This window comes from Halorubellus litoreus (assembly GCF_037081675.1).
Taxonomy (GTDB): domain Archaea; phylum Halobacteriota; class Halobacteria; order Halobacteriales; family Natrialbaceae; genus Halorubellus; species Halorubellus litoreus.
Map to the genome: position 1 here is coordinate 954,112 of NZ_JAZAQL010000002.1, position 56,480 is coordinate 1,010,591.

The window sequence follows — 56,480 nt, forward strand, 5'->3', positions numbered from 1 at the left end:
GATGGACTGGATGGCGCGGTCGACGGTCCCGCCGTTGTTGACCGCCGCGAACACGCCGAGGGCGATGCCGCCGGTGACGCCGACGACGACCGCCGGAATCGCGTACGTGAGCGTGTACGGAAGGTGCTTCGCGAGCAGCGCGGTGACCGCCGGGCCCTGCTCGAAGCCGGCGGTCGACCGGCCCCAGTTCAGGGTGGTGACGTCCCAGAGGAATCCCGCGTATCGCGAGAGGAACGACTGCCCGCCATCGCTCGCCGCGAGGAGCGTCTGGAGGTCGCCGCTCGCGACCCGGAGCGTCCCGGTCGGGTCCGGGCCGAGCGCGAGCACGAGGAAGACGAGCGTGACGACGCCGTAGAACGATAGGACGGCGAACAGCGCGCGACGCGCGACGAACCGCGAGTTCACGGCGTGCACCTCCGGGCGAGCGCTCGTGGCGCGTGGGCGTCGGTCCCGCGAACCTGCATCGACCGGGCATGCGTGCCCCGCCAACAAATACCGTGCGAAGCGTCAAACGGTCGTTTGACCCTCTGAATGGTTTTTGTCACCTCGCGTCGATGGTTCGTCTGACGACCCCAATGTCCGACCGCGAGACCGACGGAACGGCGTCGAGCCCGGCCCATACCGACGGGATGGCGACGCCCCCAACCGAAACCGACGAGGTGGCGACACCCCCGGCCGAGACCGACGGAGGCGGTCAGCCAGTCGCCGCGTTCCAGACCGTCGACTGGGACGCCGTCGAGCCGTCCCGTCGCGGGCTCCGTAGACGGACCATCGCGTTCCTCCTCGGACTCTCGACCCTCGCCGCGGGCGTCCTCTACGACTACTTCGAGGTTCCGACCCAGCAGCCGACGTTCGAAGGTATCGGGCCGTCCGTGTCGCTGTTCGGCCAGCAACTCCTCCCCCTGTACTGGGACGTCACCGGCATCGAGTGGCTGTTCGTGACCGCGGTCCTCACCGCGACGTGCTTCGTCGCCGTCCCGCTCGTCGAACGACCGAAACTCACGCGGTTGTACTGGCGGCGACTGCGACGCGACCGCTTCGCGACCGCCTCGCTCCTCTTCCTCGCGCTCGTGTTCCTCGCTGGCGTCGTCGGTCCCGTCCTCTACCCGCCGAGCATCGACACGGCCGCACAGAGTCAACCACCGGCGTTCACGAGCACGCCAGTGAACTACTACGTCTCCGATTGCGTCGGGCCGGTCGTGAACGAGCGCTGCCACGGCACCCTCGAGTACCCGCTCGGGACGAACGCGCTCGGGAAACCCCTGACGGCGCTCGTCGTCTCCGGGATGCGCGTCGTCGTCGAACTCGCGTTCGTCATCTCGCTGTTCGTCGTCCCGCTCGCGACCGCAGTCGGCGTCCTCGCCGGCTACTACGGCGGCCGCACCGACACCACCCTCATGGGGTACGTCGACGCTCAGCAAGCCGTCCCCGCGTTCGTCGTCTACCTCGTCCTCGCGTTCTGGGGGCGCACGCTGTTCCTGTTCGTCCTCGTCTTCGGCCTGTTCTCGTGGGGTGGCATCGCTCGCCTCGTCCGCAGCGAGACCGCACAACGCAGCGAGCACCAGTACGTCCTCGCCGCGAAGAACGCCGGTGCGAGCGACCGGCACGTCATCCGCGAACACATCCTCCCGAACGTCTCCAACACCGTCGTCACTGCACTCACGCGGATGATTCCGCTCCTCGTCCTCCTCCACACGGCGGTCGCCTACATGGGTATGAACAACATCATGAACGAATCCTGGGGCGAGACCATCGCGAACGGCTTCAACGGCCTCCAGGCCGCGTTCCCGCAGGTCTGGTGGACGCCCGTCTTCCCCACCATCGCGCTGGCGCTCACCGTGATGGCGTTCGGCGCGCTCGGCGACGGCCTCCGCGACGCGCTCGACCCACGGGACGTGTGACGAGGACGGTGGCGCGGGCGGGTCTCAGTGGCGCGTGTGGGTCTCGGCGGCGAGTCGTCGCGTTCAGTCGTCGGCGGGCGTCGCGTCCGCCGACGGCCCGTCGACGTTCGCGCCGGTGACGAACCCGCGGTCGAGGAGCGTGCTGGCGAACAGCACGAGCGGGGAGAGGAACGCGAAGAAGTAGTAGGGCGCGAACCCGGCGAGTCCGAACGCGCCGGCCCAGGGTGCGACGCCGAGGACGCCCGCCATGTAGACGCTCCCGGCGTGCCACGGGATGAGCGCGCCAGTCGGGGTGCCCGCGGATTCGATGGCGCGGGAGAGGTCCGCGGAGTCGAGGTCGTACTCGTCGTAGAGGTTCCGGAGCGTCATCCCGGGGACGACGATGCTCATGTACTGCTGGGCGGAGAACACGTTCACGACGATGGCGGAGACGCCGGTGCTCGCGACGAGACTCCGGCGGTTCGTGACGGCTTCGGCGACCTCGTGCGCGAGGACGGCGAGGACGCCGGTGCGTTCGAGCGCGCCGCCGAGCGAGAGCGCGAGCACGACGACCGAGATGGTCCACGCAGATCCGGCGAGACCGCCGCTCGCGAGGAGTGCGTCGACGACGTCGAGGCCGGTCTCGGGGCTCGTGCCGTTGAGGAAGACCGTCCAGGCGGTGGTGAACGCGGCGCCCTGGACGAGGACGGTGGTGGCGACGCCGGCGAACACGCCCGCGACGAGCGTCGGGAGTGCGGGGTAGCCGGCGACTGCCAGGCCGAACGTGACGACGAGCGGAACGAACACGAGCGGGGTGAGGTCGTAGGTGGCGGCGAGCGCGGTCTGGATGTCGGCGACTCGGCCGGCGGGGATGGCGCCGCCGGCGCGCAATCCGAGGGCGGCGTAGAGCGCGACGGCGAGCCCGAACGCGAGGACGGTGCCGTTTCGCATCCCGCGGATGTGGTCGTAGAGGTCGGTGTCGGTAACGGCCGCGGCGAGGTTCGTGGTGTCCGAGAGCGGTGACTGCTTGTCGCCGGCGTAAGCGCCGGAGAGGATGGCGCCCGCGGTCATGGGGACGGGGATGCCGAGGCCGGAGCCGATGCCGACGAACGCGACGCCGAGCGTCCCGGCGGTCGTCCACGAGGAGCCGATGGCGAACGCGACGACGCCGGCGAGGAGCGCGGTGACGGGCAGGAACACGGTCGGCGTCAGGAGCGAGAGGCCGTACCGCATGAGGCCGGGGATGGTGCCGGCGGCGATCCAGGTCGCGATGAGGGCGTAGATGACGAACAGGAGGAGGATGGACTGGAGGCCGGTGAGGAGGGACTGGGCGATGCCGTCGTAGACGTCGTCCCAGGTGTAGCCGAGCCAGTACGTGCCGACGGCCGCCGTGAGGACGATGCTCCAGAGGAGTGGGGCGTGCGGTGCGAGCTTGAGGTACCCGGACCCGATGCCGAGGGAGAGGACGATGCCGAGGACGGGAACGAGCGCCTGCCGGAGCGTCGGCCGGCGCTCGGGGTCGAGGTCGTCGTACGTCGCCGGTTCGAACGAGAGCGATGCCATACCCGACCCGAATAACCTGAAGTAATTAAAACGCACGGAATTATGCTCGACGAGAATGTCTCGTGGTGGCAATGAACACGTTCACGGCCCACACAGCACCGCGAACGCGTCCCCGACGGCACGCGACACCCACCACGACCCCAACCTTCCGAGAGATACCGAACCAGAGAAGACCACGGATCAGCACCCGGCCCTCGCGGTCGGTGGAAACAGGAAGATGCGCCGTCCGGGATTTGAACCACGGTCGCACGGTCCTCGCTTCGCTCGGCTGCGTGCTCGCTGGTTCAAATCCAGATACCGCACTTCCTGCTTCCGGACCGCTCGCTACGCTCGCGGTCGGTGGAAGCAGGAAGATGCTCCGTCTGGGATTTGAACCCAGGTCATCGGCTCGAAAGGCCGAAATGATTGGCCGGACTACACCAACGGAGCGCGTACCAGTTCATTCCGGGTGGTAAAATTAAAGGGTTTCGTTATCGCCGCCAGGACCCCGGCGTCGTCCCCGAGAACGGTTATCACGCTCCAGGCCGAACCCGTAACCATGACTGACGACTCGGACGCCGCGCACGCGGGCACGGCTGCCGCGGTCGAGCACGTGGCGGCGACGACCGACGACCTCGCCGACCTCGCGATGGCGTTACTGGCTGCGGACTCGCAGAACCCGCCCGGTGACACCACCGCGGCGGCAGCGGTCGTCCGGGACGCCATGGACGGCGCGGGCGTGTCCGTCGCCGACGCGACGGTCGACCCCGCGAAACCGAACCTCCTGTTCGAGATACCCGGCGAGCGCGACCTGACGTTGCTCTACAACGGCCACCTCGACACCGTCGGGTACGACGCGAGCGAGTGGACGCGCGACCCGCTCGGCGAGCGTGCGACGGTCGACGGCGACGACCGCATCTACGGCCGCGGCGCGACCGACATGAAGGGCCCGCTCGCCGCGATGCTGCACGCGGCGCGCGCCTACCAGGCCGTCGACGAGCGCCCGCCGGTGACGCTCGCGTACGCCGTCGTCAGCGACGAGGAGACCGGCGGGGACGCCGGACTGCCGTCCGTGGTCGACGACCTCGACGCGGACGGCTGCGTCATCGGCGAGACGACCTGCGAGCGCGGCCGGCACTCCGTCACCGTCGCCGACCGCGGAAGCATCTGGCTGACGCTCGACGCGACCGGCGAGGGCGCGCACGGCTCCCGGCCGACGCTCGGCGTGAACGCCGTCGACGTACTCTGGGCGGCCGTCTCGCACCTCCGCGAGTCGCTCACCGACCGACCGCTCGACGTGCCCGCCGAGGTCGACGCGATAGTCGACGAGTCCATCGACTACTACGCGCCGATCATGGGCGAACAGGCGGCCAGGGACACCTTCCGGTATCCGACCGCGAACCTCGGCGAGTTCCACGGCGGCGACACCATCAACGCCGTCCCCGAGCGCGCACGAGCACGCCTCGACGTCCGCGTCGTCGCCGGCGTCGACACGAAGACCGTGCTCGCGGACATCCGCGAGTGCCTCCGCGAGCACGACCGCGTCCACCTCACCGACGTCTCCTGGAGCCGCGGCACGTACGTCCCGGTCGACGGCCCCATCGCGACCGCGACCGCCGAGACCGCGGCGGCCGTCGTCGGCGAGCGCGTGCATCGTCGGAGCGCGACCGGCGGCGGCGACACGAAGACGCTGCGGAACGCCGGCATCCCGACCGTCGAGTTCGCGCTCGGCACCGACACCGTCCACGCCCGCGACGAGTACACCACGGTCGACGCGCTCGCGAAGAACGCCGAGATATACGCTCGGCTCCCCGCGACGTTCGCTCGCGCACACGACGACGCCTGACCGGACGCCGACGGTCGAGCGCTCGGTGGGCGGGAGTCGATTCGCTCGCCGCTTCCGGACCGCCTACGCCAGCGAGGGAGAGTCGATTCGCTCGCCGCTTCCGGAACGCCTACGCCGGAGAGGGGCGACGCCCCGGGTATGAAGCACGTTCGCTTCCGGGACCCCGCGGGCGCGGTCCGCCGCGGCGAGTACCACGACGACGAAGAGGCCGTCTCGTTCGCGGGCGAGACGTACGACCTCGAATCGGTCGACGTCCTCGCGCCCTGCGAGCCGTCGAAGATCGTGTGCGTCGGCCGGAACTACGTCGAGCACGCCGACGAGATGGACAACGACGTCCCCGACCGGCCGCTCCTGTTCCTCAAGCCGCCCAATACGGTCGCGAGTCACGGGAGCGACGTCACGCTCCCGGCGGGGAAGGACCGACTGGACTTCGAGGCGGAACTCGGCGTCGTCGTCGGCGAACAGGCGAAGCACCTCGACGCCGAGGACGCGATGGACGCCGTCGCGGGCTACACGTGCGTGAACGACGTGTCGAACCGCGACGACCAGCGAGAGGAGACGAACTGGGTGCGCGGGAAGGCGTTCGACGGCGCAGCCCCCATCGGGCCGGTCGTCGCGACGCCCGACGAGGTGCCTGACGACGCGCACGTCCGCTCGTTCCTGAACGGCGACCGCAAGCAGGACGGCTCGCTCGACCAGATGGTGTTCTCGGTGCCCGAGTTGCTCGCGGAGATCACGACGTACATGACGCTCGAACCCGGTGACGTCGTCGCGACCGGGACGCCCGCGGGCGTCGGCCGCCTCAGCGACGGCGACGAGGTCCGCGTCGAGGTCGAGGGCGTCGGCGCGCTCGAACACACGGTGACGATACCCGACGCCTGAGGGGTCGAGGCGGCCGTGTCGCGGTGGCCATCGTCGGCCGTCGAGGCGACCGCGAGTAACAAGACTCAAGTTTTAGGTTTGCCTAAGACCCGTGAACATGGAGTTGACGCGCCGGGACGCGATGGGGGCACTCGCGGCCGCTGGCGTCGCCGTCGGCGCGGGCGTCGTCGCGGACCGGTTCGCCGGCACCGAGGAGGACCCGCCCGCGTTCGACGAGCACGCGCTCGCGACGACCGTCGCCGTCGGCCGCGCCATCTATCCGAGCGACCTCGAGAACGTCGAGTCGTTCGTCCGCACGTACGCGCTCTCGCGGAGCGAGGGCGACGAGGACTACCGCACGGGGATGGCGGACGCGGTCGCCGCGCTCGACGAGTACACGCAGGACTGGTACGACAGCGACTACGTCGACCTGGAGTCGGAGACGGCCGAGACGGTCCTCTACGAGATGGGCGTGGACGTCGAGGACCCCGACCCGGAGGGCGTCCCCCCGGAGCGCGTCAGATACTACCTCGTGAACGAACTGCTGTACGCGCTCTACACGACCGACACCGGCGGGCGGCTCGTCGGCCTGGAGAACCCGCAGGGATTCCCAGGTGGCACGGACAGCTACCAGCGCGGCCCGGGAACGGACCGATGACGGCGAACGCGTCCGACGGTGGCGTGGGCGACGGCCGCGACCGGTCGCCGAGCGAGCGCGTCGACGTCTGCGTCGTCGGCGCCGGCCCCGCGGGCGGCCTGGTCGCGGACCGCCTCGCGAACGCCGGACACGACGTCGTCGTGCTCGAAGCCGGCCCGCGGTTCGACCGCGCGGACCGCATCGAGCGCGTCGAGCGCGACATCCGACCGAGCTACCACCCCCACGAGGTCTGGGACATGGGCGGCGAGCGCGACGCGTACACGACGAGTGGCGACCGCGGCTACCCGCTGAACGCGGCGCGCGTGAAGGGCGTCGGCGGCACGACGCTGCACTGGCAGGGGATGGTGTTCCGACTGCACGAGGGCGACTTCGACGAGCACGCGCGCGCCGCCGGCGTCGACCCGTGGCCGATCGCGTACGACGACCTCCGGCCGTACTACGCGAGCGCCGAGGACGAACTCGGCGTCTCCGGGACCGCCGGCGACAATCCCTTCGCGCCGCCGCGCGAGGAACCGTACCCGATGCCGGGGTTCCCGCCGAGCTACTCGGATTCGCTGTTCGCCGAGGCCTGCGACGCGCTCGACGTCACGATGCACACCGTCCCGAACGCACGGAACTCCGAGCGCCGCGACGGCCGCTCGGCGTGCCAGGGCTGGGGGACGTGCAAGCCCGTGTGTCCGAGCGGCGCGAAGTACGACGCGACCGTTCACGTCGGGCGCGCCGAGGAGAAGGGTGCGCGGGTCGTCGACCACGCGCCAGTCCAGCGGCTCGAACACGACCGCGCCGGCGACGCCGTCACGACCGCGGTGTACGCGACGCCGGACGGCGAGGAACACGTGCAAGAAGCGCGCGAGTTCGTGCTCGCCGCGGGCGGCGTCGAGATACCGCGCCTCCTCCTGCTCTCCGCGAGCGAGGCGTACCCGCGGGGGCTCGCGAACTCCTCGCGCCTCGTCGGGAAGTACTTCCACGACCACCTCTTCGCCGGCATGGGCGGCCGACTCGACGAACCCACGAGGCAGAACCACGTCGGGTTCCTCACGAGCGAATCCCACCAGTTCTACGACGACGTCACCGACGACCGCGGGCCGTTCAAGCTCGAGTTCCTGAACTACGCCGGCCCGAGCCCCGTCGAACTCGCGCTCGGCGCGGACAGCTTCGGCGACGACCTCCTCGACGAACTCCGCGGCGCGTACGGGAACGCCATCGCGATGGGCGGCCTCGCCGCACAACCTCCGCGGAAGGAGAACTACGTCTCGCTCGACTCGTCGGTGACGGACGACCACGGCAACCCCGTCCCCGACGTCCACTGGTCGCTCGACGACCGGACGCGAGCGACGCTCCGCGCCGCGAACGACCGCCAGCGCGAGATACTCGACGAACTCGGCGTCGACGTCCAGTGGACCGTCGGCCCCGACGACACCGGCCCCGCGTTCCACCACATGGGCACCACGAAGATGAGCGCCGACCCCGAGAGCGGCGTCGTCGACCCGCAACTCCGCACGCACGACCTCCGGAACCTCTCCATCGCCTCCTCCTCGACGTTCACGTACGGCGGCGCCCTCAACCCGACGCTCACCATCGCCGCACTCGCCCTCAAGTGCGCCGACCACGTCGACGAGCGTCTCTGAGCGAGCGAACGCAGCGGCGAAGGTCTCTGAGAGCGCCCGCAAGCAGTCGATTCAACAGCGAACAGCGAGAGCGCCCGCGAGCAGTCGATTCAGTCCACGCCGGGATGGTCTATCTCGCCGGCGACGCCGGAGGGAACCTTCGGGGATTCGATGCCCTCGCGGTCGAACGCGGCGAGCGCGCGCTTCGTCACGTCCGTCCGGAACGGGAACTCGTTCCGGAGGTCGTTCACGTACGCCTTCCCGGTGATCTTCCGGTAGTGAATGTCGTCGTCGAGCAATACCTCGTGGGGGAGGTCGTCGGTGACGTACACGTACTGGCTGGTGAGCATCGCCTCCTCGACGAGTTCGCGCGCTCGCGCGGCATCCGACTCGGGGTCGACGTAGAACTCGACGGTGATGAGCATCTCCGCCGCGCCCGCGTTCCCGTTCGCGATGCTCTCGTTGAAGAACAGGTAGTTCGGAACCGTGACGAGGTTGTCGTTCGGGGTGACGAGGCTCGTCGACCGCAGGCCGATGTCGACGACCTCGCCGTAGTACTCGCCGATCGCGACCTTGTCCCCAATCTGGTACGGTTGCTCGACGACGAGCGCGAGGCCGCCGACGAGGTCCGCGAGCAGGTCCTTCAGGCCGAACCCGACCGCCGCGCCGGCGACGCCCGAGAGCGCGAGCAGCTGGTTCTCGGTGAGGTCGAACAGGATGGAGAACGCGAGGTACACCGCGGTCCCGTAGATGGCGAGTTTGAACACGGGGATGAGGACGGTGACGCGGAAGCGCGCGGCGACGAACCGGTCGGCGAGCCCGGTGAGGAGCGTGCTCGAGAAGCGCGCGAGGAAGTACGCGAGCACGAGGATGGGGACGGCCTCGAGGAGGAGGTTCCAGTTGATGGCGTCGAAGACGTTCGGGTCGGACTCGGCCGAGGTCTGCGCGATTACCCGTGACGCGTCCGCTGCCAGGAATCGAGCGGCCGCTACCACAGCAACCGCCTCCCTTCGAGGTGCTCGACCGCCGCGTGGAAGCGCTCGGGGGCGACAGAGACGACGTCCACGCGCTCGCCCGGCGACCCCGCGCCGTCGCCGTCCGCGAGCGCACGCGCCTCCTCGGCGTCCACGTCGTCGGCGTCGTCGCGGGAGCGCGGACGGGCGTCGCGTTCGAGCTCGACGAGTCCCTGGTGTTCGAGCGTCTGCACGGCCTGTGCGACGTTCACGTCCGGGAGTACCTCGCGGAGCGTCGGCATCGCGAGACGTTCGTTCGTGAGCACGCTCGTGAGCGTCATCGCCTCGTCGTCGTCCAGGTCCAGGGGCGCTTCGCGGTCGTCGAGGAACGCGGGCGACATCTCGCCGTTCCGGACCGAGCGGTCCCAGAGCGCGAGCGCGACGCCCGGGTTCCCCTCCGCGAGCCGCGCGAGCTTCTCGTAGACGACGCGCTCCGTCTCGCCGTACTCCTCGCCCATGTCCCGCGCGGTCAGGTACTCGACGTTCAGCGACGGCACCGGCACGGACACCTCGCGGCCGGCGACGTCGACGCTCGCCCGGTCGAAGTCGACGGTCTTCACGCGACCGTGCCCGTCGCTCTCGACGAACCTCGGGGAATCGTCGACGTGCTCGCGGACGAGCGCCGAGATGGCCTCGGGTTCGAGCCGCGGCACGTCCACCTGCACGGGGAACGCGCGGTCCACGTCCTTGACCGCTGCGAGGTAATCCCACGCCCACCTGTTCCACGCCGTCACGAACAACGCATCCCTGTTCGCGATGTGGTCGAGGAACGCGTCGAGGACGTCGAACCCGCCGATGCGGCGCGAGTACAGGAAGTGACAGCCCTCGACGACCACGACCTCGCGGTTCGGGAACTCGAGCGCCGCCGGGTCGGTGACGAGCGACTCGAACGTCACGTGCCCCGACGCCGCGCCGAACTGGTCCTCCGCGTACTCCAACAGGACGTCGCGGCCGGCGTACGGCTCCGCGATGACGGCGACGTTCGCGACCGACCCGTCGAGGTGGGTCGCGACCGCGTCCTCGATGGTCGCGAGCTGGCTCCCCAACCCCGCGGCCTCCAGGTCCGCAACGGTCAGCGCCACGTACTCACCCTCATTCGGGCGAGACCAACGCACCACCGCGACAAGTCCCTTTCGTCCAACACGACCACTCGCGGAAACGGCACCCGCCGCGTCCAGGGACGACAACGCCCCACATACCAGGCCAAGGACTATACGCGGTGCGCCCGTCCGTCAGTGCATGGAGACCCTTTCTCGTCCCCGCTGACCGGGGACCGAGCGCGGGCTCGTTCCCGGTGGCATCGCGTCCGTATCGCCACTGGACCGCCCGACCCGACCGAACGCCGTCGCCGCGACCCGCCCGCGGCGTCGCGTCGGTCGATCACACCACATGCAGGATTCACAGTCACGACTCGCAGGCGGTAGCGCCATCGTCGTCGCGCGCGCTGCCAGCGAACGCCCAGATACGGCAGAGATCGAACGTCTCGCCGACGCCGCCGGCTACGCGGTCGTCGACGCAGTAACCCAGCAGCGACGCGAGGACCCGGGCACCTGGGTCGGTCGTGGGAAGGCCGCGGAGCTCGCCGAGCGCGCCCGCGAACTCGACGCGGACGTCGTCGTGTTCGACGGCGGGCTCGACCCCGGCCAGTACGCGGACCTCGTCGACCTCCTCCCGGACGGCGTCGAGCCCGTGGACCGGTATCGGCTCGTGCTCGACGTGTTCGCCGAGGGCACCGGCGACAAGCGCGCCGCGCTCCAGGTGGAGGCAGCGCGCCTGGCGTACATGCTCCCGCGGCTCCGCCGCATCACGAAGGTCTCCCAGCTCTCGAAGGCCGTCGAGAAGGGGAACCCGATACTGGACGTCGAGGACCGCATCGACCGCATCGAGAACGAGCTCGCCGACGTCGCGGAACTGGCCGCGGAGCGCCGCGAGCAACGCCGGGAGGCCGGCCAGGGCCTCGTCGCCATCGCGGGGTACACGAACGCCGGGAAGACGACGCTCCTCCACCGGCTCGCCGACGACATGCGTCTCGACGACGCCGACCCCGAGCACGCGGACCTCACCGATTCGAGCCCGATCGAGGACCGGTTGTTCGCGACGCTCGAGACGGTCACGCGCCGCGGGACGCTCGACGGGTTCGGCGTCTGCTACACGGACACCGTCGGGTTCGTGGACGCGCTCCCGCACGACCTCGTCGAGTCCTTCAGTGCGACCATCGACGAGGCCGCGGCCGCGGACGTCACCCTCCTCGTCGTCGACGCGACCGACGACCCCGAGCGACTCCGGGAGAAGGTCCAGACCTCGATCGACGCTATCGGCGAGACCGAGGGGCCGGTCGTCGGCGTCCTGAACAAGATCGACGCGGTACCTGGCGACGAGGATGCCGACGACGACAGCCTCGGTGAGCGACGCGACGTGCTCGCGGACGCCGTGGACGACGTCGTCGCGGTCAGCGCGCTCGCCGACGACGGCATCGACGCGCTCCGCGACCGCGTCCGCGAAGCGCTCCCGACCGAGACCGCGACGCTCTCCCTCACGAACGACGGCGACGGCCAACGCACGCTCTCGTGGCTCTACGACCACGCCAGCGTCGACGACGTCGCGTACGGCGAGGACGTCACCGTGACGGTGACCGCACGACCGTCCGTGCTCGAACGGGTTCGCGCGAAAACCACGGATAGCCGCTAGCGCGCCCCGAGCAGCGTCTCTACGCATCGGTGGCCCATCCCTTCGGCGGAAACGCTTCAGGGCCACTCGTGCGCGAATCACCGTATTCTGTATAGCGGAATACGGTTTGTCTGCTCGGTCTCGACCGGTCGTGTGCGTCAGATGAGTAACAGGAGGTGCGCGTTGAAGCGTCGAAACCCCGGTCGAGCCCACCAGAGGCCGGCGCGAGTCGTCCGAACGCCAGGCGGAGCCGACGCTTTGACAACGCTCAAGGGCCGCGGGGCCGCGGTTTCGACCATGCAACCACGGGACCTCTCCACTCACGTCCCCTACGAGGCGGGGCGCGGCATCGAGGAGGTCGCACGGGAACTCGGCATGGACCCCGGCGACCTCGTCAAGCTCGCGTCCAACGAGAACCCCTTCGGTCCACCGGACGCGGCCGTCGACGCCATCCAGCGCGCCGCGGCGAACGCGTCGTCGTACCCGAAGGCCGCACACACCGACCTCACCGACGCACTCGCGGACCGCCACGGCGTCGACCCCGCGCAGGTCTGGCTCGCGAACGGGGGCGACGGCGCGCTCGACTACCTCGCGCGAGCGGCGCTCGAACCCGGCGACGCGGTCCTCGTCCCCGACCCCGGGTTCGCGTACTACGAGATGAGTGCGCGCTTCCACCACGGGACCGTGAACCGCTACGACCTCTCCCGGCCCGAGTTCACGCAGGACGGCGACGTCGTCTGCAGCCAGTACGACGGCGAGCGCGTCGTCTACCTCACGAGCCCGCACAACCCGACCGGGAGCGTGTTCTCGCTCGAGGACGTCGTCGAGATCGCTGACCGGACCGGCGAGGAGACGCTCGTCGTCGTCGACGAGGCGTACGCCGAGTACGCGGACGTCCAGTCCGGCGTCTCGCTGCTCGGTGGCGACGGCGCCGCCGACCACGCGTTCGCCGAACGCGACGACGTCGCCGTCCTCCGGACGTTCTCGAAGGCGTTCGGGCTCGCCGGCGTCCGCCTCGGATACGCAGTCGTTCCAGGGGCGTGGGCGGACGCGTACGCGAGAGTGAACACGCCCTTCGCCGCGAGCGAACTGGCGTGTCGCGCCGGACTCGCCGCGCTCGACGCCGACGACCACGTCGCGAAGAGCGTCGAGACCGCTCGATGGGCGCGCGAGCACATGCGGGACGAACTCGACGCGCCGGTCTGGGAGAGCCAGGGGAACTTCGTGCTCGTCGACGTCAGCGACGCACGCGGCCCCGAGAGCGCCGACGCGGTCGCGAGCGAACTCCAGGAGCGCGGCGTCATCGTGCGGGACTGCACGAGCTTCGGGCTCCCCGGCTGCATCCGCGTCACGTGCGGGACCGAAGCGGGCACCGAACGCGCCGTCGACGCGATCAACGAGGTGCTCGCCGCGTGACCGCAAGCGGTCCGCTGCGCGTCGCCGTCACCGGGACGCCCGGCACCGGGAAGACGACCGCGACCGACCGGCTCCGAGAGCGCGTCGACGCCAGCCAGTACGACGCCCTGGACGCGGACGAAGTGGACGTCGTCCACCTGAACGACGTCGTTCAGGACGAGGAGCTCTACGACGACGTCGACGAGGCACGCGACAGCGTCGTCGTCGACCTCGACGCCCTCGCCGCGTGGGTCGACGAGTACGTCGCCGCGTCCGATGCGAGCGTCGTCGTCCTCGACTCGCACCTCGCGCATCACCTCGACGTCGACCGCGTCGTCGTCCTGCGGTGCCATCCGGAGACGCTCGAAGCCCGCCTCGCGGACCGCGGCGAACCCGCCGCGAAAGCCGCGGAGAACGCGGAGAGCGAGGCGCTCGACGTCGTGCTCGGCGAGACCGTGGACGCCCACGGCACCGAGTCCGTGTACGAGATCGCGACGACCGACCAGGCCCCGGACGAGGTCGCCGACGCCATCGCGGCGGTCATCGCGGGAGAGCGCGAACCGAGTGCGGGCACGGTCGACTACATCGAGTACCTATGACGCTCGACCAACTCAGACCACGTATCTCGGGCCTGCTCGACCCGTGGGTGCGCGCCGCGAACGCTCTCGGCATGAGTCCGGACGGTGTGAGCGTGATCGCGTTCGTGCTCGCGCTCGCCGCAGGCGGTCTCTACGCGTACGCCGGACCCGCAGTCGGCGACGTCTCCGCACTGTACGCCGTCGGCGCGGTCTGCGTCGCGTTCAACGGCTGGCTCGACATCGTCGACGGCGCGCTCGCCCGCGAACAGGACGTCGCGAGCGAGGGCGGCGACCTGCTCGACCACGTCCTCGACCGGTACGCGGACGTCGCCATCATCGTCGGCCTCGCCGCCGGCATCGGCCGGTACGACCTCGGGCTCGCCGCCGTCACCGGCGTCCTCCTCACGTCGTACCTCGGCACGCAAGCGCAAGCCGTCGGCCTCGACCGGGTGTACGCGGGCGTCCTCGGCCGCGCCGACCGCCTCGCGCTCGCCGGCGCCGTCGGCGTCGCCGTCGTCCTCTACCCGAGCGAGGTCTACGGCCTGACGCTCGTCGGCTGGCTGCTCGTCGTCTTCGCCGTCGTCGGTCACGTCACCGCCGTCCAGCGGTTCTGGGGCGCGTGGTCGCGACTCGACTGAGCACGCGGGGGGCACATGTTTTATACGCGGCGGGGAGAAAGGCTAGGATATGGCTCAGTGCGAGATGTGTGGTGCCGAAACGTCGGACCCGAAGACGGTGAAGGTCGAAGGCGCCGAACTGGACGTCTGTTCGGAGTGCACCGACTTCGGAACGGAAGTGAAGAGTCAGAAGCAATCGAGCACGTCCACGAAGTACTCCACGAGTTCCTCGTCCTCGAGCTCGTCCTCGTCGAGCGGTCGGTCGTCGGGGAGCTCCTCGTCGTCGGGCGGGAGTACGCGACGCCGGGACATGTTCGACGACATGGGCGAGCTCGCCCAGGACTACGACGAACGAATCCGTCAAGCTCGTGAGAAGAAGGGATTGAGTCAGGCCGATCTCGCGAACGAACTCAACGAGAAGGCGAGTCTCATCCGGAAGTTAGAGCGCGGTGACACGCTCCCGAGCGACAAGGTCCAGTCGAAGCTCGAGCGGGAACTCGGTATCGACCTCGACGCCGGCGGGTCATCTGGCGAGGACGAGGAGTGGAGTGGCGGGTCGTCCACGAAGACGACGCTCGGGGACGTCGTGAAACGCAAGGACTGAAACTCGGCGACAGCGAGACGTCTGACAGCGTCTTTTTTCAAGTAACAAACTGTTAACCAAACAATCATGGCAGTGGGGGGTTTACGCATAGGCAATGCCTACCGAGGAAGCGGACGAGGATGCCACCGGTCCGGACCACCCGGACAACGTCCTCTACGACCTCTACGAGACGTACATCGGCGAACCCGAGGAGGACACCGACGTCTACCTCGGATTCGGCCTGTTCTTCACCGGTGTTGGGCTGGGCGTGCTCGCGCTCGTCCTGACCGTCGTTAGCTTCGGCGTACTGGAGCACGGGACCAGCGCGTACTGGCTCTGGTCCGAGTACGCGTTCGCGACCGGGATGCTCGCACTCCCCGCGCTCATCACCGGCGTCGTCGTGTTGCTACCCGTCGAGGAGCGCGCGGTGTACGCTGCCGGAACTGGTGCTGCGATAAACACGGTTGCCGTGGCGTGGTTCTGGACGGCGTACCCCGGGTCGTGGAACGAGGGTGACGCGACGACGACGCTCGCCGTCGTCGGCCTGTACGCGGTCGGGCTCGTGCTCGTCGTCGGCTCCACGGGCGCGGCGCTCATCGCGGACCAGTTGGAGCGCTACCAGCAACCTGGTCCCGCTGACATCCAGCCGATGGAGGAGGACGAGGACGAGAGCGAGTCCATCTCCGACGCGGAGATAGAGGCGGACATCGAGGACGCGATGTCGGGCGTCGAGCTCTCGTGGGGTGGCGTCGAGCGCTCCGAGAATCGGAATCTGAACTTCAGCGAGGACCCGGACATGGAGGGGACGACGCTCGCTGGCGGGATGGCGAAGACAACGCGGTCCTCGGGCGTCGACTCGCAGATCAACTCGCTGAAGGCGATGAAGGGCGGGGAGAAGAAGACGGCGCGGTCGCAGTCGACGGTCGACGACCAGACGGCGAAGCTCAAGGAGTTGCGTGAGCGTCGGGAGCGCGAACAGGCCGAGAAGGACGTGGCGTCGGATAGCTCGGGGTCACTCGGTGGTGGACGTGACGGGTTGTGGACGCGACTGAAGCGCGCGCTCGGGCTCGGTTGAGCGCCCGCTCGTACTTCAATTAGGAGCCAGTTAATACTAACCTCTATCCTGATGAAATAATTTCACATAGTTTTATTATCCGGTGGGGTACATGGGCAAATATGGCTAAAGGCCTAGACGTCGGCACGATGAACATCCTGTCCGCACAACAGGATGGTAGCGATACCGTATTCGTTCAGCAGCGGAACTCCTTCGTGGAGATCGAGTACTCTGACATGGCCGAGCAGATGCTCAGTCGGTCGGAGGTCCTCCACATCCGGAAGGACGACAAGGTGTACGTCGTAGGTGACGACGCACTGAACTTTGCAAATATCTTCAACAAGAACACCCGACGCCCGATGAAGCACGGGATCCTCTCCAGCCAGGAGAAGTCCGCGATCCCGATGATGAAGCTCATCATCGAGCAGGTCGTCGGCGAACCCAGCTATCCCGACGAGAAACTGTACTTCTCCGTCCCGGCGGACCCGATCGACTCCGAGCTCTCGACGCTCTACCACCAGAAGACCATCGAGAGCTTCCTCGACAACATGGGGTACGACGCCGAACCCATCAACGAGGGGATGGCTGTCATCTACAGCGAGCTCGCTGACAACAACTTCACGGGCCTCGGCATCAGCTTCGGCGCAGGCATGACGAACGTCTGTCTCGCGTACTACGCGGTCCCGGTCATGAAGTTCTCCGTCGCCCGTGGTGGGGACTGGGTCGACGAGCAGGCCGCGCAGGCGACCGGTACCCCGGTCGACAAGGTCACGAGCGTCAAGGAGAGCGACTTCGAGCTCGACTTCACCACCGACGTCGGTGGCGTCGAGGGTGCACTCTCCATCTACTACGAGAACCTGCTCGACTACGTCATCCAGAACGTCGTGAAGGAGGTCGACGAGGAGGACATCGAGGAGGGCCTCGACGTCCCGGTCGTCGTCACGGGCGGTACCTCGAGCCCGAACGGCTTCGAGGCGCTGTTCCGCGACCACCTCGAGGACGCGAACATCCCGTTCTCGATCAGTGGCGTCCATCACGCGAGCGAGCCGCTGTACTCGGTCGCCCGTGGTGGCCTCGTCGCCGCACGCTCCGACGAGGACGTCGACGAGCCCGAGGAAGAGGCGGAAGCGGCTGCAGCGGACGAGTAACGCCACGACGCCCGGCTTCGTGTCCGACGACTCGGTCGGTCGTGACGTTTAGTCGACGCGGTGTCGCCGTCGTTCACCTCGTTTTTCGCGCGCTAGACGTTGGCGTGGAGCGACGCGTGTGGTCGTCGCTTCCGGCAGGGACGTCGATTGTCCGGCGTCCGGTCGCGTTGCTGTTGGTGCGTTCCGAGTGGCGAGGTCTGTTCTCGAGTTGCAGTCGGGTCGTCGAAAACGGGTCGGCTCGTTGAAGGAGTACCGGGCTCGTTGAAGCGGTGCAGGTGTCGCGGTCGACCCGGTCGTGAGACGGATTCTCGGGGATTGGTCAGGCGGCTTCTGCGGTGGCGTCCTCGTCGACGCTGTTGGCGTCGGGGTCGGTATCGTCGTCGTCCGTCGACCCCGGTTCGGTGTCGTTCGTGGTTCGTCCGTCCGCGTCGTCCACCTCCTCGTCTTCGTCGTCCGCTCCGCGGTCGGCGTCCTCTTCGCCGGTGGGTTCCGTATCGACTTCGTCGTGGTCGGTAGTTGCGACCTCGTCGGATGCGGCGACCGCGTCCTCGTCCACGTCGGCCGCCCGTTCCGTACTCTCGTCCACGTCGGCCGCCCTTTCCGTACTCTCGTCCTCGTCCACGTCGGCCGCCCGTTCCGTACTCGCGTCCTCGTTCTCGTCGGATGCAGTGCTTTCGTTCTTGTCCGACTCCACGTCCTGATCCTCGCTGGATGGTGCGTCGTCGGATTCGCTCGTCGGTGTCGCGTCGCCCTCACCGGTGTCAGCCGCGTCGTTTGCGTCGTCTTCGGCTGCCTCGTCTTCGACTGCGTCACCTTCCGCTAGGTCGTCGTCCTGGCGTCCCGTCTCGGGGTCGGCCGTGTCGACCTCGGCCTGAGCGTCTGGTTCGTCGCGGTCGGCGTCGGCGTCTGCTGGGACGTCGCTGGGGACGCGTTCGACGTGGGGCTTCGGGTCTGATTCGGGGGCGTCGTCTGGGATGGAGACGTTGTCCCGGATGCGTTCGAGGTTCCGGACGGCGTTCTCGGAGCCGTCGCGTGCGAACTTCGACTCGAATCGAGAGATAGCGTCGTGCCAGGATTCGAGCGTCGCCGGTTTGCTTCGGTGTTCGACGTCGACGCCGACCCACCCGCAGGCGTCGCAGCCGTAGGCCTCCCCGTCCGCGAGGGCGTAGTGGCTCAGGGAGGAGCCACAGCGTGGGCAATCTTTCATACAGGAACTGCTTAACCCGCAATAATAAGTGTGTTCCATTCTCTCATGGGTCGGTAATCCGTAACTGACCCGGCCCGCGTATTACTACAGAACATAAACAAAGGCTTTTGTATTCGCAGTATGTATGCGTTGGTACGATGAGCGCGACCCCCTCGCCGAACGTCGAACGAACCATCGAACGCTGCCGGCCCGAAGACGTCACCCCCGTCCAGGTCGACGCGGACACCCTCGAATCCACCGCCCCCGAGTACCTCCGGGACCTCAAGCGCGAACTCGCCACCGAAGGGTACTCGCCGTCGACGCTCGCCGTCCGCGCGCGCTTCGAGGACGACTGCTCGCTCGCCACCCAGGAGGAGGCCGACCGCATCCGCGGGCACGTCCGCGCCGCCGCGTTCCTCGGCGCCGCGAGCGTCCGCGTCACGTGCGAATCGGTCCCGGACGCCGAGAAGGTCCGCCCCGCGCTCGCCGCGTGCGCCGAACGCGCCCGCCGCGAAGGCCTGGCGTTCGAACTCGACGCACCCATCACGCTCGACGCCGAATAGGCACCCGATGCCAACACGTCGCGCGCTCGCCCGCCGCCTCGGCGTCGTCGAGGACTTCCAGGACCCGAGTCCCTCGCTCGAACAGTACGCCACCTCGGCGGAGGTCGCCGCGTCGCTCGTTCACGTCGCCGACCAACGCGGCGACCTTACTGACAGCGACTCTGCCCAGGGCGGTGACCTTACTGACAGCGACTCTGTCCAGGGCGGCGACCTCACTGACAGCGACTCTGCCCAGGGCGGTGACCTCGTCGACGACGGAGGGGCGACCGTCCTCGACCTCGGCACCGGAACCGGGATGCTCGCGCTCGCCGCCGCCCTCCGCGGCCCCCGTCGCGTCGTCGGCGTCGACGTCGACCCCGCGCCACTCCGTACCGCTCGCGAGAACGCCGCTCGCGTCGGCGCGACCACGCCCGTCGAGTGGGTCGTCGGCGACGCCACCGACCTCCCGCTCGCGTTCGACGAGCGCGTCGTCGTCCTCTCGAACCCACCGTTCGGTGCGCAGGACGGGAACGAGCACGCCGACCGCGCGTTCCTCGACCAGGTCCGCGACGTCGCCAGCGTCTCCTACACCGTCCACAACGCCGGCAGCGAGGACTTCGTTCGCGCGTACGCCGCAGACGCAGACGCAACCGTCACCGACGCATTCGCTGTCGAACTCGACGTCGACAACCAGTTCGAGTTCCACGACCACGAATCCGCCGCCATCGACGCCGAAGCCTACCGCATCGAGTGGACGTGACGCCGCGAGCGTGGAGCGGGTCGCGTTCGGTTACCGGTTCCGGCCGTACTTCTCCTTCGTGAACACCTTCACGCGCGTCTGGTTGACGACCGCGTAGACGTGCCGGCCCTGGCGTTCGAACGAGATGCCGGCGACGGTCGCGTTCCCGCCCTCGCTCGGCATCGTCGTGCGAGCGAGCGTCTCGTTGTTCCGTGAGACGACGATGGCGAACCCGTTCTCGGTGGCGGCGACGCTCACGTTCTTCCCGTCGAGCACCGGGTCCGCGGTCGCCGCGTCGGCGACGAACGCGAGGTTCGCGGACTCGTTCGGGCGCTGCAACCACACCTTGTACGTCGTCGGGCCGCCGTTCGCCGACCACCCGCGGCGGATCGCCCACACCGAATCGCGCCACGTGACGCCGCCGACGTCCACCTGCCGCGACCCGCCGAACGCGAGCTGTCCCTTCGAGACCGCTGGGTACCAGACGCCGCGGCGTTCGCTCACGACGATGACCCCGGAGGCGGTCACGTTCTCCGTCGGCAGGTCGACGAACGGGACGTCGACCGCGGAGACGAGACTGTACTCGGTGCCCTCGGCGTACGTCACCGTGTAGTCCCGGACGTCGACGGGGTTCTCGCCCGGGATGCTCGACGCTTGCGCGGTGTTCAGTTTCGTCGGGAGCGCCATCCCGGCGACGACCGCGAACGTGACGACGAGGCCGGCGAGCGCGAGCGTCCGCCACGCCGACCCGGTGCCTTCGAGGAGGCGCAGCGGGTTCGCGGTGCCGTCGCCGCGGCTCGCGACCGCGCCCGCGACGAGCACCGCGAGCACGAACACGGCGACGAGCCCGGGGGCGCGGAACAGCACGAACCGGTCGCTGCTCTCGATGAAGTAGATCGCCCACAGCGACTTCGAGACGCCGAAGAAGAGGACGCCCGCGTACAGGCGGAGGGCGCTCGGGCCTTCGCTACGGCGACTGAACACGACCGCGGCGGCGACGATTCCCAGTAGCAAGCCGAGTGCGTGCCCCTGGATGGCGATGCCAGCCCACCACGGCGGCGACGGCGGCGACGGCGTGACCTGCGCGGTGACGATGGGGTTCTGGAGTGCGCTGTAGAACACGCTCGCGACGCTCTGTCCGCCGAGCGCGAGGACGATGGTCGTCATCGGATAGCGCACGAGCGCGAACCCGGCGAGCGCGAACACGACCCCGGAGAACCCGATGACGGGCCCGAGCCCGAACGCGGCGAGCGCGACGCCGCCGACGAGCGCGGCGGCCGGGACGAAGCAGAACGCCCGCACGAACGGGTTCGTGGTGAGTGACGTGAACGACTGCGAGCCGCGCCGGTCGGGGAAGTGGCCGTACGCGTACTCGGCGACGGACCCGAACAGGAGCGTCCCGATGAGGTTCCCGACGAGATGCCCGGGGCCGACGTGCGTGAACGACGCGAACGCAACGCCGGTCGGGTAGAACCACGACCACGACCGGAACGGGATGGTGACGGGGTCGCGCCACTGCGCGAACCCGTCCTGGACGAGGAGGTACGCGAGCAGCACGAGCGCCGTCGTCACGAGCGTCCCCCACGGAACGCCCATGACGAGCCGCGAGCGAAGCGCGTGCCCCCACGCGCCGTCGGGGTCGTCGATGCGAGCGACGGCGTACAACGAACCGGCGAGCGTGAGGAGGACCGCGACGACGAAGGCGGGCCCGAGCCAGGCGGCCGAGAGCATACCGGAGCCGTGGGGGTCGAAGGCTAAAAGTACTGCCCGCGACGGCGCCGACGACGCACCCGGCCGCCCGTCGGTTCAAGCCAGCGCTGGCGCGAGTAACGACTTTCTAAAAGGCGTTCTGCGAGCCGCTCAGAGGTCGACGCGATCGCCGATCTCGACGATATCGAGGCGCTCGGGGTGCTCGAAGGAGTTCGCGTGCTTGTGGAGGACGGTCGGGTCGCCGGTGAGTCCCTTCCACATGTCCCAGTGGCTCGGGAGGAGTCGGTCGAGCTGGAGGTCGCTTGCCGCTTCTATCACCTGGTTCTCGTCGTTGTACCAGCGCGTGCGCTTCGGTTCGCGCGTCTCCTTGTCCGGGACGTTCCCGACGGTTCCGAACGCCAGGACGCCGAGGTCGATGTCGTACTCGCGGCCGATGCGCGCGAACTCGTCGCTGGGTTTGGTGTCGCCGCCGTGGAAGAACGTGCCGGCGTCGTGCTCGAACACGTAACAAACGGGCTGGGTTGCGTCCGGGTCGTGTGCGGCCTCGACGTGCACGGTGAACTCGCCGAGTTCGAACGTATCGCCGACCGCGACCTCGTCGAACTGGTCGTCGTCGACGTCGTAGTTCGCGGGCCAGTCCTCGTCCTCGCGAGCGACCGCGAGGCTGTCGGCGGGCGCGTGCAGACGCGCGCCCGTGTTCGCGAGGATGGGTGCTTGCGAGGGGCCGTGGACGTGGTCGGTGTGCTCGTGGGTCGCGAGGACGGCGTCGGCACGGTCGACGTCCTCGGGGTCGAACGGCACCGGAATCATCCGTATCGTCCGCGGCGGGTCGCCGAGGCCGACGTACGGGTCGACGAACACCGTCGTCCCCTCGCTGCCCTTGAGTACGAAGCCGTTACAGCCGAGGTACCAGACTGCGACGCCATCGGGGTCCGCGGCCGCGACCGCTCGCGGCAGCCAGTCACCCCAGTCGCTTTTGCTCATACTCGCTCCTGTGAGTGGCCGGTCCAAGAGCGTTGGGACTCGTCACGCGCCGGCCACGCCGAAAAGAACTCGCGGGTGGGGGAGGGCTGCGGGAAGGTGACCCGGCGAGTCGTCGAGTAGTGGGTGGATGGTTGGGTTCGTCGACGAGCCGCCGGATTCGACGTCGGCTCGCGGTCGATGAGTACGTCGGTTTGCACGCATCGGCCACGTGCAGCGCGCTGCTGCATCACCAAGTCATGTCTGTGTTCAGATAAAAGAGCGGCCTGGTTGGACAGGTCTGCGTGAACAGTCGCCGGAACCCCCGTTTCCTTTATGGTCGTGCTGTGGATACGGAGGGGTATGAGTAGTCAGGTCGACCCGGACGACACGGTGGCGGTGTCCGCCGATGGCATTGCCGTCGAGAAGTCGTTCGCGGCAGACGAGTTCCCCGTCCCCGCGATCCGGTTCGCTATCACGTCGAATCGCGACGAGGCGGTCACAGTACGCTTGCACGAGGACATCCCCGCGGACTTCCCGATGGACGGCGTCGGGTTCCACCCGGATTACGATAGCGACAACTGGACCGCGTTCCAGGACCATCACGTCGAGTACGAGCGCACGCTCGACCCGGGCGAGGAGGTCGTCACCGTCTACGGCATCCGTATCGAGTCCCAGAGCGACGTCCCCCAGTTCCTCACCGAACCGCAGGTCACCGAGGTCGACGCCGACGGTGACGCCGACGGCGAGGAAGCGGCTGGCGACGACAACACCATCGACGACATCGTGAACGACGACTCGAACCAGGTCGTCAAGGACATGATCTCGGGGAAGAGCGAGAGCGTCCCCGGGCTCGACGACGACGCTGACGCAGCCGACGACGACGCCGACGAAGCCGACGGCGAGGAATCCGCCATCGACCTCGACCTCGGGAGCGCGGAAGCGGCGCTCGACGCGGACGACGGGGCCGACGCCGACGACGGAGTCAGCGAAGAGGGCCCCGACGACGGACCGGAGATAGAGTTGAACATCGACGAACCGGACGCAGCGGCCGAGGACGAGAGTGACGACGCGGGGACGGACGAAGCTGACGCCGAACCGGTCGACGCGGACGTCGATACGGACGACGTCGACGCCGACGACGACACGGACGGCGATACCGACGACGCAGTGGACGCTGGAGCGGTCCAGGACGGCGACGACGAGTCCACCGGCGAAAGCGACGGAGCGGACGTGGAGTCCGACGTCGACGCCGAGTCGGACGTAGACGCTGCAGAAGCGACCGACGTCGACGACGAATCCACCAGCGTCGCCGACGAAGCGACCGGCGTCGACGAGGACGAGAGTGACGTCGACGAATCCGACGTGGTCGCGGCGCTTGCAGCGGCGGTTCGCGACGACGACGTCGACGACGACGACCTCGCCGTCATCCAGGACGCTATCGCACCAGCCACGCACGAGGACACTGACGTGGACGCGGACGCGGCGGCAGACGCTGGAATCGACGCGGACGACGTGGTCGCCTCCGGGAACGTCGCCGCGGCACTCGCGGACGAGTTCGACGACGGAACCGTCCAAGCAGACACCCGCGACCGCTTGCAGGACGCACTCGACACCCAGACCGCGGGCCCCGACGTCGCGAAGGTCGAACACCTCCAGTCGCGCGTGGAGGAACTCGCGGCGTACACCAGCGCGCTCGAGGAGTTCCTGGACGAGGAGGGGACCGCGAACCAGCTCCTCGAGGAGTACAACGACGAGGTGTCCGCGCTCCGCGACGACCTCCAGTCCGTGCAGTCCGCCGTCGGCGAGCACGACGAGGTCATCGAGGGCATCGAGGCGGACGTCGACGAGCTCGGCGACGAGAGCGCCGAAGCACACGACCGCATCAACGCTCTCGAGACGGACGTCACCGCACTCGAAGACGACCTCGAGAGCACCGCCAGCGACCTCGAGTCGACGACCGAGGACCTGGAAGCAACCACGGACGACCTCGAAGCGGACGTCGATTCGGTCGCCGACGACGTCGACACGCTCGAGACGACCGTCGACGAGCACGTCGAGCAGTTCACGACGCGCGTCGACGACGTCGAGGCGGACGTCACCGACCTCGACGAGGACGTGACCGAACTCCGCGACGACGTCGACGCCATCGAGGAGGACGTCACGGAGATCCAGGAGTGGCGCGACCAGCTCGGCGAGATGTTCTCCTAAGCCGCAGGGACCACTCCATACCAGTCCATAGCGGTCCGTTGCACTGCCTACGCTCGAAACGCAATCTGTTTACAGTCGAGACGATAGGTGTCGAGTGATGACAGCGACCGTCTCCGTCGCGGTTCCGCGCAAAGGCCGGCCACTGGAGGCCGTCCTGGAGCGGCTCGCGGCCCGCACCGGCGATACGAACCTCGCCGACGACGTGATCTCGACGCTTCGCTACGAGAAAGCGGTCACGAAAGGGTCGAAGCGAGAGCATCGGGACGTGTACCAGCGGTTGCGAGCGTACAGCGACATCGACGATGCGAGTGCACCGGAGTTCACGCTCCTCCGGGACGACCGCGAGGGATTCCCGCGACGCGTCGTGTTCGACAGCGTCACGTTCACGAGCGACGACGTCGACATCCATCTGGTCGGTCGCGAGGAACCGTTCCGTGCGCTCCGCACGCATTCGTTCGCGCTCGGGTTCGATAGCGCGGACCTCGTCCTGGAGGAGGTCGTCGGCCTCACGCCGGACCCGCTCGAGGACCTCGCAGGTGTGAACGAACGTATCGACCCGCACGATACGGACGTTCGCGTCGTCACGGGTCTCGGCGACACCGTCTATCACACGTTGATGGCGACGCCGGAGGCTATCGAGGGGTCGTCGCGGTCGACGCTCGACCGCGGGTTCGTCGCGGCCTACGAGGGCGAGCTCTGTATCTCGCCGCGCTACGAGCGCCTCGTCGAGGCCGTGCTCGGGACGGATGCGGTCGAGGACGTCGCGTTCACGTACGCCGAGGATGGTCGCGAGGAGGAGGCCGCGATCGCCGACTCGGGTGTTGGCGTCTACCTCACGATGAGCGGCTCGACGGCGCGAGACCACGGGCTGGAGCTCGGTGAACGGTTGTTCCCGAGCGAGACGGTCCTGATGTCGAACACCGCCGAGATCGACGAGGCGGCAGAACGCGCCATCTCCCTGTTCGAATCCGCGGAGTTGGACTCCGAGCTGGTCGTGCAGTAGGCTCAGTTCTCGACTCGTTCTCGCTCGCCACGAGCCCTTCGTTCGATATAGCGTCATAGGATTTACGAGACTGGTCTCGGACGCCCCACGGGTCTGAATTTGGACAGCGCCAGACCCCCGACACCGACAGGAACGCCTGAGAAGCCGCTGACGCGCGTTCGTCGGCGAACGCACATAGACGAGGGATACCGACCAGATACCGTCCACGAACGCCTGCTGGACGTGCTACTGGCGAGAGTGACGGCCGCGCGCGGCGTCTCAGCAGCGTCACTCGTGGAGAGCCAGTGCTCGCAACACGTACGGGTTCCAGCACCAACGAGCGACTGACTCGAATCGGTGGTTACTCCGACCGTGGTGGCAGCACCCCCCTCGACTACCCGACCGTCGCCGACCAATCCATCCCCCGCCGACCGAGGGGCTCCCTGAACACTCGAACCGTGCGGCTGTGGACCGAGCAGGACGCCGTCGACCGCGATGAGTCATCGCGGTGTCGACGCCCATCTCAATTGGATCGCTTGCGACTGACGGCCCGTGCACCGACCAAACGTACCAGATTCCATAACTGACGTGTGCGTGCATTCTGGAAGCAACACCGACACACACTACGAGAACGCGTTGTCTCCAACGCAACGAATACTCTGGTATACATCCGTTTCTATAGCACCATAGGGCGCAAATTGTGGTTCTACGCGATTGCATATGCGTGCAATCGGGGCGAGTTCGAAGTCCTATAGCGTAGGATAAGGTCTTTTATCTCCTGCTGTGGGATTAGATACTTGTGGGTGGGGTGAGAGCGTTCGAGCGTGACCGAACGCGACGACGCTCGCGGGTGGTGGGCGGAGCTACCAGATAGAGAACATACTTCGAAGCGGGTGCAATCGGCGGTCGATTGTCGTCGACCAGGCAGTGATTGGCCGCTCTGGAAGTGGACCAGTGGTGGAGGCTTCGAGAGCAGAGAATTCACCGGTCGAGATGGCCGCTCGACCCCGGGGTCGTGGAGCGCCGTCTTCGGTGCCCGAACCCCAGGGGTTTCAGGCCCGAAACCGGGTTCGATTTCGGGGGGTGTGCGGCGGTGAACGAACCCGACGTCGAGCGCGCCGTGGTGAAGACGTACGTCCCGGCGTACCAGAAGGACGCCTGGATCGAGCACGCCGACCGCCTCGACATGAGCCAGAGCGAGTTCGTCCGGACGATGGTGCAGGCCGGCCGCCGCGACTTCGCGGTCGATGGCTTCCCGGAGGCAGCCGACGACACGGCAGCGGCGGACCGGGAAGGCACCGCATCGAGTGACGCACCCGAGGACGACGCGGACGACGCCCGCGGCGAGTTCGAGGACCGCGTGTACGCGCTCCTCCGCGAGGAGACGCGGTCCTGGGACGACCTCCTGGAGGCAGTCACCGACGACGTCGAGGGGCGACTCGAGGACGCGCTCCAGTCGCTGCAGGCGTCGAACAAGGTCGTGTACAGCGGGCGTAACGGCGGATACGAGGCGGTCGAGGAATGAGCGAGACGGACGCCGACGCGGAGGGTCACGGGTCGACCGACGACCTCGACCTCGTGGACCACTACCTGGAGGACCAGCGCTTCCACGGGAAGGCCGAGCGGACGCGAGCGTCCTACGAGCGCGTGCTCAGGGACTTCGAGGCGTTCCTCGCGGACCCAGAGCGCGGGCCAGGCGGCCGGTCGACGACGCCCGACGCGGTCGATCGCCGCGAGTGCATGGCGTGGGTGCACGCACTCCGAGATACTCACGCCCCGAGCACGGTCGCGTCGTACGCCTCCTACGTGCATCGGTTCTACGCGTACATGACGCAGGTCGGCGAGCTCGACGAGAACCCGATGGCGCTCGTCGTCGAGGAGATGGACGAGGCGATCGACCCGGACCCGACGCGTCGCGACGTCTCGCTCGACGAGATGCGGGCGTTCGTCGCGACCGTCACGCATCCCCTGGAACGAGCGGTTATCGTGACGTTACTGAAGACGGGGATGCGTGTCGGCGAGTGCTGTAACCTCGACCTCCGGGACCTACAGCTCCCGGATTCGACGGCGAGAGCGGCGTTCGACGTCGATCAGCGCGTTCACCTGGATGGTCGTGGGCCGTCGCTGTACGTCTCTTCGGAGCCGTCGCGGGGGGCGGTCGTGAACGGCGAGGAGCGATACGAATCGAACAAACGCAAGCGCGATACGGTCGTGCCCGTGGACGACGAGCTCCGGACGGTCCTCGAGGCGTGGCTTGCGGTCCGGCCGGACGCGCGGTCCGATGCTGAGCCGTTGTTCGTGGACACGAGCGAGGAGTGGGGCGAGCGTCTTCGGGCGAGTGGCGTGCGGTCGTTCGTCACGCGGCACGCTCGCGACGCCGGCTGGTATCGGACGGGTGGTGGGGCGAGCGAGAACGTCACCCCGCATTACTTCCGGCACTTCTTCACGACGCACCTCCGGGACCGGACGGGCGACCGCGGGGTCGTCAAGTACCTTCGTGGGGACGTCGCGAGCGACGTCATCGACACCTACACGCACGACTGGGGGTCCCGCATCGCGGACGTCTACGACCAGCATATTTACTCGATAATCGAGTAATCCGGGGGGCGGATATACTCCGGATAAATCAAATAACGCTATACGAAACCCGGGAGTTCTGTTCCGCCACAACCTCGGAGGATAGAATTGATGCGTGCCTTCTAACCATCTCTGCTTGTTCAGAACTAAACTATATCGGCGTGTGCAGCCGTGTTACACGCCCGCTCAACCAATAATGGTTATCGGAACCTATCGAAGAGAGACGACCCTATGGCGACCGTTTCTCATACTTCAACCGACGAAGCCGTAACGAATATTACGCACACAACCAGTCTCGACGGACGAGTACCGATGGGCTACGACTGTCGGGGGTACACACAGCCAGTGAGTCCTGGTCGGCGAAGGAGGAACGCATGCTCGTTCATCCAGGTCGGTTCGAAACGCTGCGACCCACACGGGTTCGGTATTCGACACCTTGGCCTGCTGTTCAACTTGACCTGGTGAGGAGAACACCATCAAGATGCCCCTAGACCGACGTACCGTCCTGGAGGCGCTCGCTGCTGAGACCGATGCGGCGACACCGGAGACGACCCCCCTCAAGTCACTCGCCGAGACGCTAAACGCGGACCTGTCCTCCGTCCGCACCCACATCCAGGCGCTCGAAGCGTGTTCCCTGGCCCGAATCGAGGGCGACGAGCACGTCCGGGTGACGGTCACCGGCGAAGAGTTGCTCGCTCTCGACACCGACGACGCGATCGTAGTCGACCCATCTCTCCTCGACGACGTCGACTGACTGCGCATCCCCGAGCGGTGTTCGGGGGTGGTCTTTATCAGGACGCCGTGCATCCGCTTTCGTAGTGGAAGTGGACGAGTGATGTCCGAGAACGAAGGTACTGCATCGGCCTCTGATTCCGACGAGGTAACGTACGACCCCGAGAACAGCCAGTACAACCTCTACGAGTGTTCCGACTGCGACAACGTCGTCCTGACGATTGGCCGCGACGAGCCGCCGATGTCCTGTCACGACGAACCGATGGAGCGCATCACGGACATCGAGATGCGGGTCAAACAGCCCGATGTGAAGCAGGTGCTCCTCGAAGCGTTCGGACTGCCGAAGGCGGGCCTCGACATCTGTCTGTGCGTCATCGGTGACGGCCCGCTGTCCGCGAACGAGGTCGCCGAAACGCTCGGCTACGACAGGAGCACCGTCACCCGATACCTCAACAAACTCGTCGAACTCGGACTACTGCAGCGGTCCGAACTGAACCGCGAACAGGGCGGTGTCGTGAACGTGTATCACTCCATCGACCTCGAACAGATGCGGCGAGACACCCTCATCGGGTTCTACGTCTGGGCGGGCGAAGCCGCCGAACTCATCGAGGACGCGAACCTCACGAAGCGCGACTACCTCGAGGAGAACCCGGACCAGGATCTGCCCGACGTCTTCTGGGACTCCCTGACCGAGGACTGAGCAACACGCCCGACGTCGACGACGGTCGGGGAGTGCTGTCGGGCGTGCAACGCGCTTGAATCACCGACAGACGTTCTTATCGGTCGCCGTCGAACCGTGCTGTATGGCTGATTTCGACGTTCTCGTGATCGGCGGTGGCACTGGCAACAACGTCGCTGCGGCGGCAGCCGACGCTGGACTACGGACGGCTCTCGTCGAACCCGGCCCGCTCGGCGGCACCTGCCTGAACCGCGGCTGCAACCCCTCGAAGATGCTCCTGCAGGCAGCCGAGGCCGTCCACGACGTGCACGATGCAGAACGCTTTCACGTGAACGCAACGCTCGATAGCGTCGACCACGCCGCGGTCGTCGACGAGATGGAATCGCTCCTCGGCGGAATCGCCGAGGACATGGAGGCCCGTTACCGCGAGAAGGAGAACCTCACGTTGTTCACGGAGTACACGGAGTTCGTCGACGAGCGGACGGTCGAACTCGACGGGGAACGAGTGACGGCCGACAAGGTCGTCGTTGCTGCTGGCAGTCGACCGATCGTCCCACCCATCGACGGCCTCGACGATATCGACTACCTGACGAGCCAGGACGCCCTCTCGCTCCGGGAGACCCCCGACAGCCTCGTCATGCTCGGCGGCGGGTACATCGCCGTCGAACTCGGGTACTTCTTCGAGGCGATGGGGACCGACGTGACCGTCGTCGAGATGATGGACTCGCTCGTCCCGCGCGAGGACGGCGACGTCGCCGAGGCGTTCACCGAGATCGCGTCCGAGCGCCACGACGTCTACACCGGGCATCGCGTGACGGCGGTCGACGAGACCGGTACCGGCTACGCCGTCCACGCCGAGACCGAGGCCGGGGAGGTGGCGACCGTCGAAGGCAGCGAGGTGCTCGTCGCACTCGGCCGCCGCCCCAACACCGATACGCTGAACCTCGACGCGGCCGGCATCGCGGTCGACGACAACGGGTTCGTCGAGACGAACGAGCACCTCGAGACGTCAGCCGAGGGCGTCTGGGCGCAAGGCGACATCGCGGGGAACGCGCTGTTCAAACACTCGGGCGACTACGAGACCCAGCACACGGTCGCGAACGTCGTCCACGACGAGCACCGCGAGCTCGACCTCTCCGCGATGCCCCATACCATCTTCACCGAGCCGCAGGTCGCCGGCGTCGGCGCGACCGAGGACGAACTCGCAGAAGAAGGCGCCGAGTACGCCGTCGGGCGAGCGGACTACGCGGACTCGGCGATGGGACGTGCGAAGAAGCTCGACGACGGATTCGTGAAGGTACTCGCCACTCCGGACGGCGAAATTCTGGGCGCGCACGCGCTCGGCTACGAGGCGTCGGCGTTGCTGCACGAGGTCGTCGTCGCGAAGCGGAACGACGTCACCGTCGCCGAGATGGCCGACACCATCCACGCACACCCGACGTTGAACAAGATCGTCGAAAGTGCGTTCCAAGACGTCGGCGAGTGACGAGGGATTCGACTCGGGTCACGGGCCAGATACCGACCGCGAAAGCGATGCATCAGGCTCCCCGTGGACTGTGCTAGACGTCCGTCTTCGATCGGTTCGCGGCCGACTGACGGCGCTCCGAGCGGCAGCGATGGACCTCTTCTCGCAGGAGCTGTCGCCGTCGACGGGGTACGTCGCGACGCTCCTGAACGGGTGCCTGTTCGCGCCGTCGCTGTTGACGTTCTGGCTCGTCAACGGCTTGCTGGACTTCTCGACCGCACTGACCATCGGCGCGGTGGCCACGCCCGCCGGACTCCAGCTCCGCCTGCTCGCGTACCTGTTGCTCGTCCCGGTGTTCTTCGCGCTCCGCGTCGCCATCCACCTCCTCCATCCGACTCACCGACGCCAGATCCTCGCCGGCACCTGCCCGAACGCCCGCTACCTCAGCCTCGACTGGTTCAGCATGGGCATCCTCGCAACCGGCCTCCCACTCGCACTACAGGACTTCGGACCTTGGATCGGCATGAACGCAGTGTTCATCGCTGGCGTGTTCCTCGCGCCGAGAGCGATGCGTCCACGCCGCGGTCGCGTCGTCAAGCTCACCGCAATCGCGGGCGGGATCGTGCTCTTCCTCTACGCGAAGTACGGCGCACTCGTTCCACTCCTACCCGCTCCAGGGCTGGTAGTGGGGCCGATAGCGACGCTCCAGCTCACCGACCCTACGACGACGTGGCTATTGGCCGTCGTCAACAGTCTCGTCGTCGGACCGGTTATCGTCGGAGCCGTGGGCGTCGTCATGAATCACGTGTTGACGCGGCCAGAGCTCACCGACCTGCCGTTCGTGGCGCACGCGATGCCGCGCCGCGACCCTGACGCGGTCGTGGTCGCGAGCGCCGCCCTCGGGACGGCGTTCTACCTGCTCGTCGTCGCAGCAGCCACCGGCCAGCTCGCGCTGTTACCCTGACAAGGCGGACGCTGCCAGCCGTCGAGCGGTGCGTTCAGTCGTCCTCGATGGCGGGGTCGAGGCGCGCGACGCACTCCGCGGCGGTGTTCGTGCCGTCCTCGTTCGTGCACGGGAAGACGGCGACGAGGTCGTCACGGTCGTACACGGCGAGGCACTGGAGGGGAAGGTGGACGACCTCCTCCGCGTGTTCGGATACCAGCGTCGTCCGCTCCCGGTACCGGAACGCTGGTTCGAGACTGTGGCCGTTGCAGGCGGCCCACGATTCGAACGCCTCGATGCGGTCGTGAACGAGCGACTCGCCGTCTTCGGGCGGCGAGGCCGGGACCGACCGCCCCCACGTGTGTATCGAGACGTCCGCCAGGACACCGGTGGCTTCGAGCTCGCGGAGGGTCGCAACGGTCTCGCGACGCCCGTTGCCCGGCGGTGGCGAGCGCTCTCGCGTCCACACCTCCACGCGCAGCGTTCGGTCCGCGACTTCGTCCAGCACTCGCTACACCTCTCGTTCGACCGCGGGCGGCGTGCTCGACCGGAACTCCGCGGCCCGCTGCTCGCCGAGGTCCATCAGTTCCGCGAGGAACCCCGGCGACCGGTCGACCTTCGTCGAGCAGTGATACGTCTCCCCCATCGAGATGCGTCGCACCGTCACCTTCGAGAAGTCGCTCTCGGGGAGGTGCCCCTCGTCGACCCAGTCGTTGACACGCTCGACGACGCGCAGTTCCTGATTGAGCGAGATGTTCCCCGAGAGCTCGTTCCGTCGGTCCGCTATCTCCTCCAGGGACGTCGGTTCTCCCTCCCGTTCCTGGGGATTGATCTGGATGACCCACAGCTCATCGGGCTTCCGGTCGGCGTCGACGCTCAACAGGTCGTCTATCGGCGGGTTCTGGGAGAACAAGCCGTCCCAGTGATAGTGCCCGTCGATCTTCACTGCCTCGAACATCGACGGCACGGCCGCGGACGCGAGGATGGCCGTCGGCGTCACCGCCTCGTTCGTGAACGTCTCGAAGATACCTGCGTTGATGTTGACGGTCCCGACGACCAGTTCGGGCGTCTCACGCCCGCAGAGGTCCGGGACCGCGTCGAAGTCGATGTGTCGCTCGAGGGTCTCCCTGATCTCCTTCTTCCCGAGTTCCGCCCCTGGGACGTCGTAGGGGCTGACCTGGAGCATCGGCACGCCGGCGCTCCCCAGCCGGTTCAGCCCGACGACGAAGTCGTTCACGAACCGGTCGGAGACGCTCGACGCGGAGAGGTCCTCCCAGATGGCATCTAGGAGCGAGATGGCTTTCGCCTCGTCGCCCGTCACAAGTCCGTACCACGCCGCGAGCGCGTTGAACGCGCCACCGGAGGTGCCGCTGATACCGACGAGTTCGTGGTCGTCATCCCACTCCCGGAGCAGTCCCTTCAGCACGCCCGCAGTGAACGCTGTATGGCTCCCACCGCCCTGGCACGCGATGGCGACACGGGTCGGGTCGTCCGCCGCCTCTCCCTCCGCAGCCGACTCGTCCATGGCGGTATCACTCATAGGTCGTCGTGTAGCCGCCGTCCCAGAGCATGTCGCCGCCGTTCAGGTGCCGTCCGTGCTGTGAGAACCCGAACACGAACAGGTTCGCCACCGCTGCGGGCGTCATCATCTCCTTCGTGCGAGCCTGCCCCAGCATGACGTCCTCGACGACCTCGCGCTCGGAGATACCGCGCTCGGTGGCGGTGTCCTCGATCTGGTCGACCATCAGCGGCGTCAGGACGTACCCGACGCTCACGGAGAACCCCCGAAGGGTGCCCCCGCCTTCCGCAGCGATCGACTTCGTCAAGCCCTCCAGGCCGTGTTTGGCGGTGATGTACGCGGGCTTGTCCTGGGTCGCGTAGTGGCCGTGCACCGAGGACATGTTCCCGATGGCGCCGACGCCATCACCGGACTGCGTCCGGTCGCTCGAGGCGTCGTCCGACGACTCGTCGTCGTCGGTGTCGCGGATGTGTTGCATCGCCAGTTTCGAGATGAGAAACGGCGACCGGAGCATGATGTCGAGCATGAGGTCGTACCTCTCCATCGGGAACTCGGCGATGGAGGCGATGTGCTGCATTCCGGCGACGTTCGCGACGAACCGGAGGTCGCCGGCGTCGGCGGCGGTGTCTATCATCGACTCGACGGCGACGTCGTCGGTCAGGTCCGCGGCGACTGGCTCGATTGAGCCTGGCGCGTCGACGTCGTCCGCGAGTGCGACGGTCTCGTCGAGGCCGTCCTCGTCGATGTCCGCGGCGACGACCGTCAGGCCGTTCGCCGCCAACGCCACCGCGAGTGCCTGCCCGATGCCGGAGGCACCGCCCGTGACGACCGCGACGGACTCCGGGCCGAAGTACGGGTCCTCGAGGACGAGGAGGTCGTCCGCTGCAAGCGTCGGTTCGGATAACTCGAAGTCGTCGTCGGTTGGCATACGTACGCACTCGTAGGCTGGCTGCGCGTATAGGGGTACGTCGGGTGTGCAACGCCGGGACAATGAGGGGCGTCGGGAGAGCGGTGGCGGTGGGTCAGGCGAGGAACTCGCTCGCGAGGACGATGACGCCCACGATCGAGAAGACGACGCCGAGCGCGGGTTCCATGACCTCGCTGGGGACGTGCTTGCCGACGCGCGTCCCGACGGTGCCGCCGATGAGGACGCCGGGGATGGACCACGCGACGATGTGGACGGGGAACGCGTCGACGGAGACGGCGTGAACGGCCGCGCCGGCGATGGCGGCGATGGCGAGGACGAACACGCTCGTCGCGACCGCGACCCGCGGCGGCATCCGACAGCGGACGATGAGCTGCGTCGTCGTCACCTCGGGAAGGCCGGCGCTGATGATGCCGGTGATGAAGCCGCCGGCGGTCGCCAGCGCGACACCTGGCGGCCGCCAGCAGGTGTCGTAGTCGAACGTCTCACCGTCCGCGGCCTCGATCGTCGTCTTCCCGCGGCCGTCGTTCTTCTTCTTGAGGTACTCGCCCTCGCACTCGCCGGGCTCGCACTTCTCGGGCGGGTCGTAGTACACGAGGAACCCGCCCAGGAGGAGGAGGCCGGCGCCGAACGCGAGCTTGAGGAGCGTCGTCGGAACGAGATGTGCGGCGAACGCACCGACGACGGTCGCGGGAACCGCACCGACCAGCAACCACTTTGCGGTCCGGTAGTCGACGACGCGCTGTCGGACGTAGTTCAACAGGCCGTTCCCCATGCCGAACACCTCGGTCATGAGGCCGGCGCCGATGGCCGTGGCGGGCGGGAGGCCGACGACGAGCATGAAGAACGGACTGAAGAACAGCGCACCGGAGACGCCGGATGCGAGCGCGACCAGCGAGAACACGATTGACGCGGGGAACACCCACCAGTGCGCGAGGAACTCGTCGACGGGAAAGCTCTCGGGACCCGGGAGCGTCTGCGCGAGCGCGACTCCGTCGCCGACCAATGCGAACGTGAGCAGGGGCACGACGAGCACGGCTCCAGCGACTGCCCAACTCGTAGACGTGAGACGACGACCTCGCATCAGTCGAACAGTTCGGCGACGATTGCGTCCTCGGGAATCCACCCGACGAACTCGCCGCCCTCGAAGGGGATGTCGGTGGCCGCGATGTAGTTACAGAGGCCGACGTAGAAGTCCACGAGCAACCCGAGCGCAACGATTTCACTGTTCGAGTAGTAGTGCGTCAGGGCGTCGTGTATCTGGTCGGTGACGGTGCCGGACTCGACGGCGCGCGCGTACTGGAGAAGGACGTACTCGGCGTCGTCGAACCCCGAGAAGTCGCCGCCGCCGATGGCGCGCATCTCGTCGATAGTGACTCCCTTGTCGCGGGCGATGTCGACGTGCTGGTGCCACTCGTAGCGAGCGCCCCGAGCCCGGGCGACGGTGAGGATGACGAGTTCCTTGCGTCGCTGCCCGAGCTGGTCGTAGAGGACGTTCAGATACTCGAGCGTCGCCTCGAGTACCTCGGGGTTGTGCGCCCAGATGCGGAAGATGTGGCGGTCGCCGAGGTACTCGTCGGTGAACAGGTGCTCGTATTCGTCCGGTATCTCGTCTCGGTCCAGGAGCGGTAAGCGTGACATGTGTTGCTGTCGGTTGCGGTTTCGTGGTTCGAGTGCTATTCGTGGGAGACCTTGGTTATCCGAGGACGCCGGCACCGAGGAATGCACCGAGGACGACGCCGTAGATGACGTGGACCGTACCGAACATCATCATCATGCCCTTGTCGGGTTCGATGCCGATGACGCCTCGCATCCAGAACAGCATCCCGCCGATCATGAGGACGATGCCGTAGACGAGGCCGAGGCCGACGGCGACGAGGATGGACGACAGTTCGAGACCGACTATCGGAACGCCGACGGCGAACACGGCACCGGCACCGATGCCGTACAGGAGGTGCAATAGCATCCCGGGCATCGCGTACTCCTCGGGATCGCCACCAGCGAACTTCGCGACGAGGCCAGCCGTCGGCGGCGGGCTGTCGTCGCCCAGCACCATCATGAAGACGGTCATCACGATCGTCGCAACGAGTCCACCGGCCAGCCCTGCAGTGAGTGAAGCCATAGTGTGTGAGTGCACAGAGACGCGATATCACCTAAACCGTAGTGCGGTCGTTGAAGCCCGCTGCACACCCGCGGCAGCTACCATCGAAAGAAGGAGAGATTATTACCTCTAGCTCGGTCAGGCAGCTACCTTGTCAGTATCCGTCGAGGAGAGGTAGCCCGACGCACTCCGGTGGTCTCGGAAGCACAAGTTTCGGTTACCATCGCGTAACCTCGTACGTGCTCGTGGTAGAAACCACACGACTGCGACCAGCCCTCTCCAGATGGACGCGGGTTCCAGTGACGTCGTGGACACCGGTAAGGCCTACTCTGGTTGCAACGGTTAACCCCGTCACGGGCCCGTTGTTATCCATGACTCCATCAGAACACTCTCGTCGTAACTTCCTCCGTACCGGCGCTGCAGCGACCGCCGGCATCACCACCGGACTCGCCGGCTGTCTGAATCTCGGGGGCGGTTCGTCCCCGGATTCGCTCACGCTCGGCACGCTCAACGTCTTCCCGATGATGCAGTACTTCGTCATCGACCAGCAGGGCTGGTACGACGACCTCGGCCCCGATATCACGGTTCAAACGTTCGGCGGTGGCCCCCCGCTCGTCCAGGCGTACGCGTCCGGGAACATCGACTTCGCGTACGTCGGCATCAGCCCCGGACTCGTCGCCATCGCCAACGGCGTCTCCTCCAAGGTCGTCGCCGCGAACGTCCTCGAACCGAACGTCATGGTCGGCAGCCAGGAGTTCCGATCGTACTGGACCGACCACGGCGCCGACGCCTTCGAGCAGTTCCGCGCCGACAAGGGCCGCAAGCCGAAGTTCGCGACGCTTCCCGCCGGCTCCACGCCCGACGTCTTCCTGCGGTACTGGATCACGGAGGTGCTCGGCCTGAGCCTCGACGTCGTCGAGATACTCGGCCAGAGCCCGAGCGCGCTCCAATCGACGCTCTCGACGGGGAACGCCGACGCGGGCAGCGCCATCGAGCCCGTCCCGACGCTCCTCAAGGAGAACCCCGACAGCGACATGCAACCGTTCAAATACGCTGGCGAGATCATGCCCGGACAACCCGGGGCCGTCCTCCAGCCCTCCCAGCGACTACTCGACGAGAACCCCGGTCTCGTCCAGGAGCTGGTGAACATCCACGTCCGCGCGACGTCGTTCATCCACGAGAACCGCACCGCTGCCGCCGAGATGGCGAGCGAGGTCATCGGGAGCGACATCCTCACGACGGACGTCGCCACCAAAGCCATCAACTCGCCGGCGTCGAACTTCATCTCGAACCCCAAGCGTATCGTGGACAAGTCGCTGGTCTACAACGACTTCCACCAGCAACTCGGCTCGGTCGATACGGACCTCGCGGAGAGCGACGTCTTCGACCACAGCTATTACGAGGAGGCGAGCAGTGGCGAGTAGCACCGAGACCGACACCGACCCCGCTGGGTACCCCACGGGGAGACTCGGCTATGACCAGGGTCGGTCCATCGGCATCCAACTTGCGGCCCTTGTCGGGTTCGTCCTCGTCTGGTGGGCCGGTGCGCTCGTCACACCCCAGAATCTCCTCCCGCAACCGCCAGCGGTCCTCGAGGTCCTCGTCGCCGACGTCAGCTCCGGGCTCGTCTTCGAACTGACCGTCCAGAGCCTCCGCCACTACGTCCCCGGATTGCTCGTCGGCTCCGCGTTCGGGATGGCCGTCGGCGTCCTCGTCGGTTGGTCCGAAACCGTCGACCTCTCCGTCGGCACCGTCGCCAGCATCCTCCGTCCGGTGCCGCCGCTCGCGTGGATTCCCTTCGCCATCATCTGGTTCGGTCTCAACGACAGCGGGGCCGCGTTCATCATCGGCATCGTCGCGTTCTGGATCAACTACTACAACGCCGAGAGCGGCGTTCGGGGCGTCGACCAGCAACTCCTCGAAGTCGGGCAATCGCTCGGCACGAAGACCGACCTCGGGCTCATCCGGCGAGTCGTCCTGCCGTCCGCGCTCCCCGACCTCTTCACGGGCTTCCGAACCGCCGCCGGGCAGGCCTGGATGGTGATGGTCGCCGCGGAACTCCTGGGCGTGCCCGGCATCGGCAAGCACCTCTGGGACGCCGCGAACTTCCTCCAGATGCAGGTCGTCATCGCGTACATGCTCGTCATCGGCGTCCTGTTCCTCGCCTCGGACCGCCTCATCAAACTCCTCGAAGCCCGCATGCTCGCCTGGCGCTAACCATGACTCCGAACCACTCATCGACCGAGAACGACCCGGACGGCGAACCGACCGGCACCGACACGCATGCCGACGCAGCCACCGGCGAAACGCCACAGATAGCCGTCGCCGACGTCTCGAAGACGTTCCAGACCGACCGCGGCCCGGTCGAAGCCATCACCGACGTCACCTTCGACGTCGCACGCGGCGAGTTCGTCTCCATCGTCGGCCCATCGGGGTCGGGGAAATCGACCGCGTTCCGCATCATCGCCGGTCTCGAAACGCCGACCGACGGCGCCGTCCACGTCGACGGGACCCGCGTGACCGAACCCGGCCCCGACCGCGGCATGGTCTTCCAGGACGACGCGCTGTTCCCCTGGCGGACCGTCGCCGGCAACGTCCGGTACGGCCTGGAAGAGGTCGGTGCGCCTGAGGGATTCTCCGTCGACGAGCGCGTCCAGTACTGTCTGGAACTCGTCGGCCTCACCGACAAAGCCGACGCGTACCCGAAGGAACTCTCGGGCGGGCAGCGCCAGCGCGTCGGCATCGCACGCGCACTCGCCGTCGACCCCCCGATACTCCTGATGGACGAACCGTTCGGGAGCGTCGACGCCCGCACGCGCACCACGCTCCACAGGGAACTCCTCGACATCTGGGCGGCGACCCGGAAGACCATCTGCTTCGTGACCCACGACATCGAGGAAGCCGTCTACCTCTCCGACCGCATCGTCGTGTTCTCCGACGCGCCAGGGACCGTCCGCGACGTCGTCACCGTCGACCTCGACAGACCGCGGGACCGGACCGGCGACGCCTTCACCGACATCAAGGCCCGCGTGCTCTCGTACTTCGAGGACGAACCTGGCTGACTCCTACTCGAACACCCCCATGTACTGCCCGAGTCAGTCGCCCCTACCTCTAGTTTCAATACGAACGAGCCGAAGTAATGACCATGCAGGAGGCTGGCTTCCGGTCGGTGTTCGAACACAGCAACGACGCCATCCTCATCTTCGACCCCGATGCCGACGAGATCCTGGCTGCGAACCCGCAGGCGGCCGACCTCCTCGAGTACTCCACATCGGAGCTCGAATCGCTGAGTCCACGAGACATCCATCCCGACGAAATCGACGCGTTCGAGGCGTTCGTCGACACCGTCTACGCCGACGGGAGCGGGTGGACGAGTTCGCTGTCCTGTCTCACCAAGAGCGGCCGAAGCGTCCCGGCCGAGATCTCCGCGACCACGTTCGACTACGACGGCCGAGACGTCGTTCTCGCGTCGATACGCGACGTCAGCGACCGCGAGGAACGCGCGGCGATACTCGACGACCTGGCGAGTACCGCGGCGGCACTCATCCGCCTCGAGGACCGGACGGCCATCGCCGAACACGCCGTCGACGCCGCCGACCGCACTCTCGACCTCGAGCTCTCACACGTCTACCTCCGCAGCGAAGCCGGTGAGGAGTCGCGACTCGAACCGGCAGCCGTCACTGACACGTTCGCACGAACGGTCGGAGACCCGCCCGCGTTCGAGCACCCCGACGGGTTGCTCTGGTCGACGCTCGAAGCCGGCACGCCACGGGTGTTCGACGACGTCCGTGCCGAGGCCGGCGACGAGATGGCGACCGACCTCCCGTTCCGGAACGCGCTCCTGTTCCCGCTCGGCGACCACGGCGTGTTCGGTATCGCCTCCACGGAGAACAGGGAGTTCGACGAGTTCCACTACGACGTCGCCGAGATACTCGCCGCACAGGTCCACGCAGCGCTCGACAACGCCGCACAACTCCGGGAGCTCGAGGCGAAGAACGACCGCCTCGACGAGTTCGCGAGCACCGTCAGTCACGACCTCCGGAACCCGCTCACGGTCGCCCAAGGCCACCTCGAACTCGTCAACGCCTCGCGCGACGACGACCACGTCGACGCTATCGAGGAGTCGCTCGACCGCATGGAGTCGCTCATCGACGACATCCTCAGGACCGCGCAGGCCGACCACGCGGACGTCGACCTCTCGGTCGTCTCGCTCTCCGCGTTCGTCGCGGAGTGCTGGAAGCACGTCGCGGCTGGGAACGCGACCGTCGAGGTCGCCGAGGACGCGGCGCTGTGCGCCGACGAAAACCTGTTCAAGCAACTCCTCGAGAACCTCTTCCGGAACGCCGCCGAACACGGCCGCGCCGACACGAGGAACGACGACGAGATCGCAATAACCGTTGGCGCGCTCCACGACGGGTTCTACGTCGCGGACGACGGCGTCGGCATCCCCGAGAGCGAGCGAACGCAAGTCCTCGAAGCGGGGTACAGCGAGGACGAGACCGGTACCGGGCTCGGACTGAAGATAGTCATGCGGATCGCGAGCGCACACGGCTGGTCGCTCACGGTCACGGAGAGTGACGCTGGCGGCGCTCGCTTCGAGTTCACCGACGTCGAACTCGTCTAGTGAGCGCGATGCATGCGGAGAGACGGTCGTTCGTGTCGACGTCGTTCCGCCGAACTAGATGGTGAGGAGCTCGTAGCCGCGGTCGGCGAGTTCACCGACCGAGGGGGCGTGCTGTCCGGAGTCGCTGAGGAGGTCGACGTTCGCGCGCTTGCAGGAGTCGGTGGCGTCGAAGGCGTCCGCGCAGTACCCGCACGCGCCGGCGAGGAGCCCGCGGCTCTGGATCGTCCGCCATCGGTGGCTGAACGGGCGGTCCGGGTCCTCCGCGAACTCCGTCGCCCACTTCGTCGCCGTCCCGTCGAGGAACATCTCGACGTCGTGCCCGGCGTCGTCCAGTTCGATGGCGTACCCGAACGCGTTGTTCGCGGTCGAACCGTCTTCCGGCCCGGCGTTCAGGAGGATGGCGTACTTGTCCGTCTCGTCAGCGTCCGCCACTGGTTGTTCGTCAGTTTGTCCAAGGATACTGTTCAGGAAGCCCATACGAACACATCGACGAATACGATAATAACCACCCGGCGCTCGTGCAATCGCGACCCACGACCGACGGCGACTCGCCGACCCCGTCGTTCGGTTGCCCGGGCAGCCGTTTGATGCTCGCCGGGAGCGTGTCCTCGGTATGGGCGTTCTGGACGTACTCCCGCGAGACGCGATACCGAGCATCGACGACCCCGCGTTCGCGGCGTCGTACTTCGACGACGACGATACCGTCATCGTGGTCGAGAGCGACCGCCGCGAGCGCACCTGGTTCGAATCCTGAGCTATCACGAGAGAGTGAACGAATTCGATCTCGCGTGTGCTCTTCTTGCACTTCCGCGAGACCGTTTTCATCCCCGAGTTCCTTCCCCGAACCGGGGAGTCGACACGCGCTTCGCCCACCGTCTGCTCCCCCTCTATTCCCCCTCTCCCCTTCCCGCCTCCATTCATCCTCGACACCTGTTTCTATTTTCTAACCAGACTCAGCGGTGGATAACCGAGCGGTTTCGAGACGCGAGTGCGACACCGACTGCTGTTTATGCACTCCGAGAGCGATGTTCGTGGTATGGACGAAGTCGACTTCATGGTGATCGGTTCCGGGTCGGGACTGGACGTGGCGAACGCCGCTGCGAATCGAGGACAGTCCGTTGCAGTCGTCGAGAAGGGACGGCTCGGGGGGACGTGTCTCAACCGGGGCTGCATTCCGTCGAAGAAGCTGCTGTACCACGCGGACGTCCTGGAGATGGTCGAACGCGCCGGCGAGTTCGATATCGACGCCGAGGTCTCTGGCGTCGACTTCGCGAAGATCGTCCGTGAGGTCAACGAGGAGGTGCACGCCGACGCGGCCTCGATTCGCGAGGGGCTGCGGTCGTCGCCACGACACGACCTCTACGAGGGCGAGGGGCGGTTCGTCGACGAGCGTACGGTCGAGATAGTCAGCGGCCAGGACGAGGGTGCACGTATCCATGCAGAAACCGTCCTCATCGCCGCCGGAACGCGCCCCTCGATTCCGGAAATCGACGGGCTCGACGACGTGGACTACCTGACGAGCACCGAGGCGCTCCAGCTCGAGACCCCGCCGGACCACCTGGTCGTCGTGGGCGGCGGCTACATCGCGGCGGAACTCGGGCACTTCTTCGGGACGTTCGGGAGCGACGTCACGATAATCGGTCGGCGTCCGAACCTGCTCCCCGCCGCGGACGACGCGGTGGCGGCGGCGTTCACGGAGCAATACGCCGACCGATTCACCGTCCATACCGGGCACGCCGCCACGGCGGTCTCGGGCGACGGCGACACAGTGACCGTCGAGGCGTCACCGTACGAGTACGGCGAGGACGGCGGGGTGGTGGACGACGCTGAATCGGTGTCGGTCACTGGAGATGCGTTGCTCGTCGCCGCGGGGCGGACGCCGAACACGGACCGTCTCGACCTCGACGCCGCGGGCATCGAGACGGACGACCGCGGGTTCGTCGCAACCGACGAATACCTCCGCACGACCGCGGACAGCGTGTGGGCGCTCGGGGACATCGTCGGGGAGTACCTCCTGAAGCACAGCGCGAACCACGAGGCGAAAGCGGTCGCGCGGAACCTGTTCGGAGAGAACCTCGAACCGGTGGACTACACCGCGATGCCGTTCGCGGTGTTCGCGTCACCGGAGGTCGCAGGCGTCGGTGCGACCGAGCGCGAACTCCGCGACGCGGACCGCGAGTACGCGACCCGAACGTACCAGTTCGACGAGACCGCTCGCGGGAGCGCCATGCACGCCGACGGATTCCTGAAGGCCATCATCGACCTCGACGGCGAGATACTGGGCTGTCACGTCATGGGACCGGAAGCGTCGAACCTCATCCAGGAAGTCGTCGTCGCGATGACGGCCGGCTCGGGCACGGTACAGGACATCCGCGACGCCGTCCACATCCACCCCGCACTCTCGGAGGTCGTCCAGCGCGGCTTCTCCGGGCAGTTCACGCGCCCCACGGACCACTCGCACTCTCACTGACCCGGGGCGGGTTCGTCGCTGGTCTGTCCACCCAGGAGTCGGGTCTGCGTGCGGCCGTGGTCCCGGCAATCTCTGACTGCGGTATTTAATGGTTTGTTGGAGTTGCACGCGCTTCACACGCCGACACGCCCGATATATGCGGTGGTGGTGTAGGCACGTCCGCAATGGCAAAAGCAGCAATCGTCGTACTCGCAGGAACAGAAGGTCACGAGAACGCAGGACGCGTGTTCAACGCGCTCGAAACCGCCAAGGAGTTCGCCGAGAACGACGGCGACGAGGTCGAGCTCGTCTTCGACGGCGCCGGGACACAGTGGATCCCCGAACTCGAAGACGAGGGCCACGACTATCACGAACTCTATCAGGCGGTTCGGGACAACGCGGCGGCCTGTGACTACTGCTCGGGCGCGTTCGGCGTCGAGGACGCCGTCGCCGACTCCGGCGTCGTCACCCTCGACGACTACGAGGGCCACCCGAGCATCCGGTCGCTCGTCGCCGACGACTACGAGATCATCACCTTCTAGGGTCGACCGCGGTCAGATGAACGCCCTTCTGGCCGCAACAGCTCCCACCGACAGCTCCCCCCGTCTCTGCCAACTCACTCACCGGCGTCGTCGACCGAGTAGATACGCTGTCTCGCATCGACGAACGAGATTCGAGACGTGACGAGACCGTTCTCCTCGAGTCGCTTGAGCGCATACCGCACGGTCCGCGGCGAGAGGAACGTCGAATCCGCGAGTCCCGCCTGCGTATCCTCGCCCTCGTACTCGAGCGTCTTCGCCACGAGCTTCGCACTCGGTGGCAGTTCCTCGAGCGGAGTCACGGTTCCATCGGTCGTCTGAGAGGATTGCTCCACCATCACCTACAGGGTGACGTGGAATCCTCTTAACCGACTATCGTGCATGCAACGCCGACGCACGACCGGGCCACGCATCACATATGTCCAGATACATGCCGAGGTTCGCTGACGAGCCCTGACCAGGTTGCCAAACATTTATCCAGGTTAATCAGCAGATTGGTCGGCTGTCCGTTCCGCCTGTCGGGTCTGAGCGACGCCCAACGGGCCAGTCGTCGACGTCGCAGTGACCAGTCGCAAGAACTGGCCAGCGTTCGTGAGGAGTTTGTTCTCGGCCTTCCGGAGGTGCTCTTCGAACGTTGAACGAGCGACGGCGGTCTGTTCAGCCAGGTCCCGGAGGGAGGTCTTTCGCGGTTGTTCGTAGTAGCCGCGTTCCAGTGCCAATTGGAGTGCCGCTAGCTGTCTGTCAGTGAGGTCCTCGAACAGTTGATTCGCCGGAGCCAGCATGCTGTGGGGGATCTGCGTCTCCGAGATCGGGGTCTTCGCGAGCAGTTCGATCTCCCTGTCGGACCGCAAATCACCGAGTAACTCCCGGACGTCTTCACCGTCGAATGCGACCACCGTGTAGTGTTCCCAGCCTTGGCGGTAGATCGTCGGTGACTGATACAGACAGTTGTGCTTCTCGAAGCGGTCGATGATCGATTCTTCCAGTGAGCAGAGACACGACTGCGTGACGACGTGATACCCGTCCTCCCCCTCCGATTCGTGGAGGACGGTCCCAAGCTGACTGATCTCGTCGAGTAGCTCGTCAGTCGGCGTCGCCTCTGAGGTGATTTCGAGGACCTGACAGTCGCTCAGCGGCCACTCACGGATCGTCAAGTCCGGGTGGCGCTCGGAGATTTCTCGGTACGGACACTCGTGCTTGACCCGTATCGAAGCTTCGTGAAGGCTCATACGACGGACTTTGAGTTGGCCAAAATTAACAGTGCCGGTCATGGCCGGCATCACCTATATGCAAATATCTCCTCTATGCTCGAATACCGATGCAGGATATTACGCCGGAAGAACTCTGCGAACAATTACGAAATGGTGATACCGGGCCGCTTATCCTTGACATCCGTCACGAAGCGGATTTCGAGGACTGGCATATCCCAGGCAGTATCAACGTCGATGTCTACGACGAATTGACTGACGACCCTGAACGGGCCAAGGACGCTCTATCTGACCTGCCTCAGGACGATCGGGTCGTCACGGTCTGTGCCGCAGGCGTCGTCTCTGAGACCGCGACGGAAGTTCTCCAAGAGCTGGACTACGATGCAGTGACGCTCACCGATGGCATGAACGGCTGGAGCCGGGTCCACCGCCACGCGGAGGTACCCGCCGATCTCGATGGCGCGCTCATTCAGGTCGCACGTCCGGGGAAGGGCTGCCTCTCGCACGTCCTCGTTTCAGGCGGTGAAGCAGTCGTCTTCGACCCGTCACACTATCTCGACAAATACGAGGCGATCGTCGAGGAGCACGACGCCGACGTGGTCGGCGTTTTTGACACGCACGCCCACGCCGACCACGTCTCGGGTGCAGCGGAACTCGCCTATCGGCACGACGTCCCCTACTACCTCCATCCGAAGGATGCACTCGGCATCGACGCGACGCCGGTCGAGAATGGTCAGACCGTGACAGTCGGCAGTTTCGACATCGAGGTCATTCACACGCCGAGACATAGCGAGGGGAGCGTCTCGTTCGACATCGACGGCGCCACCCTGATCACGGGCGATACGCTCTTCCACGAGAGCGTGGGCCGCGTCGAACTCGGCGTCGAAGCTGGGATCGAAGACTCCGACGTCGAGCAGAACGCGGCGACGCTCTACGAGAGCCTCCAACGATTGCTGGCCCGACCGGACGACGCGCTGGTCCTGCCAGCACACGACCCTGGCTCGCCCGAACCACCGGTGTCGGCGACCCTTGCGGAGGTCGAGAAACGGAACGACGACCTTGGCCGCGACCGAGAGGAGTTCGTCCGCGAACTCGCAGCTGACATCCCGGATCATCCGCCGAACTTCGAACGCGTCAAGCGGACGAACGTGGGGCAGGAATCGGTCCCGAGCGACGAACTGGCCGAGTTGGAACTGGGCCCCAACAACTGCGCTGCTGAATGAATCTATGAGTACGGGAACTAAAATCAAGCAAGGGATCCGCGAGCACCTCGGACAGTTCTCACTCCACGTCCTGCTGGTGTTCGCCACCGGCCTGACCATCGGGTCCGAACGGACCGTCGTCCCCGTTCTGGGCGAAGAGGTACTCGGCGTCGAATCGTTCCTCGTTCTCGGCTCGTTCGTCGTCTCGTTCGGAATCGTGAAGTCGATCCTCAATCTCTACGCTGGCAAATGGGGTGAGGAGTACGGCCGCAAGCCGGTGCTCGTCGCCGGGTGGGCGACGGCACTCCCCCTGCCGGTCATCCTCATCTTCGCGCCGAGCTGGGCCTGGATCACCGTCGGGAACATCCTGCTCGGTATCAACCAGGCGTTGACGTGGAGTATGGCGATCAACGCGAAGATCGACCTCGCAGGGCCCGACCAACGTGGACTTGCGGTCGGCATCGACGAGTCGTTCGGCTACACTGGCGTCGCCGTCGGGGCATGGCTCACGGGCGTTATCGCCGGTCAGTGGAGCCTCCGGCCGGAGCCGTTCTACTTCCTCGCGGTCGTCGTCGTGCTGGCGTTCCTCATCTCGATATTCCTGATCGAGGAGACCGTCCAGTACGCCCAGGCCGAGGGAGACGACGACCACCACGACGCGAATCTGCCGTTCAACGAGGTGGTGAAGCGAGCGACCTACGGTGACAAGACGCTGTTCGCTGCGGCTCAAGCCGGCCACATCGAGAACTTCGTGGATACGCTGTTCTGGATCGCCGTCCCGCTGTATCTGGTAAGCCAGGGTCTTGGTATCGCAGCTGTCGGTGTCGTCGTCGGTGCCCACAGCGCGATGTACTTCCTCCAGATTGCGACCGGTGGACTTGCTGACCGTATCGGTCGCCGACCGCCCGTCATCTGGGGGATGTTCCTCGCAGGTGCCGGCGTCCTCGGAATGGTACTCGTCGAGGGGTACCTCGCGTGGGTCGTCCTGGCCGGTATCTCCGGCCTTGGTATGGCGTTGCTGTATCCGAACCTGATGACTGTGCCAAGCGACGCCGCCCACCCGACGTGGCGGTCTGCAGGGATGGGCGTCTACCGGATGTGGCGTGACTCCGGCTACGCCGTCGGAGCCATCCTCATCGGGCTCTCGATGGAGTTCGTCAACGCAGAAGCCGCATTCTACATGACCGCACTCCTGATGTTCGCGTCTGGTGCAGTCGTGTACGTCTGGATGGAAGAGACTCACCCTGAGTTCGGAACTCACGAGCCACCTTCACCCGCTCCCGCGGAAGGGGCTCCAACTATCTCTCAAGACTAGTTCAGCAATACGGGGCTTCACGGGGGGAACCGGCGGTGACCCGGTTCGAGGTCGAGTCGGCAACTGACGTCGATCTCTGCCCCGTACACGCTCGAGGAATGCCACAGAGTCACGATTCCGAGGGACTGACTCCGGCGCGGAATCGGGATTCAGGTGTCATCCTCGGCCGCCAGCCAGTGCGGTCGCCTCGGGGAGCCGTCGGAGCCACAGCATCGCAACGGTCCCGACGAGCGGTCCGATGACCAGTGGCGCGAACGCCCACTGCCAGCCGACGACGCCGGCGATAATCGGCGTGACCTGGATCGAGCCGACGGTCAGTAGGAAGCCGACGGCCGTCTGCAGCGTCAGCGCTGACCCGACGTAACTGTCCTCGGCGAGTTCGGAGACGGCCGCCGAGAACTGCGCGGAGTCGGCGACGATGACGAATCCCCATATCAACAGGAACGGGACGAGGACGAGCAGGGTGCGGCCGAACACGAAGCCGGCACCGATGCAGGCGGTGCCGCTGACGACCATGCTCGCGCTCGTGACGGTCGTTCGTCCGATTCGGTCTGCGAACACACCGGCGACGAGGGCGCCGAGACCCCCGATGGCGATGGTTCCGAACGCGAGCAGCGCAGCGAGCGTTGGTGCAGGGTCACCGCTGGCAGCGAAACTCGCAGCCAGATAGACCGGTATCCACGCCCAGACGGCGTATAGCTCCCACATGTGACCGAAGTATCCGAGGTTGGCGAGCATCGTCCCGCGGTCACCGAGCATCCGACGAACCGCTCCGGGGTCGAATGGAGCCGCCGGAGCCTGGTGTGGCCCCGGGCGTACGAACAGAACGAGCACGCCACTGACTGCCGCGAGCCCAGCTGCACCCAGCAAGACGAGACGCGGCCGGCCGACGCCACCGATCGCCCGGAGTAGGTGCGGCATCGCCGAGCCGATAGTGAGTGCCCCAACCAGCGTGCCGATAGCGAACCCGCGTCCTTCTCGAAACCAGCCAGCCATGATTTTCATCCCGGTCGGGTACACGCCGGCCAGTGCGACGCCCGTCAGGAATCGCAACAGCACGGCTGGAAGGAATGACGACACGACAAGAGCGATGAGGACGGTCGCTCCTGCCCCGATGGCGGCTGAGACGGCGAACAGGTACCGCGGCGGGACCGTATCCGCGAGGGTGAGCGTCGCGGACAGGACGGCGCCGACGACGAACCCGAGCTGTACGGCGTTCGTCAACCAAGCCGTCTCTGCGCTTGAAAGGCTCCACGCCGTCGCGAGTTCCGGCCCGACTGCCGAGGCGCTGAACCAGAGCGTCATCGCCAACAGTTCGGCAAGCGCAAGCAGGAGAAGGACTCGGTACCGACTCGCCTCCGGCCGGCCGTGCCGCGTCTCTGATTCTGAGTTCTGTGATTCAGTTCCCGGACTCGTATCCATCACGCTAGGCCTCACATCACAGTGAATAAAGACCTACGAGGGAGTTCAACGGTATTGCACAGTATAAAATCTGCTAAGTATGCGAGAAACGGCTGTACGCACGCTGGGGAAGTAATGTCGATCGATTCGTTGTTGACGATGGTCTGGCGTTCTCGGTCCCAGAGGACGGGGACGGTCACTCGCCCAGTGTAGGTCGGGTCTGCCGCGACGTACACGTCTCGCAGGTGCTCGCTTCCGAGGACCGTATCGGGCGTACAGCATACCGTCTCGGTCGTGACCGTCCAGCCCTCGTCCTCCCGCCACGGGTCGACGACGTCCATCGAGACGGGGTCAGTGAGGCCGGTGAGGCGTCGCGTGAGTGCGACGTCGTGCGCCGACGGACAGTTCCGAGCAACGTGGAGCTGGTGGCGATCGGACGCCTGCTCGAAGCGAGCGTCAGCGGTGTCTCGAATCCGGTCACGGAACGTCGTTTCCCCGCGGTCGAACGCGCCACGCTCGTCGGTGTACGGTCCGATATCGGTCTGCCACTCGCCGTCGACGAGCGTGTTCCGGCCCGTGACGGCGCGTACGTGCTGCAGTTAGAGAGGTGGCGGCCGGTGACGCCACCGCTGCACAACGCTGACCGCCTTTCTGCCTCGATGTTCACTGCCGAGTGGGTTTGTCGACGCATACCTATTTTTCGTCTCCGAGCGTCGGCATCCTGTATGGGAGACTCAGCCGAACACTACGAGTACGAGGTCGTCGTCGTCGGCGGCGGCCCGGCCGGCATGACTGCGGCGCTGTACAGCACGCGACTCGGTCACAACACCGCGGTCGTGAACCGCGGTGGCGGCCGCGCAGCGATGATGCAGGAGGTCCACAATCTGCTCGGCGTCACCGAGGAGACGAGCGGCGCCGAGTTCCTCGGCGTCGGCCAGGACCAGCTCGAGTCGTACGGCTGTGACATCCATCGTGACCGCGTCGCGAGTTGCTCACGGACCGACGAGGACCGACTCCGGCTCTCCGGGAACGGATCGACCTACGAGGCCGACCGGGTCGTCCTCGCCACCGGGTTCAACGACGTGCGACCGGAGCCGCCACTCCCACGAACGGGACGGGGCCTCCACTACTGTCTGCACTGCGACGCACACATGTTCGTCGACGAGTCCGTGTACGTGATGGGCCACGCCGAGAGCGCCGCGCACGTCGCCGGCATCATGCTCAACTTCACCGACGAGGTCGACCTGCTCACGCGCGGGAACGACCCCGAGTGGAGCGAGGAGACTGGAGCCGTACTCGAAAACCACCCGATAGACGTCATCCACGAGGACGTCTCCGGCGTCCAGAATGGAGAAGACGGCTGGCTGAAGGCACTTGAATTCGAAGACGGCACGGTCCGGAAGTACAAGGGCGGCTTCGCGATGTACGGTGCCGAGTACAACAACGGCCTCGCTCGAGAACTCGGGTGCGACATCAACGACGACGGCACGATAGTCGTCGGTGACCACGGCCAGACGTCCGTCGACGACGTCTACGCGGTCGGAGACTGCACGCCCGGCCATAACCAGATTCCCGTCGCGCTCGGGCAGGGCGCGAAAGCCGGTATCGACGTCCACTTCCAGCTCCGTGACTTCCCGCGCGACCCGAGCCTTCTCGAAGAACAAGGCCCGGTTCGAGACGAGGAGGTGCCCGGCATTCCAGACGAACTACTGGAACAAGCCGTCGACTTCCACACGTACGGCGAGTAGGCGGGTGTCGACGCGGTGAACCGCGTCGCAGTCTGTCATCTCGTGGACTTGTAGCACTACAGTTTCGGTCACGTCGTCGCTTCGCGAAGTGCATCCAGGTCGGGCTGTTGTTCGGGACCGTCGGCCGACCACGCGAACTGGATAGTGCGGTTCGGGCCGACGACGAACGTTGCGCGACCTGGGACATCGCTGTGCCCCTCGAACTCGTCGACCAGGACGTCGTACGCGCGACTTACCGCACCGTCCGTATCCGACAGTATCGGGAACTGGATGTTGTGTTTGTTAGCGTACTCGCGGTGTGCGTAGGCGGCGTCGGACCCGACACCGAGCACGACGACGTCCTCCAAAAGCGTCAGCCAGTCGGCATCCCGGAGCGAACACCACTGGTCGGTACACGCCGGATGGAAGTCGAACGGATAGAAGACGAGAACCACCGACCACCCTCTATCCGTGTACTCGTCGAGACTGTGCGTGTCGATGGTACCAGCGGCAGCCCCAGTGAGCGTGAACGATGGGGCTTCCTGTCCGACGCGAAGCATACTAATCGTTTGCACCCAACTGATTTGAACGTCGTGCGACTGTGCAATCACGGCACACGATGCTGACAATCTAGAGACCTTCTGAACTGAGCCACTTCGGTGTGACGCTGGGTTAGAACAACAGTGGCTGAATTTGTATATTCCCTACTCTTGTCTGCGTTCACAAATAAAAGGAATCAATATTATTAGTGTGTCATGGGACTCGTCCAGAAGTGATTCACCAAACCTACTTTGGGCATAGTTCGAATCGAAGATCATCAGACCCGACGCACTCACTGATTTGAACTCTCGGTGAGTTAGGTTTCGGTCGAGATGATTGCCAGTATGTGAAGGAGTTCGCTTGTTTGATTGACTCACGCGATGTCAGATATGGCTTGTCGGGAGCGGTTGTTGACCGACGCGTACCTGATCGGAGTGGAACTCACGAGAGCACTCAACGCCGGACAATCGTTTTTTATCCCCCTTCGACAGCTTGAGGGCCCATTCGATTTGCTTGATGACGGCTATCCCGAGTGGCACCCAGCACCCCACTCCTTTGAGGGAATGCTGCGCTTATTTCTCTACCGGGAGTTCACAGGCGAGAGCTATCGCGATCTCACCAGGCATCCCGAACTGGGCGACACATTCGGCCTTGAGAAGATTCCTGATGAATCGGTGCTCTCGCGGACCTAGCGTAACCGCTTCGACGACGCCACCAGAGAGTTCGTCACCAGAGCCGCACACTACGTCGTCAAAGAGATTCACGACCGCGATATCCACGTTCCCGAAGCCCGACCGAAAGCCGAGGTTGTAACCCAAGATCGAGACCCGAGTGCGTTCCCGGACGAGCCGGCCGAAGACGAAGCACTCGAGTTCACTGCCGAGCAGATCCAGCGGACGACACGGCTGGCTCGGGACCATGGCTTCAATGGATTCGATTCCGGTCGTGCCGCGAACGCCACCTACGAGGACACCCAATTCTTCGAATTACAGACGTTCATGGGGATGGCCGGCTGTGGCACGCCACAGGGCGCCAACCGCTTCCAGTACCGACACGGCCCGGACAGGAGCCCTCATGGCGACACCACCTCAGAGCCGTCAAACAGTTCGAGCCCGAGACACTTATTGATGGATTCGAGGCGGCGACCGACCGGCTGCTCTCCGTTATCGGGTCTGAAGCCTCGTTCCGACGACCGGTGACGGCTGCAATCGACATCACGACCATCCCGTACTACGGCGACGTCGAGGGCATGCCGATGGTCAACGGAACGAAAGAGGAGGACCGGCGAGCGTTCAAATTCGCGACGTTGTCGATCATCGGGCAGAACATCCCACTGGTCTTGGCTGTGGAGCCGATTCGGGAGAGCTCGGAGTGGAATCAGAATCCATCGAACAAGATTCATCGTGTCGTCCGACGCCTAGTGAAGCGAGCTCAAGACCACGTCCCCATCGAGACGGTGCTGTGCGACCGCGAATTCGGCTCACAGCGCGTGTTCCAGACGCTCTCGAACCTCGGCGTGAACTACTTAATCCCGAAGCGAATCAACAGCACGGAGCGGGAGGTCATCGAGACGATGGAGACTGATGGGGAAGACGTCGCCGTGGAATCAGCGTCCGTTCACGTCGAAGCTGGCAGCCACCAGATGCGGTTCTTGTACGTACCCTCGACGAAAGGCGATGGCACGGCCGTCTTCGCGACGAACCTCAGGGTCGGACCAGACGAGGCAGAGACGGTCTGTCGCCGATACAGTCGCCGTTGGCAGATCGAGAACGAGTACAAATCGATCAAGCACGACTTCCTCGCGAAGACCTCCTCGAAGGACTACCGGGTACGGCTGTTCTACTTCGTGTTCGCCGTCTTACTGTACAATATCTGGCGGCTGACCGACTTCCTGTTGAAAGTGGATGTTGATGGCCCAATGGACTATGCACCTGTGCTGACTGCGGGTGAATGCGTCGAGATCGTCGTCTCAACGCTGATTCCACCCGACTAACTGACTGACTCCCGCCGGGAGTGCTCTCCCGGAGTGGAAACACTGTTCACCACCGTCAGAAATCAGCTACTATCTTACCCTCATTCGATAGTTGCGGCCAAAAGAACTCAACCCACTGGTGATACGGCGAGTAGAATCACAAGCTGGTGAGAAATTTAGAGAAAACTAGGCCATCCTCCGAAACTCTGGCTTCGGCACGCCAACACGTGGGTTCGGGCAACTAAGGGGGTGGAGCGACCGGTTCTGCGACGATGCTCGCGATGGGTTCGTCGCGCCGACGAGCGCTCCAGTCACCGACGACGGTTCAGGGATAGCACGGAGAACGACCGAGGGTGTATCAGAGGCGGCGTGCCACTCCTGCGGCCACGAACGCGACACGGCCGGATTCAGCGGACGACGTCGAAGGCACGTGTTCGAGTCGTTGACTCGTCGTCCCGATTTGCAGCGTCCCCGTTCGGTCCGATCCGTTCTCCGAGGCTCCCGGTACCCATTCCGGTCGGTCGACCGTGACGCGACCGACACCCCCGAACTGGACGCGCGTCACCGAGTGCAGCTCTCGACCGTCCTCGACGAACGTCCGTTCGAGACTGTACTCGATGATGCGGCCTTCCTCGGTGACGATGAGCGTGAGCGACACGTCGACGGTCCGGTCTCCGAACGCGTTCGGGGTCGCGGTCTCGTTCGCCACCACTCTGAACACGGGTTCGGTGACGCCGCTCGGGACGGTATCGAGCGCGGTCACGTCCGTGACGTTCGTCGCGACCAGGCCGGCCTGGAGGATGCCGGGGGCGGCGCGAACGGACACCTCGGTCGGCGGCACGGGCTCGCCCTCAGGCGAGCGAAGGAGTCGGACCGTCGGGTCGTCGTTGCCGTCGAGTGCGATCTGCTGCCAGACCGCGGACCCGTTCGCGTACAGTTGTCGGTGCGCGCTCCGGTTCCGGAGCGTGGACCGTCTTTCCTGGACGTACGTCGAGCGGTTCGCGCCGAACGTCGTCGTCGACTGATCGCTCGTGTACACCGTCCCGTTCGCGTACCGTTCGACGCGATCGATCTGGACGGTGTACGAGCGGCCTGCGAGCTTCCGGTAGTGGGCGTCAACGAGATCGAACGCGTCGGGCGCGGTGTCGGCGACGGGGTCGAACGCGATGACCGGCGGTCGGTCCGCCGACGATTCGGTGGTCGTGGTTCCCGTCGGCTCGTCGACGTCGAAGGGTTCGCGCGTCGTCGAGACGCCTCCGAACGACGAGCAGCCGGCGATGACGACGACCGCGAGCACGGCGAGGACCACTGTCGTCCGAGTCACATCACGTACTCCGGTGGCCACGTAAATCACGTTTCGGTGTACGGAACTCGAGCACGTACGACCGAACAGTGGCGACTATCGGACGCCAGTGCCATCGGGACGGTCAGTCGTCGGTCGTCTGCGGGTCGGAAGCACCCCGTCGGTCGGTCGTCGCTGTGTCGTCGCGGAACGCGATTGGGCGTATGGCGTCGTCGTTCGCCGCGGCGTTCCCCCGAACGCCGTCGGCGACGATTGTGGGGAGGTCGTCGAGTCCGATGCGGTCCCCTGCGTGGACGGCGTCGGGGAGCGTCGCATCGCGAATTGCGTAGGTGGGCATCGCGTCGGGGAGGGCGCTGAGGGCTGCGGCGGGGACGATACCGGCGGCGACGGCGCACGCTGCCGGTCCGGCGAGGTCCGCGACGGTGCGAGCGGTGGCCTCGTCGACGCCCTGGAACGCGGGGACGGTGACGACGCTGGCTTCGACGCCGGTCGCGGCTGTTGCGACCGCGTCACCGTCCGGAACGGGGCCGGCGGTCACGGTCGCGCCCGCGGCGGCGAGCGTGGTGACGACGCGGCCGGCTTGCGCGCCGGTTCCGACGACGTGCACGTGCGCGTCGAGCGACCACGCGGGCGCCGAGAGCGGTGTGACCGCGGGCGTGCCCGTGACGGGGTCGTCGACGACGGCAGCGTCGGCGTCGAACGCGTCCGCGACCGTCGCACGCTCCAGGACGCGCTCGGGCGGCCCGGCGGCGACGACGCCGCCGTCGGCGAGGAGGACGAGGCGGTCGCAGTAGCGCGCGGCGAGACTGAGGTCGTGGATGGCGGCGACCGCCGTGCGACCGTCCTCGACGAGGTCGGCGACGAGGTCGAGCGTCCGGATCTGGTGGTTGACGTCGAGGCTCGCCGTCGGTTCGTCGAGCAGGAGCACGGGCGCCTCCTGAGCGAGCGCGCGAGCGAGGACGACGCGCTGGCGCTCGCCACCGCTCACTGCGGTGATTGCCTTGTCGGCGAACCTCATGACCTCGGTGCGGTCCATCGCGCGGTCGACGACGTCTCGGTCCTCGCTGGTTGCGCGGTCGAACCGCCCGCGGTGGGGCGTGCGCCCCATCGCGACGACGTCGCGCACGGAGAAGTCGAACGCGAGCTGGGTGTCCTGTGGGACGACCGCGATGCGGCGACTGGACTCGCGAGCGCCGAGGCTCCCGACCGCGTCGCCGTCGACGGTGACGACGCCGTCGTCCGGGGAGAGGACGCCCGAGAGGCACCGCAGCAGGGTCGTCTTCCCGGCGCCGTTCGGGCCGACGAGCCCGACGAACTCGCCGTCGTCGACCGCCATCGAGACGCCGTCGAGGACGTCCGTCCCGCCGAGGGAGACGGTGAGGTCTTCGACGCGGATCATCGCGACGGCACCTCCGGCGGGCTGCTCGGGCGGGGGTGCGTCCGGCCGGTCATAGTTCGTGCACCTCGCGGCGGCGGAGGA

At 66.4% G+C, this 56,480-nt stretch carries 54 protein-coding genes, 1 tRNA gene and 2 pseudogenes (2 of these 57 only partly in view); 33 read left to right on the plus strand and 24 right to left on the minus strand.

Translation table 11 applies throughout. The features are described 5' to 3' along the window. On the minus strand, nucleotides 1-405 hold the 5' portion of the coding sequence (locus VYJ16_RS12025) for an ABC transporter permease (RefSeq protein WP_336350548.1). Its footprint begins 570 nt before the window's first position; the window shows 405 of its 975 coding nt (coding positions 1-405); its start codon is at nucleotides 403-405; its stop codon lies beyond the left edge, outside the window. 170 nt (nucleotides 406-575) lie between these two features. Between VYJ16_RS12025 and VYJ16_RS12030 the strand changes: the two genes are divergently transcribed. After that, complete coding sequence (locus tag VYJ16_RS12030; protein WP_336350549.1) at nucleotides 576-1,901, plus strand: ABC transporter permease; 1,326 nt, start codon at nucleotides 576-578, stop codon at nucleotides 1,899-1,901. Between the two features lie 63 nt (nucleotides 1,902-1,964). Here VYJ16_RS12030 and arcD read toward each other — a convergent pair whose 3' ends face one another. Together arcD and VYJ16_RS12040 are read right to left on the minus strand one after the other, a co-directional pair. Continuing rightward, on the minus strand, nucleotides 1,965-3,443 hold the full coding sequence (arcD, locus tag VYJ16_RS12035; protein ID WP_336350550.1) for an arginine/ornithine antiporter ArcD: 1,479 nt from the start codon (nucleotides 3,441-3,443) through the stop codon (nucleotides 1,965-1,967). 354 nt (nucleotides 3,444-3,797) lie between these two features. Then, nucleotides 3,798-3,872: transfer RNA gene (locus VYJ16_RS12040), tRNA-Glu, on the minus strand. A 109-nt stretch (nucleotides 3,873-3,981) separates the two neighbouring features. On the opposite strand from VYJ16_RS12040, the gene VYJ16_RS12045 reads away from it, so the two are divergent. From VYJ16_RS12045 to VYJ16_RS12060, 4 genes are all read left to right on the plus strand, one after another. Continuing rightward, on the plus strand, nucleotides 3,982-5,268 hold the full coding sequence (locus VYJ16_RS12045; protein WP_336350551.1) for a M20 family metallopeptidase: 1,287 nt from the start codon (nucleotides 3,982-3,984) through the stop codon (nucleotides 5,266-5,268). A gap of 138 nt (nucleotides 5,269-5,406) precedes the next feature. After that, nucleotides 5,407-6,150 carry a fumarylacetoacetate hydrolase family protein gene (locus VYJ16_RS12050; protein WP_336350552.1) on the plus strand — a complete coding sequence of 248 codons (744 nt, stop codon included), beginning with the start codon at nucleotides 5,407-5,409 and terminating at the stop codon, nucleotides 6,148-6,150. 97 nt (nucleotides 6,151-6,247) lie between these two features. Beyond that, entirely contained in the window at nucleotides 6,248-6,787 is a 540-nt protein-coding gene (locus VYJ16_RS12055; RefSeq protein WP_336350553.1) for a twin-arginine translocation signal domain-containing protein, read from the plus strand. Then, complete coding sequence (locus VYJ16_RS12060; protein ID WP_336350554.1) at nucleotides 6,784-8,415, plus strand: GMC family oxidoreductase; 1,632 nt, start codon at nucleotides 6,784-6,786, stop codon at nucleotides 8,413-8,415. The genes VYJ16_RS12055 and VYJ16_RS12060 overlap by 4 nt, the downstream gene beginning before the upstream one ends. Nucleotides 8,416-8,504: 89 nt before the next feature. Here the strand turns inward: VYJ16_RS12060 and VYJ16_RS12065 are convergent, their stop codons facing one another. Together VYJ16_RS12065 and VYJ16_RS12070 are read right to left on the minus strand one after the other, a co-directional pair. Beyond that, nucleotides 8,505-9,389 carry a mechanosensitive ion channel family protein gene (locus VYJ16_RS12065; protein ID WP_336350555.1) on the minus strand — a complete coding sequence of 295 codons (885 nt, stop codon included), beginning with the start codon at nucleotides 9,387-9,389 and terminating at the stop codon, nucleotides 8,505-8,507. Beyond that, nucleotides 9,383-10,489, minus strand: a complete 1,107-nt coding sequence (locus tag VYJ16_RS12070; RefSeq protein ID WP_336350556.1) for a hypothetical protein — start codon at nucleotides 10,487-10,489, stop codon at nucleotides 9,383-9,385. Before VYJ16_RS12070 ends, VYJ16_RS12065 begins: the two co-directional genes overlap by 7 nt. A gap of 307 nt (nucleotides 10,490-10,796) precedes the next feature. Here VYJ16_RS12070 and hflX point away from each other — a divergent pair, with 307 nt between their 5' ends. The 4 genes from hflX to VYJ16_RS12090 all read left to right on the plus strand — a co-directional run bounded on the left by hflX (nucleotide 10,797) and on the right by VYJ16_RS12090 (nucleotide 14,685). Further along, nucleotides 10,797-12,095: a GTPase HflX gene (gene hflX, locus VYJ16_RS12075; protein WP_336350557.1), complete on the plus strand. Its 1,299-nt coding sequence runs from the start codon at nucleotides 10,797-10,799 to the stop codon at nucleotides 12,093-12,095. Nucleotides 12,096-12,371: 276 nt separating this feature from the next. Continuing rightward, nucleotides 12,372-13,490 (plus strand): histidinol-phosphate transaminase, encoded by a 1,119-nt coding sequence (gene hisC / locus VYJ16_RS12080; protein ID WP_336350558.1) that lies wholly within the window; start codon nucleotides 12,372-12,374, stop codon nucleotides 13,488-13,490. Between the two features lie 14 nt (nucleotides 13,491-13,504). After that, a complete protein-coding gene (locus VYJ16_RS12085; protein WP_336351112.1) occupies nucleotides 13,505-14,068 on the plus strand; it encodes an adenylate kinase family protein in 564 nt (187 codons plus the stop codon). Continuing rightward, the gene (locus tag VYJ16_RS12090; RefSeq protein ID WP_336350559.1) at nucleotides 14,065-14,685 is read left to right on the plus strand and encodes a CDP-alcohol phosphatidyltransferase family protein; all 621 of its coding nucleotides are present in this window, start codon (nucleotides 14,065-14,067) and stop codon (nucleotides 14,683-14,685) included. Before VYJ16_RS12085 ends, VYJ16_RS12090 begins: the two co-directional genes overlap by 4 nt. A gap of 54 nt (nucleotides 14,686-14,739) precedes the next feature. Here the strand turns inward: VYJ16_RS12090 and VYJ16_RS22250 are convergent. Next, nucleotides 14,740-14,799 (minus strand): annotated as a pseudogene (locus VYJ16_RS22250) (DUF8138 family protein); the annotation flags it as partial. Between VYJ16_RS22250 and VYJ16_RS12095 the strand changes: the two are divergent. The 3 genes from VYJ16_RS12095 (at nucleotide 14,783) to VYJ16_RS12105 (ending at nucleotide 17,449) form a co-directional block, all read left to right on the plus strand. Next, complete coding sequence (locus VYJ16_RS12095) at nucleotides 14,783-15,268, plus strand: multiprotein bridging factor aMBF1 (RefSeq protein WP_464379855.1); 486 nt, start codon at nucleotides 14,783-14,785, stop codon at nucleotides 15,266-15,268. The pseudogene VYJ16_RS22250 and the gene VYJ16_RS12095 overlap by 17 nt on opposite strands. A 94-nt stretch (nucleotides 15,269-15,362) precedes the next feature. After that, nucleotides 15,363-16,322 (plus strand): cell division protein CdpA domain-containing protein, encoded by a 960-nt coding sequence (locus VYJ16_RS12100; RefSeq protein ID WP_336350561.1) that lies wholly within the window; start codon nucleotides 15,363-15,365, stop codon nucleotides 16,320-16,322. Nucleotides 16,323-16,423: 101 nt separating this feature from the next. Beyond that, the gene (locus VYJ16_RS12105; protein WP_227130865.1) at nucleotides 16,424-17,449 is read left to right on the plus strand and encodes a disk-shape morphogenesis protein volactin; all 1,026 of its coding nucleotides are present in this window, start codon (nucleotides 16,424-16,426) and stop codon (nucleotides 17,447-17,449) included. Nucleotides 17,450-17,768: 319 nt separating this feature from the next. On the opposite strand, the gene VYJ16_RS12110 is transcribed toward VYJ16_RS12105, so the two are convergent. After that, a complete protein-coding gene (locus VYJ16_RS12110) occupies nucleotides 17,769-18,656 on the minus strand; it encodes a hypothetical protein (protein WP_336350562.1) in 888 nt (295 codons plus the stop codon). A gap of 137 nt (nucleotides 18,657-18,793) precedes the next feature. On the opposite strand from VYJ16_RS12110, the gene VYJ16_RS12115 reads away from it, so the two are divergent. Continuing rightward, nucleotides 18,794-19,198 carry a DUF7961 family protein gene (locus VYJ16_RS12115; protein WP_336350563.1) on the plus strand — a complete coding sequence of 135 codons (405 nt, stop codon included), beginning with the start codon at nucleotides 18,794-18,796 and terminating at the stop codon, nucleotides 19,196-19,198. A 7-nt stretch (nucleotides 19,199-19,205) separates the two neighbouring features. Further along, nucleotides 19,206-19,937 (plus strand): METTL5 family protein, encoded by a 732-nt coding sequence (locus tag VYJ16_RS12120; protein ID WP_336350564.1) that lies wholly within the window; start codon nucleotides 19,206-19,208, stop codon nucleotides 19,935-19,937. Between the two features lie 30 nt (nucleotides 19,938-19,967). Here VYJ16_RS12120 and VYJ16_RS12125 read toward each other — a convergent pair whose 3' ends face one another. Further along, the gene (locus tag VYJ16_RS12125) at nucleotides 19,968-21,647 is read right to left on the minus strand and encodes a rhomboid family intramembrane serine protease (protein ID WP_336350565.1); all 1,680 of its coding nucleotides are present in this window, start codon (nucleotides 21,645-21,647) and stop codon (nucleotides 19,968-19,970) included. 129 nt (nucleotides 21,648-21,776) lie between these two features. Continuing rightward, nucleotides 21,777-22,610, minus strand: a complete 834-nt coding sequence (locus VYJ16_RS12130; RefSeq protein ID WP_336350566.1) for an MBL fold metallo-hydrolase — start codon at nucleotides 22,608-22,610, stop codon at nucleotides 21,777-21,779. 339 nt (nucleotides 22,611-22,949) lie between these two features. Between VYJ16_RS12130 and VYJ16_RS12135 the strand changes: the two genes are divergently transcribed. The 8 genes from VYJ16_RS12135 (at nucleotide 22,950) to VYJ16_RS12170 (ending at nucleotide 32,196) form a co-directional block, all read left to right on the plus strand. Further along, nucleotides 22,950-24,797, plus strand: coding sequence for a hypothetical protein (locus VYJ16_RS12135; RefSeq protein ID WP_336350567.1), 1,848 nt, complete (start codon nucleotides 22,950-22,952; stop codon nucleotides 24,795-24,797). Between the two features lie 97 nt (nucleotides 24,798-24,894). Next, a complete protein-coding gene (locus tag VYJ16_RS12140; RefSeq protein WP_336350568.1) occupies nucleotides 24,895-25,800 on the plus strand; it encodes a phosphoribosyltransferase HisG-related protein in 906 nt (301 codons plus the stop codon). Between the two features lie 1,072 nt (nucleotides 25,801-26,872). Further along, a complete protein-coding gene (locus tag VYJ16_RS12145) occupies nucleotides 26,873-27,304 on the plus strand; it encodes a DUF5805 domain-containing protein (RefSeq protein WP_336350569.1) in 432 nt (143 codons plus the stop codon). Further along, nucleotides 27,301-28,377: a tyrosine-type recombinase/integrase gene (locus tag VYJ16_RS12150; RefSeq protein ID WP_336350570.1), complete on the plus strand. Its 1,077-nt coding sequence runs from the start codon at nucleotides 27,301-27,303 to the stop codon at nucleotides 28,375-28,377. The genes VYJ16_RS12145 and VYJ16_RS12150 overlap by 4 nt, the downstream gene beginning before the upstream one ends. 460 nt (nucleotides 28,378-28,837) lie before the next feature. Continuing rightward, nucleotides 28,838-29,110 carry a hypothetical protein gene (locus VYJ16_RS12155; protein WP_336350571.1) on the plus strand — a complete coding sequence of 91 codons (273 nt, stop codon included), beginning with the start codon at nucleotides 28,838-28,840 and terminating at the stop codon, nucleotides 29,108-29,110. Nucleotides 29,111-29,191: 81 nt separating this feature from the next. Beyond that, the gene (locus VYJ16_RS12160; RefSeq protein WP_336350572.1) at nucleotides 29,192-29,788 is read left to right on the plus strand and encodes a helix-turn-helix domain-containing protein; all 597 of its coding nucleotides are present in this window, start codon (nucleotides 29,192-29,194) and stop codon (nucleotides 29,786-29,788) included. 103 nt (nucleotides 29,789-29,891) lie between these two features. Continuing rightward, nucleotides 29,892-31,253, plus strand: coding sequence for a dihydrolipoyl dehydrogenase family protein (locus VYJ16_RS12165; protein ID WP_336350573.1), 1,362 nt, complete (start codon nucleotides 29,892-29,894; stop codon nucleotides 31,251-31,253). Nucleotides 31,254-31,383: 130 nt separating this feature from the next. Then, nucleotides 31,384-32,196, plus strand: a complete 813-nt coding sequence (locus VYJ16_RS12170; RefSeq protein ID WP_336350574.1) for a hypothetical protein — start codon at nucleotides 31,384-31,386, stop codon at nucleotides 32,194-32,196. Between the two features lie 34 nt (nucleotides 32,197-32,230). On the opposite strand, the gene VYJ16_RS12175 is transcribed toward VYJ16_RS12170, so the two are convergent. The 6 genes from VYJ16_RS12175 to VYJ16_RS12200 form a co-directional block, all read right to left on the minus strand. Further along, nucleotides 32,231-32,683, minus strand: coding sequence for an HTH domain-containing protein (locus VYJ16_RS12175; RefSeq protein WP_336350575.1), 453 nt, complete (start codon nucleotides 32,681-32,683; stop codon nucleotides 32,231-32,233). Between the two features lie 3 nt (nucleotides 32,684-32,686). Then, entirely contained in the window at nucleotides 32,687-33,715 is a 1,029-nt protein-coding gene (locus VYJ16_RS12180; protein ID WP_336350576.1) for a patatin-like phospholipase family protein, read from the minus strand. Next, nucleotides 33,708-34,622: an SDR family oxidoreductase gene (locus VYJ16_RS12185; RefSeq protein WP_336350577.1), complete on the minus strand. Its 915-nt coding sequence runs from the start codon at nucleotides 34,620-34,622 to the stop codon at nucleotides 33,708-33,710. Before VYJ16_RS12185 ends, VYJ16_RS12180 begins: the two co-directional genes overlap by 8 nt. Before the next feature lie 94 nt (nucleotides 34,623-34,716). Continuing rightward, a complete protein-coding gene (locus VYJ16_RS12190) occupies nucleotides 34,717-35,646 on the minus strand; it encodes a sulfite exporter TauE/SafE family protein (RefSeq protein WP_336350578.1) in 930 nt (309 codons plus the stop codon). Between the two features lie 56 nt (nucleotides 35,647-35,702). Next, nucleotides 35,703-36,260 carry a carboxymuconolactone decarboxylase family protein gene (locus VYJ16_RS12195; RefSeq protein WP_336350579.1) on the minus strand — a complete coding sequence of 186 codons (558 nt, stop codon included), beginning with the start codon at nucleotides 36,258-36,260 and terminating at the stop codon, nucleotides 35,703-35,705. 55 nt (nucleotides 36,261-36,315) lie between these two features. Further along, on the minus strand, nucleotides 36,316-36,741 hold the full coding sequence (locus VYJ16_RS12200) for a hypothetical protein (protein WP_336350580.1): 426 nt from the start codon (nucleotides 36,739-36,741) through the stop codon (nucleotides 36,316-36,318). Between the two features lie 350 nt (nucleotides 36,742-37,091). Between VYJ16_RS12200 and VYJ16_RS12205 the strand changes: the two genes are divergently transcribed. From VYJ16_RS12205 to VYJ16_RS12220, 4 genes are all read left to right on the plus strand, one after another. Next, complete coding sequence (locus tag VYJ16_RS12205) at nucleotides 37,092-38,144, plus strand: ABC transporter substrate-binding protein (protein WP_336350581.1); 1,053 nt, start codon at nucleotides 37,092-37,094, stop codon at nucleotides 38,142-38,144. Beyond that, a complete protein-coding gene (locus VYJ16_RS12210; protein WP_336350582.1) occupies nucleotides 38,134-38,937 on the plus strand; it encodes an ABC transporter permease in 804 nt (267 codons plus the stop codon). The genes VYJ16_RS12205 and VYJ16_RS12210 overlap by 11 nt, the downstream gene beginning before the upstream one ends. A 2-nt stretch (nucleotides 38,938-38,939) precedes the next feature. Further along, nucleotides 38,940-39,782: an ABC transporter ATP-binding protein gene (locus tag VYJ16_RS12215; protein WP_336350583.1), complete on the plus strand. Its 843-nt coding sequence runs from the start codon at nucleotides 38,940-38,942 to the stop codon at nucleotides 39,780-39,782. 77 nt (nucleotides 39,783-39,859) lie between these two features. Further along, complete coding sequence (locus VYJ16_RS12220; protein WP_336350584.1) at nucleotides 39,860-41,344, plus strand: sensor histidine kinase; 1,485 nt, start codon at nucleotides 39,860-39,862, stop codon at nucleotides 41,342-41,344. A gap of 54 nt (nucleotides 41,345-41,398) precedes the next feature. Here VYJ16_RS12220 and VYJ16_RS12225 read toward each other — a convergent pair whose 3' ends face one another. Continuing rightward, nucleotides 41,399-41,776, minus strand: a complete 378-nt coding sequence (locus VYJ16_RS12225; protein ID WP_336350585.1) for a DsrE family protein — start codon at nucleotides 41,774-41,776, stop codon at nucleotides 41,399-41,401. Nucleotides 41,777-41,957: 181 nt separating this feature from the next. Between VYJ16_RS12225 and VYJ16_RS12230 the strand changes: the two genes are divergently transcribed. The 3 genes from VYJ16_RS12230 (at nucleotide 41,958) to VYJ16_RS12240 (ending at nucleotide 44,335) form a co-directional block, all read left to right on the plus strand. Beyond that, nucleotides 41,958-42,098: a hypothetical protein gene (locus VYJ16_RS12230; RefSeq protein WP_336350586.1), complete on the plus strand. Its 141-nt coding sequence runs from the start codon at nucleotides 41,958-41,960 to the stop codon at nucleotides 42,096-42,098. A gap of 282 nt (nucleotides 42,099-42,380) precedes the next feature. Beyond that, nucleotides 42,381-43,814: a dihydrolipoyl dehydrogenase gene (locus tag VYJ16_RS12235; RefSeq protein ID WP_336350587.1), complete on the plus strand. Its 1,434-nt coding sequence runs from the start codon at nucleotides 42,381-42,383 to the stop codon at nucleotides 43,812-43,814. 164 nt (nucleotides 43,815-43,978) lie between these two features. Next, on the plus strand, nucleotides 43,979-44,335 hold the full coding sequence (locus tag VYJ16_RS12240) for a DsrE family protein (RefSeq protein WP_336350588.1): 357 nt from the start codon (nucleotides 43,979-43,981) through the stop codon (nucleotides 44,333-44,335). Nucleotides 44,336-44,409: 74 nt separating this feature from the next. Here VYJ16_RS12240 and VYJ16_RS12245 read toward each other — a convergent pair whose 3' ends face one another. Then, nucleotides 44,410-44,670 carry a helix-turn-helix domain-containing protein gene (locus VYJ16_RS12245; RefSeq protein WP_336350589.1) on the minus strand — a complete coding sequence of 87 codons (261 nt, stop codon included), beginning with the start codon at nucleotides 44,668-44,670 and terminating at the stop codon, nucleotides 44,410-44,412. Between the two features lie 144 nt (nucleotides 44,671-44,814). Then, nucleotides 44,815-45,561 carry a helix-turn-helix domain-containing protein gene (locus VYJ16_RS12250; protein ID WP_336350590.1) on the minus strand — a complete coding sequence of 249 codons (747 nt, stop codon included), beginning with the start codon at nucleotides 45,559-45,561 and terminating at the stop codon, nucleotides 44,815-44,817. An 89-nt stretch (nucleotides 45,562-45,650) separates the two neighbouring features. Here VYJ16_RS12250 and VYJ16_RS12255 point away from each other — a divergent pair, with 89 nt between their 5' ends. Continuing rightward, nucleotides 45,651-46,763 carry an MBL fold metallo-hydrolase gene (locus tag VYJ16_RS12255; protein WP_336350591.1) on the plus strand — a complete coding sequence of 371 codons (1,113 nt, stop codon included), beginning with the start codon at nucleotides 45,651-45,653 and terminating at the stop codon, nucleotides 46,761-46,763. A gap of 4 nt (nucleotides 46,764-46,767) precedes the next feature. Next, nucleotides 46,768-48,057, plus strand: coding sequence for an MFS transporter (locus tag VYJ16_RS12260; RefSeq protein ID WP_379762334.1), 1,290 nt, complete (start codon nucleotides 46,768-46,770; stop codon nucleotides 48,055-48,057). A gap of 156 nt (nucleotides 48,058-48,213) precedes the next feature. On the opposite strand, the gene VYJ16_RS12265 is transcribed toward VYJ16_RS12260, so the two are convergent. Beyond that, nucleotides 48,214-49,479, minus strand: coding sequence for an MFS transporter (locus VYJ16_RS12265; protein ID WP_336350593.1), 1,266 nt, complete (start codon nucleotides 49,477-49,479; stop codon nucleotides 48,214-48,216). Nucleotides 49,480-49,490: 11 nt separating this feature from the next. Further along, a complete protein-coding gene (locus VYJ16_RS22195; protein ID WP_379762540.1) occupies nucleotides 49,491-50,057 on the minus strand; it encodes a glutathione S-transferase family protein in 567 nt (188 codons plus the stop codon). Between the two features lie 126 nt (nucleotides 50,058-50,183). On the opposite strand from VYJ16_RS22195, the gene VYJ16_RS12270 reads away from it, so the two are divergent. Further along, complete coding sequence (locus VYJ16_RS12270; protein WP_336350594.1) at nucleotides 50,184-51,206, plus strand: NAD(P)/FAD-dependent oxidoreductase; 1,023 nt, start codon at nucleotides 50,184-50,186, stop codon at nucleotides 51,204-51,206. Nucleotides 51,207-51,274: 68 nt separating this feature from the next. On the opposite strand, the gene VYJ16_RS12275 is transcribed toward VYJ16_RS12270, so the two are convergent. After that, nucleotides 51,275-51,745 (minus strand): redoxin domain-containing protein, encoded by a 471-nt coding sequence (locus VYJ16_RS12275; protein WP_336350595.1) that lies wholly within the window; start codon nucleotides 51,743-51,745, stop codon nucleotides 51,275-51,277. 360 nt (nucleotides 51,746-52,105) lie between these two features. On the opposite strand from VYJ16_RS12275, the pseudogene VYJ16_RS22200 reads away from it, so the two are divergent. Next, nucleotides 52,106-53,718: pseudogene (locus tag VYJ16_RS22200) on the plus strand (transposase). Between the two features lie 337 nt (nucleotides 53,719-54,055). On the opposite strand, the gene VYJ16_RS12290 reads toward VYJ16_RS22200, so the two are convergent. The 3 genes from VYJ16_RS12290 to btuC all read right to left on the minus strand — a co-directional run. Further along, complete coding sequence (locus tag VYJ16_RS12290) at nucleotides 54,056-55,021, minus strand: hypothetical protein (protein WP_336350598.1); 966 nt, start codon at nucleotides 55,019-55,021, stop codon at nucleotides 54,056-54,058. Between the two features lie 103 nt (nucleotides 55,022-55,124). Further along, nucleotides 55,125-56,399: a heme ABC transporter ATP-binding protein gene (locus tag VYJ16_RS12295; protein WP_336350599.1), complete on the minus strand. Its 1,275-nt coding sequence runs from the start codon at nucleotides 56,397-56,399 to the stop codon at nucleotides 55,125-55,127. A gap of 49 nt (nucleotides 56,400-56,448) precedes the next feature. Next, a protein-coding gene (btuC, locus tag VYJ16_RS12300) for a vitamin B12 ABC transporter permease BtuC (protein ID WP_336350600.1) crosses the window boundary here: on the minus strand, nucleotides 56,449-56,480 show its 3' portion. Its footprint extends 1,063 nt past the window's final position; 32 of the gene's 1,095 nt are visible here — the last part of the coding sequence; the start codon falls outside the window, past its right edge; it ends in the stop codon at nucleotides 56,449-56,451.

Bases quoted from the DNA above. Each gene is read 5' to 3' on its own strand.
- VYJ16_RS12110 (WP_336350562.1), bottom strand. From the start codon at position 18,656: ATGAAAGATTGCCCACGCTGTGGCTCCTCCCTGAGCCACTACGCCCTC.
- VYJ16_RS12155 (WP_336350571.1), top strand. From the start codon at position 28,838: ATGCCCCTAGACCGACGTACCGTCCTGGAGGCGCTCGCTGCTGAGACC.
- VYJ16_RS12135 (WP_336350567.1), top strand. From the start codon at position 22,950: ATGAGTAGTCAGGTCGACCCGGACGACACGGTGGCGGTGTCCGCCGAT.
- VYJ16_RS12185 (WP_336350577.1), bottom strand. From the start codon at position 34,622: ATGCCAACCGACGACGACTTCGAGTTATCCGAACCGACGCTTGCAGCG.
- hflX (WP_336350557.1), top strand. From the start codon at position 10,797: ATGCAGGATTCACAGTCACGACTCGCAGGCGGTAGCGCCATCGTCGTC.
- VYJ16_RS12180 (WP_336350576.1), bottom strand. From the start codon at position 33,715: ATGAGTGATACCGCCATGGACGAGTCGGCTGCGGAGGGAGAGGCGGCG.
- VYJ16_RS12220 (WP_336350584.1), top strand. From the start codon at position 39,860: ATGACCATGCAGGAGGCTGGCTTCCGGTCGGTGTTCGAACACAGCAAC.
- VYJ16_RS12215 (WP_336350583.1), top strand. From the start codon at position 38,940: ATGACTCCGAACCACTCATCGACCGAGAACGACCCGGACGGCGAACCG.
- VYJ16_RS12105 (WP_227130865.1), top strand. From the start codon at position 16,424: ATGGCTAAAGGCCTAGACGTCGGCACGATGAACATCCTGTCCGCACAA.
- VYJ16_RS12060 (WP_336350554.1), top strand. From the start codon at position 6,784: ATGACGGCGAACGCGTCCGACGGTGGCGTGGGCGACGGCCGCGACCGG.
- VYJ16_RS12260 (WP_379762334.1), top strand. From the start codon at position 46,768: ATGAGTACGGGAACTAAAATCAAGCAAGGGATCCGCGAGCACCTCGGA.
- VYJ16_RS12275 (WP_336350595.1), bottom strand. From the start codon at position 51,745: ATGCTTCGCGTCGGACAGGAAGCCCCATCGTTCACGCTCACTGGGGCT.
- VYJ16_RS12205 (WP_336350581.1), top strand. From the start codon at position 37,092: ATGACTCCATCAGAACACTCTCGTCGTAACTTCCTCCGTACCGGCGCT.
- VYJ16_RS12270 (WP_336350594.1), top strand. From the start codon at position 50,184: ATGGGAGACTCAGCCGAACACTACGAGTACGAGGTCGTCGTCGTCGGC.
- VYJ16_RS12170 (WP_336350574.1), top strand. From the start codon at position 31,384: ATGGACCTCTTCTCGCAGGAGCTGTCGCCGTCGACGGGGTACGTCGCG.
- VYJ16_RS12240 (WP_336350588.1), top strand. From the start codon at position 43,979: ATGGCAAAAGCAGCAATCGTCGTACTCGCAGGAACAGAAGGTCACGAG.
- VYJ16_RS12165 (WP_336350573.1), top strand. From the start codon at position 29,892: ATGGCTGATTTCGACGTTCTCGTGATCGGCGGTGGCACTGGCAACAAC.
- VYJ16_RS12160 (WP_336350572.1), top strand. From the start codon at position 29,192: ATGTCCGAGAACGAAGGTACTGCATCGGCCTCTGATTCCGACGAGGTA.
- VYJ16_RS12090 (WP_336350559.1), top strand. From the start codon at position 14,065: ATGACGCTCGACCAACTCAGACCACGTATCTCGGGCCTGCTCGACCCG.
- VYJ16_RS12115 (WP_336350563.1), top strand. From the start codon at position 18,794: ATGAGCGCGACCCCCTCGCCGAACGTCGAACGAACCATCGAACGCTGC.
- VYJ16_RS12235 (WP_336350587.1), top strand. From the start codon at position 42,381: ATGGACGAAGTCGACTTCATGGTGATCGGTTCCGGGTCGGGACTGGAC.
- VYJ16_RS12140 (WP_336350568.1), top strand. From the start codon at position 24,895: ATGACAGCGACCGTCTCCGTCGCGGTTCCGCGCAAAGGCCGGCCACTG.
- VYJ16_RS12295 (WP_336350599.1), bottom strand. From the start codon at position 56,399: ATGATCCGCGTCGAAGACCTCACCGTCTCCCTCGGCGGGACGGACGTC.
- VYJ16_RS12265 (WP_336350593.1), bottom strand. From the start codon at position 49,479: ATGGATACGAGTCCGGGAACTGAATCACAGAACTCAGAATCAGAGACG.
- VYJ16_RS12245 (WP_336350589.1), bottom strand. From the start codon at position 44,670: ATGGTGGAGCAATCCTCTCAGACGACCGATGGAACCGTGACTCCGCTC.
- VYJ16_RS12120 (WP_336350564.1), top strand. From the start codon at position 19,206: ATGCCAACACGTCGCGCGCTCGCCCGCCGCCTCGGCGTCGTCGAGGAC.
- VYJ16_RS12050 (WP_336350552.1), top strand. From the start codon at position 5,407: ATGAAGCACGTTCGCTTCCGGGACCCCGCGGGCGCGGTCCGCCGCGGC.
- VYJ16_RS12045 (WP_336350551.1), top strand. From the start codon at position 3,982: ATGACTGACGACTCGGACGCCGCGCACGCGGGCACGGCTGCCGCGGTC.
- VYJ16_RS12200 (WP_336350580.1), bottom strand. From the start codon at position 36,741: ATGGCTTCACTCACTGCAGGGCTGGCCGGTGGACTCGTTGCGACGATC.
- arcD (WP_336350550.1), bottom strand. From the start codon at position 3,443: ATGGCATCGCTCTCGTTCGAACCGGCGACGTACGACGACCTCGACCCC.
- VYJ16_RS12195 (WP_336350579.1), bottom strand. From the start codon at position 36,260: ATGTCACGCTTACCGCTCCTGGACCGAGACGAGATACCGGACGAATAC.
- hisC (WP_336350558.1), top strand. From the start codon at position 12,372: ATGCAACCACGGGACCTCTCCACTCACGTCCCCTACGAGGCGGGGCGC.
- VYJ16_RS12230 (WP_336350586.1), top strand. From the start codon at position 41,958: ATGGGCGTTCTGGACGTACTCCCGCGAGACGCGATACCGAGCATCGAC.
- VYJ16_RS12030 (WP_336350549.1), top strand. From the start codon at position 576: ATGTCCGACCGCGAGACCGACGGAACGGCGTCGAGCCCGGCCCATACC.
- VYJ16_RS12255 (WP_336350591.1), top strand. From the start codon at position 45,651: ATGCAGGATATTACGCCGGAAGAACTCTGCGAACAATTACGAAATGGT.
- VYJ16_RS12250 (WP_336350590.1), bottom strand. From the start codon at position 45,561: ATGAGCCTTCACGAAGCTTCGATACGGGTCAAGCACGAGTGTCCGTAC.
- VYJ16_RS12125 (WP_336350565.1), bottom strand. From the start codon at position 21,647: ATGCTCTCGGCCGCCTGGCTCGGGCCCGCCTTCGTCGTCGCGGTCCTC.
- VYJ16_RS12100 (WP_336350561.1), top strand. From the start codon at position 15,363: ATGCCTACCGAGGAAGCGGACGAGGATGCCACCGGTCCGGACCACCCG.
- VYJ16_RS12055 (WP_336350553.1), top strand. From the start codon at position 6,248: ATGGAGTTGACGCGCCGGGACGCGATGGGGGCACTCGCGGCCGCTGGC.
- VYJ16_RS12130 (WP_336350566.1), bottom strand. From the start codon at position 22,610: ATGAGCAAAAGCGACTGGGGTGACTGGCTGCCGCGAGCGGTCGCGGCC.
- VYJ16_RS12150 (WP_336350570.1), top strand. From the start codon at position 27,301: ATGAGCGAGACGGACGCCGACGCGGAGGGTCACGGGTCGACCGACGAC.